Consider the following 56,430-nt stretch of genomic DNA (forward strand, 5'->3'; position numbering starts at 1 on the left):
TTCCGGCCCTGACGCGGGCCTTCGCTTCCGGCGTCTTCGCATGCCCATGATAAGACGACCGGTCGTATCGGATGAGAGAAGGACAATATGGCGAAGACGGTCATCGTGACCGGGTCCTCCAGCGGAATCGGGCGCGACATCGCGCGGGCGTTCGTGGCACGCGGTGACAACGTTGTGCTCAACGGGCGCGACGGGAACAAGCTCGCGGACGTGGCCGCCGGACTGGGTGTCCCCGACCGAGTGGTGGCAGTCGCGGGCGATATCGGTGCACCCACCACGGGCACTGCGCTGGTGCGTGCCGCCGTCGAGCGATTCGGCGGGGTGGACGTGCTGGTCAACAACGCGGGGATCTTCGGAGCCAAGCCGTTCCTGGACGTCACCGAGCAGGACCTGGACAGCTATCTGAACGGAAACCTCAAAGGCACCTACTTCACCACACAAGCCGTCGTGCGGCGGCTGCGCGAGCAGGCGAGGGGCGGAACCATCGTCAACATCGGCACGGTGCTGATCAACCACGCCCTCGCCGGGCTCCCCGCCTCGGCGGCGCTGGTCAGCAAGGGCGGCGTGCACGCGCTGACCACCAGCCTCGCCGCGGAACTCGCTGCCGACGGCATCCGGGTCAACGCGGTCGCCCCCGGCATCATCCGCACCCCGCTGTTCGGCGACGGCGACGAGGACGCCTCCGGCGAGTTGGCGCTACTGAACCGGATCGGCGAAGTGTCCGAGACCACAGCCGCGGTGCTGTACCTCGCGGACGCCACGTTCACCACCGGTCACATCTTCCCCGTGGACGGCGGGTTCCTCGCGGGAAGGGCGGCCTGATGCCCTACGTGAACATCAAGGTCACCGACGCATTGCGGAGAACGCCGAACGCACCGGTTCCGCGATCGGAGCCGGTGGTTCAGACGTCTGCTTACACGCGCAGTGCGTGCGGTTCGATCGCGCCGCGCACCAAGGCCTGCGTGTCGATGGTCTCCGCCTTGTACGGAAGCAGTGCGAGGCGATCGGTCATCCCCTCGACCGGGGCGTCGACCTTGTCGACCAGGCCGAACAGGAACGACCACTCGTGCTCGTCGCTGCCGTAGTGCACGACGGTGCCGAACTGTTCGTGGAAACGCTGCCAGGACCGCTTCAGGGTCTCGTTGCGCCACATGGTCGCGCATCCGGCCTGGGCGCACAGTACACCGCCGGGTGCGAGCAGAGCGCGACATCGGGACAGGAACTCCGTCTCGTACAGGCGGTTGTGCTGCGCGTCTTCGACGCGCTCGTCGGGCAGGTCGATCACGATGACGTCGTAGCGGGTGCCCGACTCGGCGGCGCCCGCCAGGAAATCCCAACCGTCGGCGTAGTGCACCGTGATCGGTCCCTCGCCCTCGACCGCGGCGGCCAAGTCTGCGCTGGTGTAGCCGTAGGGCAGATGCTCGGCGCACAACTCGACCTCGAGCTGATCGATGTCGACGTGGTCGACGTGCTGGGCGCCCGCCGCGACCGACATCTGGCTGGCCACACCCTCACCGGAACCGATGATGAGCACTCTGTCCAACTTCTCGGCCAGCACGAAGGCGGGAACCATCATCGCCTCGTGGTAGGTCAGCTGGGAGAACTCGGTGGACTGGCGGTCGTCGTCGGAGAACAAGCTGATGCCCTGCTCGGTCCGCGCGATGACCATATGCTGGTAGGGGGTGTGGGTGTCGATGATCACCTCGTGCAGATCCCAGATCCGGGTCAGGCCCGCGCCCACCGGCTCTTCGATCCGCTGCCCGCCGTGACCCCTGCGGATGACCTGCATGCGAACATCTTTGGGGGACAACGAGTCCCGAAGCGTTTCTACTGCCTTCGAGGCACCGGCGCCGATGCTGCCGCAGGTGAAGACGTCGACGAAGATGTCGCCGGACTCCGGATAGGTGTGAATCGAGGCGTGGGACTCCGACAACAGCGCGAGGACGGTCACCCCCTGCGGATCGAACTTCTTGTGTACGACATCGCAGATGGTGACGCCCGCCGCGATCAGAGACTTACGCAACGCCGATTCGAGTCGTTCGAGATCGTCGCAGAGATCCGCGTCGACACCACCGAACTCGGCTAGCACATGCCAACCGGTGAATTCCGCCGTCATGGGCAAACTCACTCTCGCTCAGCGCCCGAGACATGAACGGTCAGGGGCGGAAAACCATTGAAGGACACCGACGAATAGCTCGCGGTATAGGCACCGGTGTCGAGGATTCGAACGCGATCACCGGCTCGCAACGTGGTCGGTAACAGGACTCGCGTGCGTTGATACAGTACATCGTCGCCGTCGCAGGTCGGACCGGCTACCACCGCCTCGTCGACGGGGTCACCGTCCCGGTCCGTCGAGAACCGGTAGACGATGTACTCGTTCTCGGTCTCGGCCATTCCGTTGTACCGGCCGATATCGAGATACACCCAGCGTCGTCCGTCCGGCGCGATGCGGACCCCGACGACCTCGGCGTGGATGGTACCCGCCGAACCGACCAGCGCTCGGCCTGGTTCGACGACCAATCCGGTATTCCCGGAGAGGAATTCGGCCGCAGCGTGGTTCACCACTGCGGCGATCTCACCCAGCGCGGGTGCGTCGTCGGCATAGGAGATCGGCAGTCCGCCGCCGATGTTCACCGAGGTGACCGGAATATCCTTGTCCGCCAGTGCTTCCGAGATCCGGCCCGCCTGCTCGATGCCGATTCGCCACGCGTCGGGGTCCAATTGCTGCGAGCCGACGTGGAAGTACGGACCCGCGACGACCAGCCCCAGATCCCTCGCCCGAACCAGCAACCGGAACGCCTCGCCCGGGGTGCAGCCGAACTTGGTGCCGAACGGCGTGCGGGACTCCGGAGCCGAGGCGAGGAAGCGGCACTCCACCTCGGCGCCGGGGGCGTGCTCGACGATGCGCACAAGGTCGTCCTCGGTGTCGAAGGCAAAGCGGCGCACGCCCAGTGCGAATGCGCGGGTGATGTGGGTGGCCTTCTTGATCGGGTTGCCGTAGCAGAGGCGCTCCGGCGCAACCCCGAGTGCGAGGCACAGGTCGATTTCGCCGATACTGGCGACGTCGAACTCCGCGCCCTCCACGTCGAGCAGGCGCACGATCTCCGGCACCGGACTTGCCTTGACCGCGAAGCGAATCCTCGTCGGTGCGCCGGTGCCCGCGGACAGGGCGGCATCGAGCGCGCGGTAGTTGTCGCGCACTCGCTCGGGATGGATGACCAGGTACGGTGATTCGGGCATAGGTGATCTTTCGCTTCGGCAGCGGGGGAGAGAGTATCAGCGGCCATTACCCAGAAACGAATCCGTCAAACCTCGGATTCGCCGCTCGGCCGCCGCATTCCGTATCAACGATCGATTGGAGCGTCTGAACTGCGTGTCTGCGTGTGTGGGTCAGCCGGCAGACACGGTGACGTCGTCGAAGACAACCTCGCCCGCGGCATCCGACTCGGCGAGATCCACCACCGCGTCGATCGACCAGCCATGGTCGCCCGCCGGGTCGTCGAGCACCTGCCGCACACGCCAGAATCCCGGTCTTCGTTCGATCTGGAACAACTGGGGCCCTCGGGCATCGGGCCCGGTCCCGATCCGCTCGTATTCGGCGAAGTAGTCCGCGAGCGCGGCCGCCCAGTCGCGGCCCGGGCTCAGCTCGGCCAGCTCATCCCAGCGCCGCAGTGCGGCCAGCTCCACGCGGCGGAACATGGCGTTGCGGACCATGACCCGGAAGGCGCGCTCATTCACGGAAATCGGGCGCACCGTCTCCGCGCCGAACGCGATCTGATCGGCGTCGGTCTCCGCACCCGGGTTGGTCAGTTGCTCCCATTCGTCCAGAAGGCTCGAATCCACCTGGCGGACAAGCTCACCGAGCCACTCCGTGATGTCGTCGAGGTCCTCGGTGCGCGCCGATTCGGGCACCGTGCGCCGCAACGCACGGTAGGCGTCGGCGAGGTAGCGCAGCACCACGCCCTCGGAGCGGGCCAGCTCGTAGAAGGAGATCAGCTCCGCGAAGGTCATGGCACGTTCGATCATGTCGCGCACCACCGACTTCGGTGCCGGCGCGAACTCCGACACCCACGGATGCCCGGCGCGGTAGGTCTCGTACGCCGGCTCGATCAGCTCGGCCAGCGGTTTGGGCCAGGTGACCTCTTCGAGAAGCTCCATCCGTTCGTCGTAGTCGATGCCCTCGGCCTTCATCTCGGCGATCGCCTCGCCGCGCGCCTTGTGCTGCTGAGCCATCAGCAACTGGCGCGGGTCCTCCAGCGTGGATTCGATGAGCGACACCACGTCGAGGGTATAACTAGTGGACGTTTTGTCCAGCAGGTCGAGCGCGGCCAGCGCGAACGGTGACAGCGGCTGGTCGAGGGCGAAGTCGCGTTGCAGGTCGACGGTCAGGCGGGCGCGGCGGCCCTGCGCGTCGGGTTCCGGCAGCTGCTGCACCACACCGGCGTCGCGCAGCGCACGGTAGAGGCGTATGGCGCGGAGGATGTGTTTGCGTTGGGCGGCGCGTGGTTCGTGGTTGTCCTCGAGCAGATGGCGCATGGCGTCGAAGCAGTTGCCCGGGCGGGCGATCACGTTCAGCAGCATGGCATTGGTCACGGCGAAGCGCGACACCATCGGCTCCGGTTGGGCAGCGACCAGACGGTCGAAGGTCTCTTCGCTCCACGAGACGAAGCCCTCCGGCGGCTTGCGCCGCTGGACCTTGCGCTGCTTCTTCGGATCGTCGCCCGCCTTGGCCAGCAGCCGGGTGTTCTCCACTTCGTGCTCCGGCGCCTGCACGACGACCGTGCCCATGGTGTCGTAGCCCGCCCGGCCCGCCCGGCCCGCGATCTGATGGAACTCACGGGCTTTCAGCCTGCGGGTGCGCACGCCGTCGAACTTGGTCAGGCCGGTCAGCAGCACCGTACGAATGGGCACGTTGATGCCGACGCCGAGGGTGTCGGTGCCGCACACCACCTTCAACAGGCCCTCCTGGGCAAGCCGTTCCACCAGACGGCGGTACTTCGGCAGCATGCCCGCGTGATGCACGCCGATGCCGTGCCGGATCAGCCGGGACAGCGTCTTGCCGAAGCCCGCGGCGAACCGGAAATCGCCCAGCGCCTCGGCGATCGCGCCCTTCTCCGCGCGGGTGGCGAAGTTGACGCTGGTCAGCGCCTGTGCCCGCTCCAGGGCGGCGGCTTGGGTGAAGTGCACCACATAGACCGGGGCTTGGTGTGTGGTGACCAGCTCCTCGAGGGTTTCGGTGATGGGGGTACGGGCGTAGGAGAAGCTCAGGGGCACGGGGCGTTCGGTGCCCGCGACGATCGCGGTGGAGCGGCCGGTGCGGCGCTGGAGGTCGGTGGCGAAGAAATCCACCTCGCCGAGCGTCGCCGACATGAGCAGGAACTGGGCGCCGCACAGTTCCAGCAACGGAACCTGCCAGGCCCAGCCCCGGTCGGGATCGGAGTAGAAATGGAATTCGTCCATCACGACTTGACCGACGTCGGCGTCCGCGCCCTCGCGCAGGGCCATGTTCGCCAGGATTTCCGCGGTGGCGCAGATGATCGGCGCCTCCGGGTTCACCGCGGCGTCGCCGGTGACCATGCCGACGCGTTCGGCGCCGAATACCTCGCACAGCGCGAAGAACTTCTCGCTGACCAGAGCCTTGATCGGGGCGGTGTAGTAAGTGCGCCTGCCCTGAGTGAGCGCGAACAGGTGCGCGCCGACCGCGACGAGCGACTTTCCGGAACCGGTGGGGGTGGCGAGGATGACGTGGGATCCGGACGCCAGCTCCAGCAGCGCCTCGTCCTGCGCCGGGTACAGCGGGGTGCCCTGCGCGGCGGCCCACATCCCGAACGATTCGTACAGCGCGTCGGCGTCGGTGCCCGGGATGTCGAGCAGTTCGGTCAGATCCACTCCGACCACCCTACGGCCTTGCTATCGGACGCCGAAGCAGGGGCGATCGGCTATCGGGACCGCGGCGCGGTCATTCCTGCTCGCCCTTGTCCTCGCCGTGGTAGCCGCCCTGTTCGGCAAGGAACCGTTCGAACTCGGCGCCCAGCTCGTCGCCGCTCGGTAGTTCGCCGTCACCTACCAGCAGGCTGGATTGCCGTTCCTGGGCGGTGACGAAGCTGTCGTACTGACGCTCCAGAGCGTGCACGACGGTCTCCACCTCGGAGTTGCCCGCGATATGTTCATTGACCTGCTCGCGCACCCGGGCTGCGGCCTCGCCGAGCGCGGCCAGCGGAATCTCCAGGCCCGCGTTGTCGGCGACGTTCTCCAGCAGTGTCTGCGCGGCCTCCGGGTAGGCGGTCTGCGCGAGGTAGTGCGGTACGTGCACCGAGAAGCCGATCGACTCGTGACCGTGCTGGGCCATGCGGAATTCCAGCAGCGACGACGCGCTGCCCGGCACCTGCAGTTCACCCGGCCAGCGCTGATGCTCGGAGATCAAGTCGCGGTCGGAGGAGTGCGCGGTCACCCCGAGCGGGCGGGTGTGCGGAATCGCCATGGGGATCGCGCTCAAGCCGATGCTGCGGCGCACGCCCAGCTGTTCGGCGAGCAGGCGCACCGCGGTGGTGAATTTCTCCCAGCGGAGATCCGGTTCCAGACCCGCGAGCAGCAGGAACGGGGTGCCCGCGGTGTCGCGCAGTGCCCACAGGTTCAGCGTCGGCTCGGCGTAGTCGGAGAAGTGATCGGTCTTGAACGTCATGAGCGGGCGCCGCGATCGGTAGTCCAGCAGCTCGTCGACATCGAACGAGGCGACGAGTTCGCTTTCCAGGCTCTCGCGCAGGTGCGTCGTGGCCAGCCGCACCGCATGCCCGGCATCGGTGAATCCTTCCAGTCCGTGCACCAGGACCGGACCCGAGCCGTCGACGGCCGACAGCTGCGGAGCGGGGAACTCCAGTTCGTACATTCGCGACTCGTAGTCCATCGCGTACTCCTTCCTGCGCGGTTCCTCCGGCCCGGGCGAGCGCCCTTGGCACACCAGCTGTGGTTGTCTGCTCGGTCGTTTACCACCGAAGTGGTTTCGGACAAGCAGTCGTCCGAGACGGGAGACCACCATCCATTGTCCCCTATGCCGGTGAAAGCCACCGCGCACGGCCGGACGTCGGCCCATACGTCGAGGCAACAGCGTCGACGCCCCGCGCATTCCCGGCCCGGCGGCGTGGCAGCGCGGGCGACCACGGGGATTTTGGCACAGTAGGTGTGTGACCGTGGCAGATTCGACGCGCACGTGGCTGGGCTGTGTGCTGCCCGTCGCGTGGGCGGTGCTGCTCGCCGGATGCGGGTCGGCCATGTCCGGGCATCCGGTCGCGTTGTCGCCGACCGCGGTGACCCGGCACGTGAGCGTCGAACTGCCGATGCTGCTGCCGGATCCGGTGCAATTTCCCGCGCCGTACGCGGCGGTGGTGTTGCCGCCGGAGGCTGCCGCCCAGGCCGCCGGGGATCTGAACGGGATAGGGCGCGGGGCGGATGCGCAGCCGAGTGGTTGTGTGGCGCCGGAACAGAAGTTCGGGCCCGATCAGACGGCGATTGCGGTCGGTACGGACAACGACACGCGCGCCACTATGACCGTCGAATTGACCCGCACCGACGAGCCATTGGCGTCGCTGCGTGCCCGGCTGACGAAATGCGGCTCGGTGCGGGTGAGTCGCGCCGGCGCTGTGAGCACCGTGACGACCGAGCTGGATCCGCCTCCGCCGGTCGACGCCGACGACGCACTGGCACTGCGCAGAGCGGTCGCGTCGGAGGTAGGCGGCGCGAGGCTGACCCAGTCCATGCGCACGCTCATCGGTCAGGTCGGGGATGTGCGAATCTCCGTGACATACATGTCGTTTGCCGGCGAAAAGCCGGATACCTCGGCGTTGGACGAATTGTTCACGGCAGCCGTGCGGAAGGTGCGGACGAGGTAGCGCACTGCGGTCCGGCCCGGGCGGCACACTAGCAGGCTGCACCGACACAGTCGCCGCTCAGGACGGCCGTGAGCGGTGGCGATCCACAGCCGAAGAGGCTTCCCAAACCCGTTCGAAATGCCTGGTCGCCGCCGACCTGGCGGTGGCATTGGAGCGCAGGCTCGATGCATGACCACTTCCGCGACCCCGTTTTCCACTCCCGAACCTGCCGACACCGGGCATACGGGCCGGGACAATACGTTCTGCTCGCGCCTCCGCAGTCGGCGTGCGCTGCCATGTCCTGCCCCGTCTGTCGCCAGGACATGGACGGTGCGCGCCGAAACCGGTGCGCACCCGGTGTCTACGAGCGATACGGCGGACACCGAGGGAGAAGGTGGGCGTCGTCCTGCTGAACGGACACGGCGGGCCCGCTGTTCGGAGGATCCGCCGCCGTTCCTCCAAGACCCGGACCGCACTGTGCGGGTGGACGATCCGGGGGAGCTGATCGCGGCTGTGCCCGCGATGATGGGATTCACCCCGGAGCGGTCGATGGTTGTGCTCGTCCTGCGGCGGGGGGACGCCCACGGCGCTCTGGTCGACGCGGTGGTGCGATTCGATCTGGAACAGCCGGATGGGCGACGGGTGCGACCCGGGACATTGGCGGGGTGTGTGGCGCGAATCTGCGCGCACGACGAAGCGGCCGAGGTGCTCGCGGTCCTCGTCGACGATCGCGCCGAAGAATCGACACCACAAGAGGGCGCGGACCGTCCGCGCTGTGCCGCAGGGCGATTCGACGCGCTGGTCGGTGCGCTCGGCAGGCGGCTGGCCGCGTGCGACATCTCGCTCGGCAGTGTGTGGGCGGTGCGTGCGATCGCACCAGGGCAGCGCTGGTGGACGCTGTCTGGCCCGGACCGCCATGGGGCCCTGCGGGATCCGGCCACTTCGCTGGTAGCCCTGACCCATGTGTTCGACGGCAGGCCGATTCGCGGCTCCCGATCCGAGCTCACCGATCTGGTCGCCGAGGATCCGCGGGCGCGTGCCGAGGTGTCGGCACAGCTGGAGGGCGCACTGGCGCTCGCGCGGGAGCGTTACGCGCGCGCCGCGCGCCGCGGTGATCCCAACGGATACAGCAGACAGGCGCTCGACTACGTGCTGTGGCAGGTCGCCAACATCGCGTCGGGCGCCGCGCTGATGGCACCCGAGCTCGCGAAATTGGCTGCTGCTCTGCGGGATCGCGCCGTACGGGACACCATGTTCGCCCTGTCCGTCGGCGATCATGCTGCCGCGGCCGAGGCGCTGTGGGGCGCGCTGGCCCGTGCCCTGTCCGGTACGGATCGCGCGGAAGCCGCCGCCTTGCTCGGCTACAGCGCGTATGTCCGGGGCGATGGTCCGCTCGCGGGTATCGCCCTGGATGCCGCGTTGGCAGCGGACCCGGATCATCCGATGGCTGTCCTGCTGGACACCGCGCTGCGGCTGGGTATGCGTCCGGAACAAATGCGCCGCCTCGCCCGTAGCGGATATCACACCGCCGCAGGTCTGGGTGTCGACCTCGGCACGCCTACGCCATGAAGCAGCTTGTGCGCGTGGGAATACCTCCGAGCGATCGAAGCGTCCCACTGCAGCTCCGATCGTACGAGGGGGTCCACCCGACTGTGATCCCGTTGACCACTCCACTGCGGCCCGTAGGCTTCAGGTCGAGACCGTGGTGTCCGCCTCGCTGCGTCGGCGAGGTCGCGCTCGCCCGGTCCGGCACACAACAGACGCGTATGGGCACGACCGCCCTAGCTCGCGCTGTGTGCGCGCGCTCCGAGCGACTGGAGGAAAGCCCAGGCGTCGGTGACGATCTCGTCGAGCTCGTTGTACTCAGGGCGCCAGCCGAGTTCGGCGATCGCGCGCTCGCTGGAGGCGATGAGAGTCGCGGGGTCACCAGCGCGGCGCGGCGCGTCCAGCGCGGCGATCGGCAGGCCGGTGACGCGCTCGCAGGCCGAGATCACTTCGCGGACGGAGAATCCGGTGCCGCTGCCGAGGTTGTAGACGCGGTGAGTGCCCGCTTCGGCGGTCCCCAGGGCCAGCAGATGGGCTTGCGCGAGGTCGCGGATGTGGATGTAGTCGCGAACCGCGGTGCCGTCCGGGGTCGGCCAATCGGTGCCGAACACCGAAATCGCCTTGCGGTGCCCGGCCGCGACCTGCAGCACCAGCGGGATGAGATGGGTTTCGACCACCCGATTTTCGCCGAGACCGCCATAGGCGCCGGCGACATTGAAATACCGCAGGCTGGTCGCCGCCAGCCCATGCGCGATCGCGTAGGAGGTGATGGCGTGATCAATGGCCAGCTTCGACGCGCCGTACGGGTTGGTTGGCTTGGTAGGCGCCTCCTCGGTGATCGGCACCTGCTCCGGTTCGCCGTACACGGCCGCGGTGGAGGAGAACACCAGACGCGGCGTTCCCGCGTGCCGCATCGCCTCCAGGAGTTCGAACGTCTTCACCACATTGCCATGCCAGTACTTCTCCGGCTGCTGCACCGACTCGCCGACCAGCGACTGCGCCGCGAAATGCAAGACACCGTCGAAAGTTTCGGCTGCCAGGAGCGCGGGCGCGGCCACCGCCACATCACCCTCGACGAACCGCGCCCGGGAGGGTACGCCGTCGGCGTTGCCGGTCGACAAATCGTCGAGTACGACGACCTCGTGTCCCGCTTCGAGCAAAACCTGCGCGCAGACGCCGCCGACGTAGCCGGCACCACCCGTAACCAGAAGTCTCACGCGTCAGACCTGCTTCACCTGGACGGCATGAGCCATCTCGTCCGACAGCTCGAAACCGCCGTGGCCCGGCACGGTGATGACCACCGAACCCGGCTTGGTCTCCACCGTCACTCGCGCGTCCGGCACCACGCCCGCCTCGCGCAGCTGGCCGATGACCTCGGGGTCGGTCTGGATGTGCTCGGCGAGCCTGCGCACCACCACGGCGTGCATGTGGCCGTGCGGCAGGTCCGACAGCCGGACCAACGTCTCTTCGGCGCTTGTCGGGGGCACTACACCGAGTTCGTCCAATCCGGGGATGGGGTTGCCATAGGGGGAGGTGGTCGGGTGGTTGAGCACCTCGACCAGACGCCGCTCCACATCCTCACTCATCACGTGCTCCCAGCGACAGGCCTCGGCGTGCACGTTCTGCCAGTCGAGTCCGATGATGTCGACGAGCAGCCGCTCGGCCAGCCGGTGCTTGCGCATCACCGCGACCGCCATGCTGCGACCCTTCTCGGTCAACTCCAGGTGACGGTCTCCGGCAACCAGCAGCAAACCATCGCGCTCCATCCGCGCTACGGTCTGGCTCACTGTCGGTCCACTCTGCTCGAGGCGCTCGGCGATTCGGGCGCGCAGAGGCACCACGCCCTCCTCCTCGAGGTCGTAGATGGTACGGAGATACATCTCCGTGGTGTCGACCAGATCCTTCACCTGTTACCCCTTCGTCGGCACGAATTCTACCCACGCACGACGGCACCGCCGTGTACCGGATCGTGTCGCTCCACGCTGTGCGATGTCGCAGCCGGCACCGCGGGAACGCGGCCGGCGCACGGCGGGCCGCCGCGATCGCACTTGCTTGTATTTGTACTGCATAGAAACGTTTCGCGGGGCTGCTTGCTTCCCGCTAGCGTTGCGACTATGGCCACTGCACCGCGGAAGGAACCTGCGGCGCCGACCTCGTCCGGTGCGGGCCGGGCGGAGACCGTCGTCTGGACCGATCGGTTTCTCGACTACGCCTGGACCGCGGAGCATCCGATGAAACCGGCGCGTCTGAAGTTCACCATGGCGCTGGCGGAAAGTCTCGGATTGCTCGACGGTGTCGAGCTGCTCGAGCCCAGCCCCGCCGGGCTCCCGGACCTGTTGCGCATACACACGCCCGACTACATCGAGGCGGTAGAGCACGCAGTACCTCCGGTCGGTTCGCCGGTCGCGCCGCCATACGGTCTGGGCTCGCCGGACAATCCGGTGTTTCCGCACATGCATCAGGCGGCCTCCACGATTGTCGGAGGCACCCTGGCCGCAGCGCGTGAGATCGCCGCGGGCCGCGCCGTGCGGGCGGTGAGCATCGGCGGCGGCATGCACCACGCGATGCCCGATTCGGCCAGCGGATTCTGTGTGTACAACGACCCGGCGGTGGGGATTTCCTGGCTGCTGGACCATGGTTTCGACCGCATCGCCTACATCGATGTCGACGTACACCACGGCGACGGCGTGCAGCGGGCCTTCTATGGCGACCCCAGGGTGCTGACCATCTCGTTGCACCAGCACCCGGCCACCCTGTGGCCCAACACCGGGTGGCCGGACGAAATCGGCGCGGGTGCGGCGGAGGGCACCTCCATCAACCTGCCGCTGCTGCCTGGTACAAGGGATGCGCAGTGGCTGCGCGGTTTTCACGCCGTGGTCCCGGGCGCGGTCGAGGCGTTCCGGCCGCAGATCGTGGTCAGCCAGTGCGGCGTTGACACCCATCGCGAAGACCCTCTCGCCGATCTGGCGCTCACTGTCGACGGCCAGCGCGCTGCCTTCCGCGCCATGCGCGAACTGGCCGACCGGCATGCCGAAGGGCGCTGGCTCGCCCTCGGCGGCGGGGGATACGGCCTGGTCCGGGTGGTGCCACGGGCTTGGACGCACCTACTGGCCACCACGTTGGGCCGCTCCATCGACCCCGCGACGCCGATACCGCAGGGCTGGATCGATCGGGTCCGCGCCGAAGCGCCCCAGGCGGATCCGCCGCGCACCATGGGAGACGGCGGAGACATCGTCTACCGGCCGTGGGACGGTCCTGGCGGCACGGGGGAGACCGGGGACGCACAGTTCGACCGCGCTCAACGTGCTGTCGACCTGGCCGTGCTGGCCACCCGCCGAGCGACTTTCGGGTTGCTGGGTCTCGATCCGGAGGATCCTCGTGACTGACTCGCCCGATACCCCGGACGCCGCCGCCACGCCGCCTCCGCAGCACTGGTTCGCCGACGTGCTGGCCTCCGATGGCGGCGTCGTGCGACTGCGTCCGATCACGCCCGACGATGGCGACCGGCTGCAGGAGTTCCACGGTGCGCTGTCCGACCGCACCCGGTATCTGCGGTACTTCGGCCCCTACCCGCGGATTTCGCCCAAGGACCTGTACCGGACCACACATGTCGACTATCACGACCGGGTCGGGCTGGTGCTGGAGCTGGGCGAGGCGATCGTGGCGGTGGGCCGCTACGAGCTGCTGGACCGGCGTGGGCCCCGGGCCGCGGAGGTCGCGTTCGTCGTGGCCGACGGGCATCAGGGGCGCGGGCTCGGCTCGATCCTGTTGGAGCACCTGGCGGGCGCCGCCGCCGAGAACAAGATCGAGACCTTCGTTGCCGAGGTGCTCGCGGAGAACACCGTGATGGTGATGGTGTTCCGGGAGGCGGGCTATCACGTCGAACGCAGCAGGGACGGATCGGTGTTGCACCTGGAGTTCGCCATCGACCCCACCGAAGCGCTGCTGTCCGTGCGGGATTCCCGCGAGCGGGCCTCGGAGGCACGCAGCGTCGGCAATCTGCTTGCCCCGCGGTCGGTCGCCGTCATCGGTGCCACCTCGGCGGCGGGCCGGGTCGGAGGGGCGGTGCTGGCGAACCTGCTGTCGGGCGTGTTCCAGGGGCCCGTATTCCCGGTGAACCCCCATCGCAAGTCGGTGCGCGGGGTCCGTGCCTACGCGACAGTCCGGGAAATACCGGACGAGGTCGATCTCGCCGTGGTCGCGGTGCCACCTACGGCGATCGGATCGGTGCTCGACGACTGCATGGCCAAGGGCGTCAAAGGACTCGTTGTGCTGACCGCGGGCTTCGGTGAGACCGGTCAAGGCGGTGTGACAGCCGAACACGAGCTGGTCGTGGCAGCCCGCGGCCACGGCATGCGCGTAGTCGGACCGAGCGCGTTGGGTATCGCGAACACCGACCCGGCGGTGGCCATGAACGCGACTCTGGCTCCGGTACTGCCCGCACCCGGACGGATCGGATTCTTTTGTCAATCCGGTCCGTTGGGGGCGGCCATCCTCGGTGAGGCCGCCGCGCGGAACCTGGGTCTGTCGACGTTCGTGTCCGCGGGTAACCGCGCCGACGTCTCCGGCAATGACATGCTGCAGTACTGGGACAGCGATCCGGACACCGATGTGGTGCTGCTGTACCTGGAGAGCTTCGGCAATCCACGCAAGTTCTCCCGGATCGCGCGCCGGTTGGCCAGGACGAAACCGATCGTCGCGGTGAGCAGCGGCCGTTTGGCCGCCCGCACCCAGGCGTCCGGGGACATGGACCGATCCATCGTGCGAGACTTGTTCGCCCAGGCGGGCATCGTCCAGGTCGACTCGATCTCCGAACTCTTCGACTGTGCTGCCCTGCTCGGCTACCAACCCCTGCCCCGAGGCTCGCGGCTCGGGGTGGTGGGCAACAGTGCGGCGTTGAACTGGCTGGCCGTCGACGCGGCCCAGGGCGAGGGCCTCGAGGTCGGCGATCCGGTGAATTTGGGCCCGCAGGCGACGCCCGGCGCCTATCTCGACGCGATGGTCACCGCCCTGCGGTCGGACGAGATCGATGCCGTGATCGTAGTTTTCGCGCCTCCGGTGCCGTTGCCGATCGGCGAGTTCGCCGATGCCATCCGCGCCGCGGCGGCCGCCGTGCCCGAAGCCGAGAAACCACTTCTCACCACGTTTGTCGCCGAGCAAGGGATTCCGAACTTGCTGGCGGTGCGCGGTGCGGGCGCCACCGCGGTGCGCGGTTCGATTCCGTCCTATCCCGACCCGGAACGCGCCGCGCGGGCACTGGCCCGAGTCCGTCGTTACGCCGAATGGCGAACCAGGCCCATTTCTCCGGTGGTGCGGCCGCAAGGAATCGACACCGACCGTGCCCGCAAGCTCGTCGCGGGGTGGATGGCAGGATCGGGCGGTCGGTGGCTCACCGATCTGGAAATCGTGGAGCTCCTTGCCTGCTATGGCATTTCGGTTGTGGAGTTTCGTGAGGTGCGCAACGCCGATGAGGCGGTCGCGGCGGCAGAGGAACTCGGCTACCCGGTGGCGGCGAAGGCGACCGGCGAATTGTGGCGGCGCAGACCGGATCTCACCGGTGTCCGGCTCGACCTGTGGCGTCCGGAAGCGGTTCGGCAGGGGTATGCCGATCTGGCCGAGTTGTGCGGCGACCCCATGCTGCACATCCAGAAGATGGCCACCAAGGGTGTTGGCTGCATCCTGCGTGTGCAGGACGACCCGTCCTTCGGCTCGGTGATCGAGTTCGGCCTGTCCGGTCTGATCATCGAGCTCCTCGGCGACCGCGCCTACCGGGCGCTTCCGCTGACCGCCGACGAGGCCACGGCTCTGATCGACGCGCCGCGCGCCGCCCCGCTGCTGTCCGGCACACCGGCCAGTCCGCGTGTCGACAAGGCCGCGCTCGCCGCGCTGGCCCAGCGCATCTCGGCCCTCTTCGACGACTTGCCCGAAATGCGGGAGCTGTGCTTCGACCCAGTGCTGGCGTCGCCTACCTCGGCCGAGATCCTTTACGCACGCGGGCGGATCGGCCCGGAACCGAGCCGCTTCGACACCGGTCCGCGCAGGCTGGGCTGAGGTCCGCACGGCTGCGCCCCAAGGCTCGGCGGGGCGGAGGGGAAGGTCGCCGACCGGCTCGCGCAATACCCGTGGAAACGCGGGAGAGCACTGTGACCGGTCGGCGCGGAAAGGTGACGTCTGCGGGCGAGTGACCGAGCCGGACTTCCGGCAGGTCTGGGAGTGGCCGACAGCGGGATTGATCAGCTGGCGTAGGCGCGGAGCCGGTCGGCCCGCTCGCCCTTGCGCAGCTTCGCCATGACTTCACGCTCGATCTGACGCACCCGTTCGCGGGAGAGGCCGAACAGCTTACCGATCTGATCCAGGGTGCGCGGCTGGCCGTCGTCCAAGCCGAATCGCAGCCGGATGACCTGCTGTTCCCGCTCGTCCAGAGTGGCGAGGACGCTGCGCACGTCGTGGTGGAGCAAACCGGCGATGACCGCGGTTTCGGCTGAGGTGGCCTCGGAATCCTCGATGAAATCGCCGAGTGGGGCCTCTTCGTCGTTGCCGACGGGCATGTCCAGGCTCACCGGGTCGCGGCTGTGGTCGAGCAGATCGGAGATCTTGTCGACCGGGATGCCGGACTCGCTGGCCAGTTCCTGGTCGGTGGCCTCGCGACCCAGCTGCTGGTGCAGCTCCCGCTTGATCCGTGCCAGTTTGTTCACCTGTTCGACCAGATGGACGGGCAGGCGGATGGTGCGGCTCTGATCGGCCATTCCGCGGGTGATGGCTTGACGGATCCACCAGGTGGCGTAGGTGGAGAACTTGAAGCCCTTGGCGTAGTCGAACTTCTCCATGGCGCGGATCAGGCCGAGGTTGCCCTCCTGGATGAGGTCGAGCAGCGGCATGCCGCGGCCGGTGTAGCGCTTGGCGAGCGAGACAACGAGGCGAAGGTTGGCTTCGAGCAGATGCGAGCGGGCGGTCTGGCCTTCACGCACGACGAGGGCCAGATCGCGTTTGCGGGCGGCCGACAGCCGTTTGCCGGTCTCCAACAGATGCTGCGCGTAGAGGCCCGCCTCGATGCGCTTCGCCAGCTCGACCTCGTCGGCAGCCGTGAGCAGTGCGGTGCGGCCGATCCCGTTCAGGTACACGCGTACCAGGTCGGCGGCAGGGCTCTGGGTGTCGAGGTCCAAATCGCTGGTGCGCACTCGAGTGGTGGCGGGGCTTGTCATGACTTGCCTCCTGTCGGTGGTGTCTCACTCCGATCAACGGATCCGACAAAGAGAAAGTTCCCCGCTACTGCTTTCATAAACCGCTCTGAACTGCGGTTTTTGTCACTCTCGTCTGAGAAGTTCCTGAGAAGCACCCCTGAGGGGAACGATCCCTGCGCAGGACCTGCACCGACCTCCGCAAAACGATAGCCGTGTGGTTACACGGGCTTGATCAATCCGTGACGTACCAATCCGGCTACCACGGACAGCGCGTCGGCCGCGAACCCGGTGCTCACCTGGTCGGATCCGTCGGCGAGTGCCAGTAGCTCGATCAGTTCGTACAACGGGAGGCCGTCCGGGCGCATTCCCGCCAGCAACGAGACGGTGGTTTCGTCCACCTCATGCTGCCAGCGCGGGCCGTCGCCGCGGTGCACCCGCACTACCTCGGGCGCCCAACCGTCGGGACCGGGCAGGTAGACGCGCTCCAGCGCAGTCGCCGGGTTGACCACGAAACGCGCGGACCAGGCCAGGCTTTCGTCACCGGCGACGGCGCGCAGCCAGGCGGAGCGCTCGAAATAGCGGACGGCCTCGTCGCCGAGTGGGTCATCGAAGCCATGCGTGAGGTCCTCGGCGAGCAGTTCGGTCGGTCCGTCGATGGCGCGCAGGTAGACGAAACCGAAGCCGATGCCCTCGACGTTCGCCGCGGCGAACGCGTCCAACCATTCCTCGGCGCGGGCCTGCGCGGACGGGTCCCGCGGGTCGAGGCCCGCGTCGCGCAGCCAGGTGCCGACGTAGAGAGCGGGGTCCGCGACGTCGCGCTGCACCACCCAGGCGTCGACGCCGTGCGCGGGCAGCCAGGACGAGACGCGCCCGCGCCAGTCGTCGCCGTCGACGTGTACCCATGCCGCCAGCATCGCGGCGGTGCCTGCTGGCGCGAGCAGGTCGGCGGCCTGCGCGATCACCAATTCGCTTGCCCCGTCGAGGGCTAAGCCGGAATCGCGATAGGTGTGCTCGATGCGGGGGGGACCGACCACGAACGGCGGATTGGCCACCACTTGGTCGAAGCGTCTGCCCCGGACCGGTTCGAACCAGGAGCCTTCGAGCAGCTCGATGTCGAGCTCGTTGAGGGCGGCGGTGGCTTCGGCCAGCCACAGCGCGCGGTCGTTGACATCGGTTGCGGTGACCCGCTGGGCATAGGAGGCGGCGTGCACGGCCTGCACTCCACAGCCGGTGCCGAGGTCGAGCACCGTGCCGACCGGGCGCGTCGGCGTGGCGCGCAGCAGCGAGAGGGAGGCATGGCCGACGCCTAGCACGTGGTCCTCGGTCAGTGCGCGCCTGCGCATCGAGTCGTCGAGGTCGGCCAGTATCCACCGGCTCCCTGCGCCCGCGTCCAGCGGGCGCAGATCCAGCGCCGCGCGGAGGACGTCGCCGTCGCGGACGAGCAGGCCCGCGGCTACCGCTCGGCCGATGTCCACCGGCGCCAGCGCGGCGGCAACCTCCCGTTCGGGCAGGGCATCGCCGAGCAGCAGCAGGCGGATGAGGGTGCCCAGTTCCCCGGCGCGGCGTGCCGCGCGGCGCACCGGAACCGGCTCCGAGCGGCCCAGCGCCGCATGCGCGTCCGCGCCGAGCACGTCGAGCAGGGTATCGGCGTCGTAACCGACCCTGGTCAGAGCGGCGCGCAGGTCTGGGCAGAGCGAAGTGAGCAGCGATCCGGTGGCGGTCGATCGGTCCGTAGGCACATCAGTACTCTGCCACCGCAACCATCCAGCACCGACCACACGTGCGCCCGGTCGCGCCCGGTACTGCCCGAGGACTTGGGTGTCGTGTGTTCCAGGCGCGAGCAGCGCCGTGCCGGTCCACGATTTGTGGGCGGGATTCAGACGCCGTGCGGGTCGCGGGCGGTAACGCAGTAGGGCGTGTCGCCCGGATCGCTCAGCACGATCCAGTGTTCGTGGCGGTGCACCACGGTCGCGCCGAGCGACTCGTGCCAGGCTGCGGTGGCGTCCATGTCGGAGGCGGACAGGTCGACGTGCGCGCTCGTCGGGCGGTCCGCACCGAGGCGCTGTAACAGCAGTTGCACCGGTAGCTGTTGTGCGGGGCGCAGCCGGGCGAACTCCGGCAGTCTGCCGTGCCGGAATTCCCACCCTGTCAATGACTTCCAGAACCGGGTCTCGGCGTCGTAGTCGGCGGGGCCGATATCCAGGCAAATCTGGTCCAGGCGCGAGAGCGTGCCGTCGGGCGCATGCACGGCGGGGGCGGGCCCGCCCTTGACGCGGCCGCTGGGGGTGAAGCAGAACGTCTGTCCGCCGGGGGAGCGCAGCACGGCGTAGTCCGGGTGGTTCGCGACCAGTTCGGCGCCCAGCTCGAGCGCGATGCGGGCAGCGGCCGCGATGTCGTCGACGTCCAGGTCGAGGTGCACACCGCCGAGGCCGGTCACCGCCTGCATCTTGATGCCCGCCGCGGCGAACAACGCGGGATCGGGCAAGAGGGTGAGGAACTCGTCGTTCTCGCCGCGGCGCGGGGAGAGCTGGGTGTCGGTGACCGTGGACCAGAACTTCGCGCAGTCGTCGAAGCGCTGTGCCGGGCGGTCCAGGAAAGCCCAGATCCACCGAATCATGTTCACTCCTGTCTTGTTGCCCCGCCACACCCTAGGCACACCTCCCCGCGTTGTCGAGAAGAGCGACGGCGTGCCACGTTGGCACGAACTTGGTGGTTCGTGGCCTTCCGGCCACTCGCTGCGGAGGCGAACTTCCGGCACGCTCAGCGGGTGACCGAACTGCAGACGCCGCCGGCCCCGGTTCCCGTCGTCGCCGCGCCACGGCCGCGCCTGCACCCCGCGTGGATGGTCGCGGGGTCGGGTTCGTCGCGCTACTGGGCGCCGCCGCTTTCCGGTCGGTGCCGAGTGTGCTCACGGGCCCGCTGCACGAGGAGTTCGGCTGGTCGCACGGCACCATCGGTGCGGCCGTCTCGCTGAATCTCCTGCTGTCGGCCTGATCTCGCCTTTCGCGGCGGCGCTGATGGACCGGTTCGGCATCCGCAGGGTGGTGACCTGCGCACTGGTGCTGGTCGCCGCGGGCAGCGGGCTGACGGTGTTCATGTCCCAGCCCTGGCATCTGAACCTGACTTGGGGCTTGCTGGTGGGCATCGGCATCTTCGATGTTGCGGGAACCATCGCCTCGGGCTGGCTGACCGACCGTGTCGACCCGCGCTACCTGCTGATCGGCTACTACACCTTGCGCGGCTTGTCGCTGCTGATCCTGCCCTCGCTGCTCGGTCCGCACACACAGCCCAGCCTGTGGGTGTTCATCCTCTTCTACGGCCTGGACTGGGTCGCCACGGTGCCGCCGACGGTCACGCTGTGCCGGGAGCTGTTCGGCAACGATGGCCCCGTCGCGTTCGGCTGGGTCTTCGCCTCCCATCAGATCGGCTCAGCCCTCGCGGCCACCGGCGCGGGCATCATCCGTGACATGCAAGGCACTGACAACCTGGCCTGGTGCCTCGCCGGCGCGCTCTGTGCCGCCGCCGCGGTGATGTCGGCCGGCATCCGTCGAGATCCACGACTGTCCTGACGCGCGCGTGGATTCGGCGCGCCGAACTCAGCCGTCGATGGCGTTGTGCGGGCGGGACTCGATGGCAGTGCGGGGCCGGTCCCAGCGGCTGGGCTCGTCCTTGCGCCGCGGCGGGCGGTCGTTGGCTATGAGGACCGCGATCCACGGCAGGGGAATGGAGGCGACGATGATCAGGATGGACAGCAGGGGGTTGCCGAAGGTGCTGTAGGCGACCGCGGCCAGGATCAGGCACGGGATGCGGAACGCCATGATGATGGTGTACCGGCGGACACGGGCGCGGTGCTGGTCCTCCAGCGACGGCGCGGCCTCGGTGATCAGCACCGGGTGTTTGTCGTCACTTCCCGGGAAGTATCCGGAGGAACGGCGGGGCTGCGTCGGCATCGTCACGTCGGGGTGCTCTTCGCGGTCGCGGCCGTCGGCGGAGGGGGAATCGCCGTTCTGCTGCATACACCGAGTCTTCCACTAGCGGTCCGTCCACGCACACACCATGGTCAGCCTCGGATCCCGGATGCGGCATCATGGAATGCGTGAGCACCGACACCATGGTTCGCCCGGACGCGACAACCGACGAGACGACGGGCGACGACACCCCGAAGTTCTTCCACTACGTCAAAAAGGACAGGATCGCCGAGAGCGCCGTCATGGGCACTCACGTGGTCGCGCTGTGCGGAGAGGTCTTTCCGGTAACCCGTTCGGCCAAGCCCGGCTCGCCGGTGTGTCCGGAGTGCAAGAAGGTCTACGACAGCCTTCGCAAGGGCGACTGAGCGCCGTTGCCCCACGCGGCATCGACAGCCGCGGCGATGGCGCGCGGGACGGTGACGCTGTCACGAATTACGGATCGGACGAGGACGGTGTCGCCCCGTCGGTAGAGGGCGGCGCGGTGCGGCTCGGGTCCGGCGTGGTCCGGGCTCGCGGAGATTGATCCTCGGTCGGCGTTTCGGCGTTCGCGCCGCTGTCGCCGCGCACCTGGTTGGCGATCCACTCCTTCACCTGCTCCATGCGTGTCGCGCGGGCGGGCCAGAATTCCTGCACTGCGGCGTTGAACTCGGCGCCGAGGATCACCGCGAAGCCGAGGAAGTATGTGAACAGCAGAAACGCGATCGGGGTCGCCAGCGCGCCATAGGTCACGCCGGTTCTGGTGACCCACGCCAGGTAGCGTCGCAACATCTCGCTGGCCGTCATGAAGAACACCCCTGCCACCAGCGCCCCGCCGAAGAGCCGGTGCCAAGGCAGTGATGTGTGCAGCGCCAGCTTGTACAGGGTGGTGAGTCCGATGATCAGGAGCAGGCCGACGCCCGGGTAGTAGAAGAAATCCAGCAGCTGTAATCCGGTGGCCCGCCAGGGCGAGGGCAGCACCCGGCCGATCAGGGTCGGCCCCAGTGCCACCAGCGGCAGGATGAACACCGCCGCCACCAGGAACAGCACATACAGCAGCAACGCGAAAATGCGCTGCCACACCGGATGCCGCGCGTCCTGCTGGTCGTGCGCCTCGACGATCGCATCGACGAAGGTGGCCATCGCCGACGACCCGGCCCACAACGACAGCACAAATCCCACCGACACCACCGCGCCCCGCCCACGCCCGAGCACGTCCTGCACCGTCGGCTGGATCAGATCCGACACCACTGTCGCGCTGAACAGGTCGCGGCTGAAAATGATGATCTTGGACTCGACGATCTCCACCGTGTCCGGGCCGAACCACCCCCCGACGTACCCGAGGCTGCCGAGCACCCCGAGCAACAGCGGCGCCAGGGAGAGCGTCTGCCAGAACGCCGCCGCGGCCGACTTGGCGAAGATCGAATCCTCCCATGCCTTCGCCGCCACCCGCACGACCAGCGTGACCGTCTTCCTGCCCGCGTGCGCCGCCATCGTGCCCGCCCGGTCGGCCCAGGTCCGGGTGCGCACCGCGACGGTGCGCGGGGGTACACCGGTGCGCGGCGGATCGCTGGTGAGGGCGGTGTCGTCGGTCATAGTGCTTACAGCATCGCGCATTTCGCGTGTTCGCATCGCTTTGTCGGTGCGACGTGTCGGTGGGCGTCCGGCGCACCCCAGCATCCTGGCAGGCCGTGTGATGCCGATCGCGCACACCGCGTCGGTTTGGCGACACGCCGTGCCGGGCGGCTAGGGTCGTCTGCGTGACTGGGTCGGGTGGCGCCGCTGTGGCGGGAGAAGCGGAGACGCCGAGCGATTCGGGAGTAGCGAGCACCGCCGTCGGTGGCGCGCTACGCGCCTGGCAGCGACGTGCGCTGACGAAGTATCTGGCCACCGCACCGCGGGACTTCCTCGCAGTGGCCACCCCGGGCGCGGGCAAGACCACGTTCGCCCTGCGCGTCGCCGCGGAATTGCTGTCCGACCGCACCGTGGACCAGGTCACAGTGGTCGCGCCGACCGAGCACCTCAAGCACCAGTGGGCGCAGTCCGCTGCTCGCGTCGGGATCGCGCTGGACTCGCGTTTCTCCAACTCCACCGGTGGCACCTCGGGTGACTATCACGGCGTCGTGGTCACTTATGCGCAGGTCGCCGCGCATCCCTTCCGGCATCGGGTGCGCACCGAAAACCGCAGGACCCTGGTCGTTCTGGACGAGATCCACCACGCGGGTGATGCGAAGAGCTGGGGTGACGCGACGGCCGAGGCGTTCGGGGATGCCACCCGGCGCCTTGCGCTGACCGGTACCCCGTTCCGCAGCGACGACAGCCAGATCCCGTTCGTCGTCTACGAACCCGACGAATCCGGCTTCCCGAAGTCCCGTGCCGACCACACCTACGGCTACGCCGAGGCACTTGCCGACGGTGTCGTGCGTCCGGTGGTTTTCCTCGCCTACTCCGGTGAAGCGCACTGGCGCGACAGCGCGGGCGAGGAGTACTCCGCCCGTCTCGGCGAACCACTGAATGCCGAGCAGACCGCCCGAGCTTGGCGCACCGCGCTGGACCCGGCGGGCGACTGGATCTCCGCAGTGCTGCGCGCAGCCGACATCCGGCTGCGCCAGAAACGCGCCTCCGGCATGCCAGACGCGGGCGGGCTGGTGATCGCCACCGATCAGGAACGCGCCCGCGACTACGCCGAACTACTGGAACATATATCGGGCGAGAAGCCGGCTCTGGTGTTGTCCGACGACCCGGCCTCGTCGAGCCGGATCGCGGAGTTCAGCACCAACACCCAGCCATGGATGGTCGCGGTGCGCATGGTGTCGGAGGGCGTCGACGTGCCGCGCCTGGCGGTCGGTGTGTACGCGACCAGCGCCGCCACCCCGCTGTACTTCGCGCAGGCGATCGGCCGCTTCGTTCGCGCCCGCAAGTCGGGCGAGACCGCGAGCGTGTTCCTGCCTTCGGTACCGGTGCTGCTGGATCTGGCCGCTCAACTGGAGTTGCAGCGCGACCACGTCATCGGTAAGCCGCACCGGGAGAAGAACGGTCTCGACGACGAGCTGCTGGTCGACGCCAACAAGCAGAAGGACGAGCCGGGCGAGGACGAGAAACCCTTCGTCGCGCTGGCGGCCGACGCCGAACTCGATCAGGTGATCTACGACGGATCGTCGTTCGGCACCGCCACCTTCGCTGGCAGTGACGAGGAAGCGGACTACCTGGGTATTCCTGGGTTGCTCGACGTCGAGCAGATGCGCGCGCTGCTGCGCGACCGGCAGGCCCGTCAGGTCGCCGACCGCAGCGGGGCCGCGGCCTCCGCGGACCCCGGTCCGCAGGTGGCCAGCGCCGCCGAACGCGTCGCCACCGCCGACCGGCTGGGCGAACTGCGCCGCGAACTCAACAGTCTGGTGGCCATGCATCACCACCGCACCGGCAAGCCGCACGGCGTGATCCACGGCGAATTGCGCCGCGAATGCGGTGGTCCGCCCACGGCGCTGGCCACCGCCGAACAACTGGGCGAGCGCATCGCCGCCCTGCGTCGGAAGTAGACGTCGCCGGCGCGAGCGTCGCGTCAGGTCATCGGGACGGGCCAGGCGGCCATGGCGCAGTCGATGGAAGCGGTGAGGTCCGCCAGGGAGGCTCCATCGCGGGCCCGGATGGACAGGCCGTAGAGGACCGTGGCGTAGAAGCTCGCCAGGGCGGCGGTGTTCGTCTCTGCGGGCAGATCACCCTCGACGACGCCGCGGTTGAGGCGCTTGTGAATGTGTTCGGTCGTCTCGCGGCGCTTTTCGATCAGGAAGTCGCGGATGCTTGCGCTGCGGGTCGTGTAGGTGGAGCCCGCGAGCACCACCATGCAGCCGTGCGGCTTGTTCTCCTCGGTGTAGGCGGCGGCGTTGTTCCGCAGCATCGCCTCGATGCCGGCCCGTGCGGTCGGCTCGTCCCGTAGCGCACGGTCGGTGTAGCCGCCGTCGGTTCGCCCGTACAGGCCGACGGCCTCGCGGAACAGTGCCTCCTTGCCCCCGAACGCGGCGTACAGACTCGGGGAGTTGATGCCCATCGCGGCGGTTAGATCGCTCATCGAGGAGCCCTCGTAGCCGTGTTCCCAGAAGACCTCCATGGCACGGCGCAACGCGTCCGCGCGATCGAATGCGCGCGGTCGTCCCCGGTCGGCCATGGGGAATCCTTTCTGTGTCAATCGTTAAATATACCCATTGACACCGGTGCCGCCGATGCGGTTGGCTATTTATGTATTGATCGGCACAGAATATGGAGGAGTTCCGATGTCGGATCTCACGGGCAAAGTGGCGCTGGTGACCGGCGGAAGCCGCGGTATCGGGGCGGCGATCGCCCGCCGCCTCGCCGCGGCGGGCGCGGATGTAGCGCTCACCTACCAGAACGCCCAGCGGCAGGCGAAAGCCGTGGCAGGTGAAGTCGAGGCGCTCGGCCGCCGCGCGATCGCCATCCAGGCCGACAGTGCCGACGCCACCGCGGTGCGCACCGCGGTGCGCACGGCCGCCTCCGAACTCGGCGGGCTGGACATCCTGGTGAACAATGCGGGCATCTTCCCGGCCAAGCCTTTCGAACAGTTCACCGTGGCGGAGATCGACAACGCGCTCAACGTGCACGCCCGCGCAGCGTTCGTCGGCGCGCAGGCGGCGGTCGCACACATGACGGACGGCGGCCGGATCATCAGCATCGGTACCAATCTGTCCGAGCACGCGCCCTTCGGCGGCCTCGCGCTCTACAACCTGAGCAAGTCCGCGCTCAACGGCTTCACCAAGGCTCTGGCCCGCGAACTGGGCCCGCGCGGGATCACCGTGAATCTGGTGCAGCCCGGGTCCACCGACACCGACATGAACCCCCAGGACGGCGACCACGCGCCGCTGCAGCGCGACCTCACCGCGCTCGGCCGCTTCGGCGCCGCCGACGACGTCGCGGCCACGGTAGCCTTCCTGGCCGGCTCGTCCGGCCGCAGCATCACCGGCGCGTTCTTCACCGTGGACAGCGGCACCAACGCCTGATCATCCGGCGAAGTACCGCCCTGGTGACACTCCGACCGCACGTCGAAATGCCGCGACGTACGCACTCGGCGTCGCGTAGCCGACCCGGCCCGCGATCCTGGCGATCGGCAGCCCGGCCGCGAGCAACGGCAGTGAGGCGGCCAGTCGGATCTGGGTGCGCCACTGGCCGAAGCCGAGTCCGGTCTCCGCCACGAACAGCCGGGCCAGCGTGCGCGGGCTGGCGGAAACGTCGGCGGCGAACTCGGCGAGGGTCCGTGTGTCGGCGGGATCGGCGGCGAGTGCGGCGGCCACCTGCCGCGCGCGGGGATCGGTGGGGTGATGCGCGCCGATGGGGATCACTTCGACCGGTTCCAGCAGATCGAACACCACCGCCTCGGCGCGCGCCCGGCGCGCCGAGACGGCGTCGGGCGCGGTGAGCAGGTCGAACAGCTCCTGCAGTAGCCGGGTCACGCGTAGCATGGTCGGCCCGCCGAAGGACACCGAGCACCGATCGGGTTCGAGGTAGATGCCGCGCATCGCGGCGCCGTCGGAGGTGCCGGTACGGTGCACGGTGCCGCCGGGGATCCACAGCGCCCTGGTCGGCGGCAGCACCCAGCGGTTGTCGCGCACCTCGACAGCAATGACTCCCCGTGACGCCCAGGCGATCTGGTGTTGGGGATGTTCGTGCAGCTCGAACCAGTGCCCGGCTGGGAGCACGCCGGCGCCGAATACCATGGCGGTCGCCCCGGGTTGGGCGGGCTGAACCATGGCGTGGCCGTTCTGCGACACAGTCTGTCACCGTAGCCTGTCGTGCCCGGCGAGATCCGTTCCTACCGTTGGCGTCATGGCGATGAACATTTTCCACCGGCTGCTGTGCCGCTCGTCGATGTGGGAGCGGACCAGCGCGACGCGCATCGTGCCGTGGGCGCTGTCCGGCCTCGATCTCGGGGCCGAGGCCCTCGAGATCGGCCCCGGTTACGGCGCCAACGTGCCCGCGCTGCGGGACCGGGCCACGACACTCACCGGCGTCGAGATCGACCCGGTACTGGCTGCACGGCTGCGCGCCAGGTACGGCGGCTCGATGACCGTGATCGACGGCGACGGCACCGACATGCCGTTGCCGCCAGGGAACTTCGACTCCGTGGTGTGCTTCACCATGCTGCATCATGTGCCGACGGCAGGGCTACAGGACGCGCTGTTCGCCGAAGCCCTGCGGGTGCTGCGACCTGGCGGGGTGTTCGCAGGTAGCGACGGGCTCGACGGGCGCCTGTTCCGGCTGATACACCTGGGCGACACCTGCCTGCCGGTTCCGCCGGAGACCGCCGCCGCCCGGTTGTGCCGGATCGGTTTCACCGACGTCGAGATCGACACCGGGGCCTCCAGTTTTCGCTTTCGGGCCAGAAAACCGGACTGAGTTGCCGCGCCTCACCGACCCACCGTCCTGGCCTCGGCCCAGTCCGGCCCGGTTGGGATCTTCTCGGTGCTCGGGTCTCCGGACCGGACCGGACCAGGGTCGGCCCGGTCCGGCTCCGCAGGGCCTGGCCAGCCCACTCCGAGCCCCGACTTCCCTGGGTCCCGGCCTGGCTTCCCTGGGTCCCGGCCTGGTCGCGGACCCGCCCCAGTCCATGCGCCGAGGATGTGCTGGCGCTCAGCCCATTGCAGGAGGGGATGTTCTCACTCTCGGCACGGCGTCGGGTGGGCCGCTCGGTGTCCGGACACTCGACCGTGTCCCGAATGGCTCGCAACGGTAGAACCGGTCGCTCTGGCGACTACCTCGATCGACGCGCGGTGGCTCAGCTCGGCACCGTATCGAAGAAGTCCGCCGGGTCGAGCGCGCTGATCGGTGTCCAACGTGCCGAGGGTGCGGGCACTGCCGAATCGTGCGACGCCGCATCGAAATAGCCCTGGACCTCCAGCGCGAGCCGTGGGTTCTCATCGATCCGGCGCGCCATCTCATAGCACACGGCGAGCGCGTGCAGGCAGCGCGAAGTGCGCGCGGTGCACGAGCAGTCGGTGCCCGCGAGAATCGGTGCGAGCGCGACACCGGCCGCGACGACCGCGCGGTGCATGTCGTCGGTCAGTACGGTCGTATCCGGAACGATCTGCGCTATGGCGGTGATCGTCGTCCTGGCGAGCGGGGCGATCTCCAGCTGGGCCACCGACGCCTGGCCGCCGCGATGGATGGTGGCGCGCACCACCCGGCCCTCCACGGTGGCCCGCACGCCGTTGTTCCGTGCGATGCTGCGGGCGCGGGGAAGCAGGGGATCGGGTCTGATCTGCCGCAGCGGCTCGGCGAGGCGCACCCAATCCATGCCCCATGCGGTGTAGCCGAATTCGTTGTCCGCCATCAGCTCTCCCTCTTGCGGCGCAGGATTTCGATCAACTGGTCGTCGCCGAGTCCGGCCAGGGCGGCGATGCCCGCTGCGTCGCCGAGATCGGTCAGCGCCGCCTTGCGGTCGTGCATGCCCGCGATGTGCTCCTCGACGGTGGTGGTCGAGGTGAGTGTGGTGATGGTGACCGTGCGGGTCTGGCCGATCCGGTGCACCCGGTCGGAGGCCTGTGCCTCCACCGCGGGGTTCCACCAGCGGTCGAAGTGGATGACATCGGCGGCGCGGGTCAGCGTGAGACCGGTGCCCGCCGCGCGCAGGCTCAGCACCAGCACCGCTGGACCTTCCCCGGCCTGGAACCGGGACACGATCTCGCCGCGTTCGGCTTGGCTCAGCCCGCCGTGGAAGAACGGCGCCGCCACTGCGAACTGTTCGGCGAGGTGGCGGACGAGCAGCTCGCCGGTCTGCCGATACTGGGTGAAGACCAGTGTCGGGCTGGCGGTCTCGAGGTTGGTGGTCAAGATGTCGGTGCACAGGTCGAGCTTTCCGGACCGACCGGCCAGTTCGCCGAGGTCGCCGGTCACCAACCCGGGATGGTTGCAGACCTGCTTGAGCGAGGTCAACGCCGCGAGCACGCGGCCATGGCGCTCGATGCCGGAACCGAATCCCTCATCGATGGCCTGTGCGAGCACCAGATCGTAGAGTTCCTCCTGCTCGGCGGTCAGGTCGCACAGCAGGTCACTGTGGATTTTCGCGGGCAGCGCCGCCGCGACCTGGATCTTTTTGCGTGCCAGCACCACGGGTTCGATGGTGTCGCGCAACCGTGCCGCCGCGGCCGCCGATCCTTCCTGGATCGGCCGAACGAACCGTCGCCGAAACTGCGTCCTATGTCCGAACAGCCGGGGCGCCACCAGGTGCAACAGCGCCCACAGCTCGTCGAGATGGTTCTCCACCGGCGTGCCGGTCAGCGCGACCACTGCGGCGGCGTCCACCGCACGGGCAGCCTTGGCGACCTGGGTGCGCGGATTCTTCAGCGCCTGCGCCTCGTCGAACACCGCCGTCGCCCAGCGCCGCCCGGCGAGCAAACCTCCGTGCAGCCGCAGGGTCGGATACCCGGCGACCACTACGGTCCCCGCGTCGGGGGCGATCGCGCCGCCACGCCAGACGATCGCCCGCAGTCCCGGAGCGAACCGTCCGATCTCGTGCACCCAGTTTCCGACCAGTGAGGTCGGGCAGACCACGAGCTGCGCCCCCGCCTCGGCCCGTCCGAGTAGGAAGCCGATGGCCTGCACGGTCTTGCCCAGGCCCATCTCGTCGGCGAGTACCGCGCCGCCGTGCGCGTTGGTGGTCTCGCGTAACCAACCGACCCCGCGCGCCTGATAGGGCCGCAGCTGCGCCTTCAGGGCGGAGCGCAGTTCCGTCGTCACGGCTTCGGTCTCGCGTAAGACCCGCAGTGCGCGCTCGGCCGACACGATCGCGGTGCCGCAGGCGTCCGGCACCGCGTGGGCGGCTACCGGCAGGGGCGGTCCTGTGCTCTCCGTAGCGGCGTCGGTATCAGCGGCGCGTAGTGCGTCCTGCCAGAGCAGGAGCGACCGACCCGGGAATTCGATCGTCAGGTCCGCGAAGGTCTCGGGATCCACGGGCGCGGTGTCGACGTCCGCGACCTCGATTGCCCCGCCCTCGCCGACGGGGACGGCCAGCGCGAGGGTCTCGCGGTCGCCGTAACCGTTCGGTGCGGGTCCGGTGCCGCGTCCTGTCCACGTCCAGAGCGCGAACATGTGCCGATCCGGCAGGTAAGTGGCGTGTGTGCTGCGCAGAACGAACCCCTTAAATCAACGTATGTCGTACGGAGTATCGTAACAACGTACCGCGTACTGGATTTGTTCCGAGGAGCATATTGAGCGAGGAAATCGACGTCGAAACGGCCGAACAGCTGATGAGTCTGCTATGGCGGCACGAGCTTCCGCCACGCCCCGCGGGCCGCGGGCCGAAGCAGACGGTCAGTGTGGACGCGGTAGTCGCCGCCGCGATCGCGCTCGCCGACCAGGAGGGCTACGCGAAGGTCTCTATTCGCGCGGTCGCCGCCGAGCTGGGATTGCGCCCGATGAGCCTGTACACATACGTGCCTAGCAAGGACGCCCTCATGGTCCTCATGGTCGACGCGGTCGCCGACGAGGACGCCCCCATTCCCTGGGATCCCTCGCCTCGGGAGCGTATGGCAGCCCTCGCCCGCCACGTCCGCGCCGAACTGATCGCGCATCCCTGGTTGCTGGAGGTCTCACCCTGGCGGCTCGTGCTCGGTCCCGGACGCATGCGCCGATACGAACGGCAGCTCGCCGCGATCGAGGGCATCGGCCTGTCGGATATCGGCATGGACCGAGTGATCGCCGTACTGTCGGAATTCGCCACCGGCAATGCCCGGGTGGCGATCGCCGCCGCCCGCGACACGCGGCGGATCAGTGACGCCCAGTGGTGGGAGGTGCACGGCCCGTTGCTCGCCGAGGTCATGCCGTCGAGTCTGTTTCCGCTGTCGTCGCGAGTGGGCGCCGCAGTCGGCGAGCTGTACCAGGCGCCGGCCGACCCCGACGGCGGGTTCGAGTACGGACTCGCCAGGCTTCTGGACGGCATCCTTCGGGAGGTGTCCACGGACTGAGCGGGCCGGACATGCCGACAGCGGGCGACCTGTTGGTCGCCCGCTGTCGACGGAAACGATGTTCTGTTGTTCGATGTTGTTGTGTCAGGACGCGAGGAGTAGATCAGAGGGCGGGAGCGGACTCTGTGTCGATCACGGCGTCGAGCTCACGCAGCCGATCCATGTGTTCGTTCGCGTGGTGCTGGCAGAAGAGCAACTCTCCACCTGCGGGCAGTACGGCACGCACTCGGGCAGCCGCCCCGCAACGGTCACAACGATCGACCGCGGTCAGTGGGGTGCTTGTCAGGGTTCCTGGCATGACTCCTCCGTCCTGGCTTCCGGTTCTGACGACCGTTCGCCTGGTGTGGGGCCCGTGGTCACTCACCACGAGCTCGCTACCGCTACTTCTCAGCAGGGGTATGACTACTCTGTCAGACGTTCGGGACGGGGGCTTTGTTCCCGCGAGTGATTCTGTGTGTTTTCGGTAACATGACCAGGGATTTTCGCTATGGGCGAACATCACAGGTCACGTCGTCGAGCACCGCACGATCACCACCTCGATCGGCCGATCCAGTTGTCCACCGGGAGATTACCCGTGACCTACGACACTCACACGCTTGTTCACATTTGTACGTTGGCCGAGTGGCTCTGCGCTCGGCAAACGGGCGAGTACCGCGCGCCGTCGCTCGACTCGGTGGGGTTCATCCACCTCTCGGCGCCGCGGCAGGTGCACCTCCCCGCCAACCGGCTGTACGCGGGACGGCGGGATATGGTTCTGCTGCGCATCGACCCCGGCCGCGTGGGATCGCCGATCAAATGGGAGCCGGGCGTGCCGACCGATCCTGAATCGATGCTCTTCCCGCACCTGTACGGCCCACTGCCGGTGGGGGCGGTCACGGCGGTCGAACAGTACCGCCCCGACGAGGGCGGCGTGTTCGTCCCTCTCGGCAAGTGAGCGATCGGTCGCGGATCTCGCGGGCCGTGATGGCACCCGCGGCCGCACATCGAGTTTCGCCGGCACGCGCGAGACGTACGTGGTGAGTGCCAGCGTGGCCGAACGCAGGTCCCCGCCCAGCGTCATGGCGGAATAGGCACAGCACAGCGCTCTCGCCGCGTCGTCGGCCGAAGTGATGACCGCGCGGTTTATCTGTGCGGACATCCGGCTAATCTGAATATCGTGAACGTCGACGTCACCGCACTACCCGGGATCGGTGTCCGCAAGGACTTCGAAGTGCGTTCCGGTCGCCGCATCGGCGTGGTCGCGCACCGCGATGGTGACATCGACCTGATCGTCTCCAAGCCCGACGATCCCGATGCCTGCGCCGCGCAGGTCCCGTTGACCACCGACGAGGCTGCGGTGCTCGCGAACCTGCTCGGCGCGCCGCAGTTGGTCGCCAAGCTCAACGACGACCACCGCGACCTGCCCGGGATCACTACCCGTCAGCTGCCGATCGGCGACGATTCCCCCTACGACGGACGAGCCCTCGGCGAGACCGAGATGCGCACCCGCACGAAGGTCTCCATCGTCGCGGTCATGCGGGCGGGGCAGCTGCATCCCTCGCCCGGCCCCGATTTCACCTTCACCGCAGGAGACCTGCTCGTGGTGGTCGGCACCCCGGACGGTTTGGACGCCGCCGCGAAGATTTTGACGCACGGCTGAGCACGTGACGGATACCGCGCTCGCCCTGATCGAGCTCGGAGCGGTTCTTTTCGCCCTCGGCATGCTGGGTCGTGTCGCGGGCCGAGTCGGCATGTCACCGATTCCGCTGTACCTGCTCGGCGGTCTCGCCTTTGGTCAGGGCGGCTTCCTCCAGCTTGGTGCGGCCAACGCATTCGGCCACATCTCCGGCGAAATCGGCGTCGTGCTGCTGCTGTTGCTGCTCGGCCTGGAGTACACGGCGGCGGAACTGGTGACCGGGCTGCGCCGCTCGTGGGCAGCCGGTTTGCTCGACATCGTGGCCAACGCGACGCCGGGCGCTCTGGTGGCGCTGATTCTGGGCTGGGGGGTCAACGGCGCGATCACGATGGCGGGTGTCACGTATATCTCGTCCTCGGGGATCGTGGCCAAGGTCCTCGACGATCTGGGGCGCCTCGGTAATCGCGAGACGCCAGTGATCCTGTCCATTCTGGTGTTCGAGGATCTGGGTATGGCGGTGTACCTGCCCATCCTCACGACGGTCCTCGCGGGGTTGAGCTGGGTCAGCGGGTTGCCCGCTCTGGGGATTGCGCTGCTGACTGTCACCGTGGTGCTTTTCGTCGCGCTGCGTTATGGCCGCCAAGTCTCGGCGATCGTGGACAGCACCGACCGCGAGGTGTTCTTGCTCAAGCTGCTCGGCGCGGCACTGTTGGTGGCGGGCGCCGCCTCGGCGCTGAGCGTGTCGGCCGCGGTGGGCGCGTTCCTGCTCGGCATCGCGATTTCCGGCTCTACCGCGGCGGAGGCGGCGAAGCTGCTCGAGCCGCTGCGTGATCTGTTCGCGGCGATCTTCTTCGTGGCGTTCGGCCTGAGCACCGACCCGAGGTCGATTCCGCCGGTGCTCGGGTGGGCGCTCGCGCTCGGGGTGATCACCATGCTGACGAAGATCGTCACCGGGTGGTGGGCCGCGGGCCGGCAGGGTATTCGCCGGATGGGCCGGGCGCGGGCCGGTGCGGCACTGGTAGCCCGGGGCGAATTCTCTATCGTCATCGCGGGACTGGCGGTAAGCACGGGCGCGGTCGATGGGCGGCTCGCCGCACTGGCTTCGGCTTACGTGTTGCTGCTGGCGGTGCTCGGCCCGGTCGCGGCGCGGGTGGTCGAACCGGTGGTCGGGCTGGTACAGCGCCGGGTACAGCCCGCCGTCTCCTGATCAAGGCTGTGCTGTCTCGGCGCGTATCGAGGCCTTGCGTTTCAGCCAGCGCCAGAACGTGGTCGCGGTCGCGCCGACCAGTAGGCCGATCGCGGCAGCGCACAGGTGGCCGTAGTCGGTGAAGGTCGGGCCGATCCACAGTGCCGCGCCGAGCACCATCAGAATCGTGGCCGCCCACGCCAGCCGCACCACGCCGCGGAACCGGAACGCCAGCGCCGCCAGCACGGCCGAAAAGCCATAGCTGGTGCCGACATCCGCGGCGACGGCCACCGTGTGGGGGATGAGGCCCCGATCGATAGCGTTCGAGATGCCGGTGACAGTCAGCAGCGTCGCCCCGATGTGCCCGGTGGCGAACAGTAGTATCCAGCGTCCGGTGCCCAGCCATCGCTCCGCGTAGGCCATCACGATCAGGAAGCCGGCGATGGTCGACCACGGAAAGCCGCCGTCAGTCCAGAACGCCGAGGCCACCAGCACCTGTACGGGGTTGTGCCGCATGTTGTAAAGGTTGGTCGAGGCGGAGAAGATCAGCCTGCGCTCGACCGTGCCACCGACACCGCGCAGCGTCCACCAGGTGACGAACAGCGTGAAGGCGTACGCGGTGCTGGCCGGAGCGGCCCCGAGATGTTCTCGAATCGTGGGCACGATCCGCCGCGGCAGTCCCGGGCGGCGTAGCCACGCCCACGCGACGCGCAGTTCGGCGCGGAGGTCGATGGTCTTGGTCCAGGGCGACCGAAACTGGCTGAGGGGCGAAGCAACCACCCCGCAAGTGTGCCGTGCCCGAGGTGGTCGCACCGGGTGGCCCGCCCCTTGTGTGCTGTGTCACCGGCTCGACACAACGACCGTAACGTGGTTTCACACTTGGGCAACATTCGCTTCCAAGAATTGGGCCACCGACCAATCGGTATGTGGACGAGGAGTTGCGTTCGTTATGGCGATCGAGGAACCCAAGGTGACCGGCGCCGCGGCCGGTGCCGATTATCTGGCGAAACGGACCCTGCGTTCAGGCTCGGCGGGGTGGGTGCTGCTAGCCGGGCTGGGTGTGAGTTATGTGATCTCCGGTGACTACGCGGGCTGGAACAGCGGCATCGCGGAAGGGGGGTTCGGTGGTCTGTTGGTCGCCACAGTGCTGATCGCGTGCATGTATCTGGCCATGGTGCTCGGAATGGCCGAGCTGTCGGCGGCCCTCCCCGCGGCAGGCGGCGGCTACACCTTCGCGCGGCGGGCGCTCGGGCCTTGGGGCGGCTTCGCCACCGGCGCCGCCGTATTGCTCGAATACGCCATCGCGCCCGCGGCGATCGCGACCTTCATCGGCGCGTATGTCGAATCGCTGAACCTGTTCGGGATCACCGATGGCTGGTGGGTGTATCTGGCCGTGTATGCGCTGTTCATCGGCGTGCACCTGACCGGAGCGGGGGAGGCGCTCAAGGCGATGTTCGTGATCACAGCGATCGCGTTGGCCGGCCTCGCGGTGTTCGCGGTGGCGGCATGGGGACTGTTCGACGCGACGAACCTGACCGACATCCCGGCGGATCCGGGAGCCGTGGGCAGTTCGTCGTTCCTCCCCTTCGGCGTATTCGGCATCTGGGCGGCGGTGCCGTTCGCGATCTGGTTCTTCCTAGCGGTGGAAGGCGTTCCGCTGGCCGCGGAGGAGGCACGCGAGCCAGAGAAGAACGTGCCGAAGGGAATTATCACCGCCATGCTCGTTTTGATCGTCACCGGCGCGGCCGTCCTGTTCCTCGCGACCGGAGCCCTTGGTGCCCAGGCGATTGCTACGTCCGGAAACCCACTGGTCGAGGCGCTCGGCGACGGTGGATCGGCCAAGCTGGTGAACTACATCGGCCTGGCCGGACTGGTGGCCAGCTTCTTCTCCATCGTCTACGCCTACTCGCGCCAGACCTTCGCGCTGTCGCGGGCGGGCTATCTTCCGACTGGTCTGTCTGTAACCAACGCGCGCAAGGCGCCGGTGCTCGCGCTGATTGTGCCCGGCGTCGTCGGTTTTGCTCTGTCGTTGACCGGTAAGGGCGCGATGCTGCTGAACATGGCCGTGTTCGGCGCGGCGGTCAGCTACGTGTTGATGATGATCAGCCACCTCGTGCTGCGCGTGCGCGAGCCGAACATGCCGCGCCCGTACCGCACTCCCGGCGGCATGGTGACCACTGCGTTCGCTCTCGTTATCGCGTGTGCGGCGGTAATCGCCACCTTCCTGGTCGACCCGGTGGCCGCGACCTGGACGCTTTTCGTGTTCTGCGGGTTCATGGCCTATTTCGGCCTATACAGCCGCCACCGGCTCGTGGCGAACTCGCCGGACGAGGAGTTCGCCATACTTGCTCGCGCGGAGGAGGACCTCGAATGACCAGCTACCTCCAGCAGCTGCGCGGCACCGCCTACTGCTTCGACGGACTGGTCGAGCTGCTGGCCAAGGCGACGCCGCTGCGCAGTGGCGACCAGCTCGCGGGCTGCGCGGCCGAAACCGATGCCGAGCGGGCAGCCGCCCAGTGGGCGCTGGCCGAGGTGGCGCTGACCGAGTTCCTGCGCGACCCGGTCATGCCCTACGAGACCGATGAGGTCACCCGGCTGATCATCGATACACACGACCGGGGCGCGTTCCAGCCGATCGGGCATCTCACGGTGGGCGGGCTGCGGGACTGGTTGCTGACGGTCGCCGCAGGGCCGGACGCGGCAGTCGCGCTGCGCGCGGTCGCGCCCGGATTCACGCCCGAGATGGTGGCGGCGGTCAGCAAGATCATGCGCAACCAGGACCTGATCGCCGTCGCGCGCGCCGTCGAGGTGACGGCCGGCTTCCGCACCACCGTCGGCAGGCCGGGCACCCTGGCCACCCGTTTGCAGCCGAACCACCCCACCGACGATCCGCGCGGCATCGCCGCAGCGGTATTGGACGGGCTGCTTCTCGGCTGCGGCGACGCGGTGATCGGCATCAACCCCGCCACCGACTCTCCGCAGGCGACCGCCGACCTGCTGCGCCTGCTCGACGAGGTGCGCACCCGCTTCGACATCCCCGCCCAGTCGTGCGTGCTGTCGCACGTGACCACCACAATCGGGCTCATCGAGGCGGGCGCGCCGGTGGACCTGGTGTTCCAGTCCGTCGCGGGTACCGAGGGCGCGAACGCGGGCTTCGGCGTGAACATCGCGCTGTTGCGCGAGGCGAACGAGGCGGGTCGTTCGCTGCGCCGCGGCACCGTCGGCGACAACGTCATGTACCTGGAGACCGGTCAAGGCTCGGCGCTCTCATCGGGCGCGCATCTGGGGACCGGGGGCAGGCCTGTCGACCAGCAGACCCTCGAGGCCAGGGCCTACGCGGTGGCCCGGGCTCTGGACCCGCTGCTGGTGAACACGGTGGTCGGTTTCATCGGCCCCGAGTACCTCTACGACGGCAAACAGATCATCCGCGCGGGCCTCGAGGATCACTTCTGCGGCAAACTGCTCGGCCTGCCGATGGGCGTGGACGTCTGCTACACCAACCACGCCGAAGCCGACCAGGACGATATGGACACCCTGCTCACCCTGCTCGGTGCGGCGGGCTGCGCCTTCGTCATCGCAGTCCCCGGCGCCGACGACGTGATGCTCGGCTATCAGAGCCTCAGCTTCCACGACGCGCTGTACGCGCGGCGAGTGCTGAACCTGCGTCCCGCCCCGGAATTCGAAGCGTGGCTGGCCGGGCTCGGGATGATGGACGCGACCGGGCGGGTTCTACCGGTGGAGCCGCTGGCCTCGCCGCTGCGGGCCTTGACGGTGGCCCGATGAACTCCGTGAACTCGCGCCCGAAGCGGCAAGTCGCCGCATCACCGCTGGACGCGGTCGAGACCGATCTGGGAAGCGAGCCCCGCGACCATCCGCGTCCTGCCGCGCCGGAGTTCGTCGCGCCCCACGTCGGAGCTACAGAAGGTGCTACGCAAGGTTTTTGGCAGGAATTGCGCCGCGACACGCAGGCCAGGATCGGGCTCGGCCGCGCAGGGGACGCGTTGCCGACCGCGCGCGTGCTGGAATTCCGGGCCGCCCACTCGGCTGCCCGCGATGCCGTGCACCTGTCGCTGGACGTGCCTGCGCTGACCGAGCGTGTCGAGGCGCTCGGCCTCGGCACGGCTACCCACGTTCGCAGCCGCGCCCGCGACCGTGTCGAGTACTTGCGCAGACCGGATTTGGGGCGGCTGCCCGCCTACGGGGAGTTGGCACCGATCCCGAATCTCGCGGCCGAGATCGGATTCGTGCTCGCGGATGGGCTTTCCCCTCGCGCGCTCACCGATCACGGCCCGGCCACGCTCGCCGCACTCATCGAAGAACTCGCGTCGCGCTACCGGCTCGCCGCACCGGTGATCGCCACGCAGTCGCGCGTCGCACTCGGTGACCACATAGCCGAAGCCATGGGCGTGGAGACGGTCGTGGTGCTGATCGGGGAACGTCCCGGCCTGTCGGTCGCCGACAGCCTCGGCATCTACCTGACTCACCTGCCGCGTCCAGGTCGCCCCGACGCCGACCGCAACTGTGTCTCCAACATCCACCCGCCCGAGGGCCTCGGTTATCGGCATGCGGCGAGGGTTGTGGCCGGCTTGGTGTCCGGCGCGCGCCAGCTCGGTCGCTCGGGCGTGGACCTGAAGGACACCTCTCGCGCCGACCCGGTGGGCTCCGGTGCGGTCATCTCGATCGAGACTCCATGCGACTGAATCGGCCGGTGACCCCCGGAGTTGCCCACTGCTTCGACACCGAAGCGCGTCGACCGGCCAGCCGTGGCAGCCCATCGCCGCGAAACGCCGTGTGCACCGTGACTCGGCCCGTCCCCGTGATCACCACGGCTCTCGGGCGACGAGCGAGATCGGGCACGTGCTCACGGCTCGGTCCGAGTTCGACGCATCCTGATCGACACGATCACGCCGAGCGCTCGACATGCTCGTGCCCTAGCAGACCCGCGTGACACGCGTGCACCCGCAAATGCGAGCGCCCGCATTCATTGGACGCTGGAACAAAGCGCACAACAAATGCGGGCGACGCGGCGGGGTGACCTAGTCCAGGTAGTCGCGAAGCACCTGCGAACGGCTGGGGTGGCGCAGTTTGCTCATGGTCTTCGACTCGATCTGTCGGATGCGTTCACGGGTCACCCCGTACACTTGGCCGATCTCGTCGAGGGTGCGTGGCTGGCCGTCGGTGAGGCCGAACCGCAGGCGGACCACGCCCGCCTCGCGCTCCGACAATGTCTCCAGCACTGACTGCAGTTGATCCTGCAGCAGCGTGAAGCTCACCGCGTCCACCGCGACCACGGCCTCGGAATCCTCGATGAAGTCGCCGAGCTGGCTGTCACCCTCGTCGCCGATGGTCTGATCCAGCGAGATGGGCTCACGCGCGTACTGCTGGATCTCCAGCACCTTCTCCGGCGTGATGTCCATTTCCTTGGCGAGCTCCTCCGGTGTCGGCTCGCGGCCGAGGTCTTGGAGCAACTCGCGCTGGATGCGGCCGAGTTTGTTGATGACCTCGACCATGTGCACCGGGATGCGGATGGTGCGGGCCTGGTCGGCCATGGCGCGGGTGATGGCCTGCCGGATCCACCAGGTCGCGTACGTGGAGAACTTGTAACCCTTGGTGTAGTCGAACTTCTCCACCGCGCGGATCAGACCCAGGTTGCCCTCCTGGATCAGGTCCAGGAACGCCATACCACGGCCGGTGTAGCGCTTGGCCAGCGAGACGACCAGGCGCAGGTTGGCCTCGAGCAGGTGATTCTTGGCTCGGTTGCCGTCGCGGACGATCCAGTTGAAGTCGCGGCGCATCGCGACCGGCAGCTTCTCGCCCTGCTCGGTGAACTCGCGCACCTTCTCCGCGGCGTAGAGGCCCGCCTCGATCCGCTTGGCGAGCTCGACCTCCTCCTCGGCGTTGAGCAGCGCCACCTTGCCGATCTGCTTGAGGTAGGCGCGGACCGAGTCGGCCGAGGCGGTCAGCTCGGCGTCCTTGCGCGCCTGGCGGAGCGCCTCGGATTCCTCTTCGTCCCAGACGAAATCGCCGGAGGCCTTGTCCACGGCGGTCGGCTCGTCGGCCCCTTCGCTTTCCGCCCCTTCAGCTTCGGCTTCCTCGGCGACGTCGTCGACCAGTTCGTCGCCGTCGGCGAGATCTTCCTCGGACACCTCCAGCTCGCCGAGATCGTCGATATCGAGCGACTCGTCGGCGAGCGACTCGTCGGCACCGGGCTCGCCGTCCGGTCCCGCTTTCTTGGTTGTCTTCTTCGCCGGAGCCTTGGTCGCCTTGGCGGCCTTCTTGGCGGGAGCCTTCTTGGCGGCAGCGGCCTTCTTCGCCGGAGCCTTCTTGGCGGCAGCCTTTCGGACCGGCCGTGCTGCGGTTACATCTGCGGAGTCGGCCTCGGCCGATTCGGCGGTCTGACGGGTATTCGTGGCTACCACGTACGCCCTTTCGTGACGGTCTCGTGCGGCGTCACGCCAGAGTGGTTTCCGGCGGAGCGGTCTGTCGGGTTGCACCGGCGGAGGGCCGGTCGGGGTTTCTCCGGCTCAGCCGGGCACGTTCCATTGTAACGATCTAACCAGGGTACTCATGGCACGATGCCCGGAACGGCATGCCCCGCCGCGTCCGCGCGCCTCAGGGGGTGATGCCCGCATCGATCGCCATGGCGGCGCCGACAATGCCCGCGGTGTTTCTCAAGTGCGCGGGGATGACCGGAGTTCGGTTGGTGAGCAACGGAATCCACTGGTCAGCGTCCCTGCTGATGCCGCCGCCGGCAACGAACACCGTCGGCCAGAAGAGGTTCTCCATCCCGATCAGCACCGTGCTCACCTCGCGGGCCCACTGCTCGTAGGACAGGGCGTCGCGGTCCTTCACCGATGCCGCGGCGCGGTGCTCGCTCTTGGTGCCGCCGATCTCCAGATGGCCGAGTTCGGTATTCGGCACCAACGTGCCGTGGACGAGCAATGCGGAACCTATGCCGGTGCCGAAGGTAAGCAGCAGCACGAGGCCGGCGAAATCCTTTGCCGCGCCGTAGCGGTCTTCGGCCAAGCCCGCCGCGTCCGCGTCGTTCAGCACGGTGACTTCGCGGCCGCCGAGCGCGTCGGAGAACAGTGTCCGCGCGTCGGTGCCGATCCACGATTTATCGATGTTGGCCGCGGTCTGCGCTACGCCGCCGAGCACCACCGCGGGCAGCGTGATGCCGACCGGGCCCGCCCACTCGGCCTCGGCGACCAGCTCGGCCACCGCCTCTGCGACGGCGAGGGGTGTCGCCGGATGCGGCGTCGCGATCTTGATCCGCTCGTGGACCAGGTCACCGGTGGTCAGGTCCACCGCGGCGCCCTTGACACCGCTGCCACCGATATCGATACCGAATGCGTGCCCGCGAGCGGACATGACTTACCCCTCGTTTCCTGTGCTGGCCGGTCTGATGACAGCGCCGCCGCACAGGTCCCACGGCGCCACACGGGGGCGTTGCGGTGAGGTGCTCGACGACGGCGCTGTGTCGTGCACGACAAGAGTAATGCGAGATCGATGCTGCGCGTTCCCGAGGATCTGTGATGCGATGGGGGCGTGCCGGAAACCTCATCATCAGTGACCGACTACAGCTCCCAGTCCGTCGTCGCCATCGTCGCGCGCGGGGACGAGGCCGACCTGCGCCGCGTCGCGGTCGACCTCGCCGAAACCGCCGCCGCCCATGTCCGCGCCCGCCGCCTCGAGGTGTTCGGGCCAGCCGGCGCGCACGCCGAGGGCATCGTGCAGACCAAGAGCCACGCGACCGACCCGGTGACCATCGTGGACACCGAGACCGAAGAGCTGATCCGAAGACTTCTCGCCGAGCAGCGTCCCGGCGACCCGATCCTCGGCGAGGAGGGTGGCGGCAGCCTCGACGACGCGACCGCGGACACCATCCACTGGGTCGTGGATCCGATCGACGGCACCGTCAACTTCCTCTACGGAATTCCCGGCTACGCGGTCTCGGTCGCCGCGCTGCGCGGCGGGCGGCCGGTTGCGGGCGCCGTGGTGGACGTCGCGCGGGCGGCGACCTACAGCGCCGGGCTCGGGCTCGGCGCACTGGGCGTCGGTGCCGACGGTGCGGTGGAGCATCTGCGGTGCACGCCGGTCGAATCTGTCTCGATGTCGTTGGTCGCCACCGGTTTCGCCTACGGCAAACAGCGCAGGACCAGGCAGGCCGCGCTGGCCGCGCAGGTGTTGCCGCACGTGCGTGATATCCGCCGCTTCGGCGCGGCCGCGCTGGACCTGTGCCATGTCGCGGCAGGTCGGGTGGACGCCTACTACGAGCACGGTCTCAACGCCTGGGATTGGGGCGCGGGGGCGCTGATCGCAGCGGAGGCGGGCGCGAAGCTGACCCTTCCGCCCGCGACGTCGCCGGGCACCGACGGTGACCTGGTGGTCGCCGCCGCGCCCGGCATCGCCGACGAACTCGGGGCGCTGCTGAACCGGGTCGGCGCTACCGAGCCGATTCCCGATCGCTGATCAGCAGCGAGCCTGCCGGGCCGCGTCGAGCAGCTCGATATCGATCGAGGTCGAGTTGCCCGGCACCGGGTTCTTCAGCGAACGCAGAACCTCCTCGGCGTCGTTGCTCGGCCGGATGTCCCGGAACAGGGAACCGAGCACCAGATCGACCGTGTCGTCGCCGCGCTGATCCTCGATCAGCTCGGCGCACGGCGCGACCAACTGCACGGAGGCGGCGGCCGGACGGCCGCTTACCCCGAAGCGGATCTGGCCGGTGCATTCCAGGTCGCCGTTGACATATACCGAATCGTTGCCATATTGAGTCCCTGGCGCGCTCGCGAACCCGAGGTCGCCGAGCTGGGCGGCGACGTGCGCGGCCTGGCCGCGTTGGTTGTTCGCGTTCAGCACGCGCACCTTGCTCGCCGCGAGCGCTGCGGGTTCCACGTCCTGGAGCCGACCGGCGCCGACCCGCTGGCCGAGCGGAACCGGTTGCGGCGCACCAGGGTCGGCGGCCGGACTCGGAGAGTTGCACGCCATCGCGGTGGTGTCGGCGTCGTGTGTCGTCAATGCTTTGATCCAGACGATCCCGCAGATCAATGCGAGAACGCCGAGCAGGATGAGCCAGGGCTGGGGGCGGCGCCGGAGGAAGGGGCGACCTTGCGAATCCGTCGCCCTGCCTTCGGTGATCAGTGAAACCACCAGCACACTCTACGAAAATGTGTTGCGGGCGGCGCACAAGGTCTCGGCGAGTTCGATGGTCGGTGTCGATTGCCCCTCAGTTTCGACTCGTCTGTGTTTTGATTGCGACTTTTTCGCCAGGGTCCGCTATTGTCTGGCGGCCCAGATCGAATCATCGGTGGCGAAATCGGTGGTCGGTCGCGGGAACAAGAAGGGCATGCCCTGCGTTTACCGATCGCTATGTGGAGTGGATCTGCGCGATCCGCCCTGATAGGTGACCGGTGCACGTGTGACGTGCACCACCGGCGGGGCGGTACCGGTCGCCCCGATTTCGGCAGGAATCGGGTGTGAGCGGACCGGTCCGGGATATACGGAGTTAGGACGAGGGGAAGACGACATGGCAACCGACTATGACGCACCGAGGCGCACCGAATCCGACGATGTGTCGGAAGATTCGCTGGAGGAGCTGAAGGCTCGTCGTAACGAGGCACAGTCCGCCGTCGTGGATATCGACGAATCCGATACCGCGGAGTCGTTCGAGCTTCCCGGCGCCGACTTGTCCGAGGAAGTGCTGACGGTTCGGGTGATCCCGAAGCAAGCCGACGAGTTCACCTGTTCCAGCTGCTTCCTGGTTCATCATCGGAGCAGGCTGGCCAGCGACAAGGGCGGTCAGATGATCTGCATGGACTGCGCTGCCTGATCTCCTACGAGATCGGGCACTTCAGCCCGCGCTGGGTAGTCCGAGCGCGGCAAGGACCTGTTCGGGCCGTCGCGTACTGACCAGCCAGTACGGCGTCGGATCGTCCGGGTCGTCGAGTACGAGCAGAACCATCGACCCGACCCAGGGGCGATGTTGTACATAGGCGGCGGGGTCGAGCTGGCGACCCAGCGCCGCGCTTTTCGCGGTGGGGGCTACGGTGGCCGCGCGGGCCACGAAGTTCACCGGCAGGTGCGCGCGATCGGCGCGCAGCTCCGGTGTGCCGGCCGCGTCCGGCAGCACGTCGATCCGGTGGCGGCTCAACCACAGCAGCGCCCAGACCGGGACAGGACACAACAGCACATAGGGCAGCCAGGCGCGCAATCCGGGCGCGCCCATATGGATTTCCGCGGCGAGCAACCCCGTGATGGCAAACCCCACCGGCCACCACCACAGCGGCACCCATAGGCGCTCACGGTAGGGGCGTGCGGGCTGCTGTATCTCGTCCATGGTCACGGGGTTGGGCTGGTCCGACACGAGTCAACACTAAGTCACGAGGGCGTCCAGCCTACGCGTAGGCTCGTCCAACGTGAGCGCACTTTCACCTATACCCATGCTGCGGCTCGATCCTGGCATCCCCGTGCCCGCGCGCGCCCATGACGGCGACGCGGGCGTGGACCTGTGCACCACACAAGACGTCATCCTGGAGCCGGGGGAGCGAATGCTGGTCGGCACCGGTATCGCCGTCGCGCTACCGGTCGGCACGGTCGGGCTGATCCATCCGCGCTCGGGCCTCGCGGCCAAGACCGGGCTGTCGGTGGTGAACACCCCCGGCACGGTCGACGCGGGGTATCGGGGCGAGATCAAGGTGTGCCTGATCAATCACGACCCACGCACGCCGATCGAACTCCGCCGAGGCGACCGGATCGCGCAGCTGTTGGTCCAGCGGGTGGAGCTGGTGGATTTCGTGGAGGTCGACTCGCTGGACGAGACGACCCGGGGTGCGGGTGGCCACGGCTCCAGCGGAGGTCACGCGAGCCTGACCACGAGTGGGGCGGGTCGGACGGCCGGGAAGGAGGCATGACGGGAATGTTCGGAAAGAGAAAGAAATCGTCGAGCCAGTACGCGGACGACGGATACGACGAGGCCGACGACTACAACGACGCCGCCGAATACGACGCCGCCGAATACGCGCCGGCCGACGACTTCGACTACGACGATGCCCCGACCGACGAGCGCTCGTACGCGGGAGTGGACTTCGACGCCGACACGCCGCAAGGGCAGCCCGGCCCGTACGACTACGAGGACGTCGCCGAGCTGCTGGAGAATGTGTCCGAGCGGCGGCTCGACCTCGGATCGGTGCTCCTGCCGGTCCCACCGGGCGGACAGCTGCAGGTCGAGATGACGCCCGATGGTCAGCCCCAGGCGGTGCACTTGGCCACCGAGCACGGCCGGATCACGGTCGCGGCCTACGCCGCGCCCAAGTCGGAGGGCCAATGGCGTCTGGTCGCCGCGGACCTCGCCGAATCGCTGCGCAAGGACGGCGCCAGGGTGTCGGTGGAGAACGGGCCTTGGGGCCGCGAGTTGCTGGCCATCACCGAGGGCGCAGACCTGCGTTTCATCGGCGTGGACGGCTACCGCTGGATGCTGCGACTGGTCGCCGCGGGCCCTTCGGGTGCGGCGAATGACGGCAGTCCGCTGGTCAGGGCGGCGCGAGCCACCCTGAGCGAAACCGTGGTCCGGCGCGGCGAAGATCCGCTGCCTGTGCGTGAGCCGCTGCCGGTGGTGCTGCCGCAGCAGCTGTCCGAGCAATTGGCCGCGGCCCATCAGCAGCAGGTCGAGGCTCAGCAGCAGGCGATGTCGGCGCAGGCGACCGCGGCGCAGACCGGGCCGCCGAGCGTCCTGCCCCCACGCATGCCCGAGGGTCCGCGGCGAGGCGCGGACGGCTCGGCCATGCAGCAGCTCGGCCTTAACTGAGCGGGCGCGAATTCAGCCGAAGGCGCCGATTCCCACGTGTCCCAGGATCGCGGGGTCGGCGCCCAGTTCGTCCAAGGTGATCCGGTGCAGCCGCGAACGCGGCACCAGCGCCGCCCACTCCTCGGCCACCGCCACCGGATGCACCGGGTCGTCGACGGCGGTGATCACGGCGACCGGCAGCGCGAAGGTGGCCAGCCGCTCGGCGTCCGGCCACTGGTAGTCGGCGGCCTCCTGCAGCGCCTCGGGCAGATGCGGCCATTGCGCCTGCCATGACTGGGTGAGCGCGTCGGCCAGCCAGCGCGGGCTGCTGGCTCGCATTCGCTCGATCACTTCGGCCAGACCGTCGGCGCGTAGCTGTGCCGCGGTGGCCGCCGCGCTCAGTGCGGCTGGACATGCGGCGGTGTCGGGTCCGGTCCACCCGGGCAGCGCCGCGACCACGCCAACGACCCGATTCGGGTGCTCGGCCGCCCACTCCAGCGTGATCGCGGCGCCCAGCGAGATCCCCGCCACCAGCACCGGCCCCGAGCGGGCCGCCATGTCCAGCCCGGCCCGGCAGCTGGCGACCACGTCGCGCGGATCGGGTTCCACCGCGATCAGGTCGAGACCGCGCGCGGCGCTGGCCGGGCCGAACGCGCGCCTGGCGAAATCGGCGTCGGATCCGGTGCCGGGCAGCGCAACGATGCGAGCGGGCTGTGCGGAGTCGAACATCGGTCCGAGCGTAGCGGGGGTGGCCCAGCCCATCTACAGTGGCGGTGTACGGCCCAGCCGGTCGTGAATTGGAAACCGATGATGGTGTGCGACCCATGCCATCTGCTCTATGCAGGAGAGCATGACAATGTCCGCAGCCTCAGGTTATTTTCGACGTCTGGGCCGCAGACTGACCGAAGACCTCGATCAGTTGGATGCCGAAGAGTTGGCCGAGACATCGGAGGCATCAGGAGCTTGTCGGGCGTCGGAGTGTCGGCGCGGTGACGAGGCCACGATGCTCGGTAGGCTCCGCAGTGTCGAAGCGTGTCCCAAGTCCGCAGGCGCGAGTGTGCAGGCGGAGTTCTTCGACGGCACCGATGCCATCACCTTGGTGTGGATCGGGCGCAGGCGCATTCCCGGTATCGAGCCGGGACGGCGCATCCTGGTCCGCGGCCGCGTGGGCGACCGCGACGGCCGCAAAGTGATCTACAACCCCTACTACGAATTGCGCGGGAACAGCTGACGTATGCCATCGAGCAACGACAACGCAGGCTCAGGCGATCGCACCGGGGTGGATATGCCCGACGGCCGTGACGATGAACGTGCCGATCAGACCCTCCTCGAACAACTGGGCGGATTCAGCGGACTGATCTACTCGACACTCCCCGTTGTGGTGTTCGTCCCCGTGAACAGTGTCGCCGGGCTGACCGTGGCGATCTGGGCGTCCCTCGGCGTAGCCGCCGCCATCCTGGTCTGGCGCCTGGTGCGGCGTGATCCCGTCCAACCGGCCATCTCAGGATTCTTCGGCGTCGGGATCTGCGCCTTCATCGCGTACCGGATGGGCGAGGCCAAAGGGTTCTTCCTGTTCGGCATCTACACCAGCCTCGTCTACGCCGGGGTGTTCCTGGTCTCCATCCTGGTCCGCTGGCCGCTGGTCGGCGTGATCTGGGGCGTGCTGAACGGCCACGGTTCGGACTGGCGGTCCGACCGGAGGTTGGTGCGCTTCTACGACCTGGCCACCGCCACCTGGATTGTGGTGTTCGGCGCCCGCTACCTGGTGCAGTCGCAGCTCTACGACACCGACCGGACCGGGTGGCTCGCGTTCGCGCGCATCGCCATGGGGTGGCCGCTGACCGCGGTGGCGCTGGCCGTCACCGTCTGGGCTGTCCGCCGTGCGGGCCATCTGCCTACCAAGACGGTGGCCGCGACCGAATCGGCCTGAACGTTAACCCTCCATCGTCGCCCGGCGAAAACCAGAGGGGTGGAGTGACTCCACCGCCGAGGTGGGGGGTTACTCACCCTGGGGTGGCTGGTTGCCGGCCCGAGTTCGTCAGACGATCAATGCGTACCGAGAACACGCACTGATCGGCAAGGGAGGACTCGGACGTGGCTACCGAGCACAACATCAGGGCACTGCCCGAGAACGACAACATCGCTCTGTCGGAGAGCCGCCGGGTATCGGCCGAGGTGGACATGCTGATCGGCCCCGCGGCCGAGGGTGACCGCCAGGCGGTCACCGAGATCGTCCGGATGGTGCACCCGCTGGTCCGCCACTACTGCCGTGCGCGCCTCGGCAACACCGCCCACCTGCAGGTCACCGTCGATGATGTCGTACAAGAAATCCTGCTGGCCACCGTCAACGCCATCCCGCGCTACCACGACCAGGGCAAGTCGTTCATGGCCTTCGTCTACGGCATCGCGGCCAACAAGGTCGCCGACGCGTTCCGTCGCAAGCAGCAGCATCCGACCTACCCGATGGCCGACGTTCCCGACTTCGCGTCCTCCGCCGCCGGCCCCGAGGAATGGGCGCTGGCCTCCGAACGCAGGACCGCCACGAGGGAACTCATGAAGGTGCTGGCGCCGACACACCGCGAGGTGCTTGTCATGCGGATTGTGCTCGGCTGGTCGGCGGCACAGACCGCGGAGGCCATCGGCACGAGCCCCGGCGTGGTTCGGGTCATGCAGCACCGTGCGCTGAACAAGCTGCGCGCCGAGCTGAAGGTGGCCGCGTAACCGCCGACCGATCAGGACATCGGCCGTATTGGAGGGTTATGGCCGGATGCCGTGATTGGCGAGTTCCAACCGGAGATCTTCCTCGGCCTCCAGCGAGGTCACGAACAGCAGTTCGTCGTCTCCCTCGAACGGGTCGTCGGGCTGCGGCACGATCACCCGTCCGCCGCGCAGAATCGTCACCAGGGCGGCGTCTCGCGGCAGAGTGAGCGTGCGCACCTGCTTGCCCGCCAATGCGGTGTCTGCGGGCAGCGTTATCTCCACCAGGTTCGCTTGGCCCTGACGCAGCGTCATCAGCCGAACCAGATCGCCAACGGACACCGCCTCCTCGACCAGCGAGGCGAGCAGCCGTGGCGTGGACACCGCGACATCGACCCCCCAGGACCCGTCGAAGAGCCATTCGTTGCGTGGGTCGTTCACCCGCGCCACCACCCGGCGCACCCCGAATTCGGTCTTGGCGAGCAGGCTGTGTACCAGGTTCGCCTTGTCGTCGCCGGTGGCCGCGATGACCACCTCGTAGGTCTCCAGCCCGGCCTCCTCGAGCAGCGCGAGTTCGCAGGCGTCGGCGTGCACCCAGACGGCGTCCGGGACCGCGGCGGGATCGAGGTGCTCGCGCTGACGTTCCAGCAGCATGACCCGGTGCCCGCCGCGCAGGAGTTCCCTGGCGATCGATCGGCCGACGGCGCCTGCTCCGGCGATGGCTACTTTCATGTTCAGTCCTCGCTCGCTGGGGGCTTCGCCGCCAGGGCGACGGCCTCGCCCACGGCGCCGGACGCCGCGGCCACGTAGACGATGTCGTCGGCCTGGACGATGGTCTTACTGTCAGGCAGCAGGCTCTGGCCGAATCGGATGATGAATGCCACTCTGGCCGCGATGGTCTGCTCCAAGTCGCGCACGGTGCGGCCGTACCACTCCTCGTGCAGCGTCAGCTGCGTCACAGCAACTGTTCCGGTGGGATCGCGCCATGTGGTGGTGCTGGGGTCGCCGATGAGCGCCCGCAGGAACCGGTCGGTGGTCCACGGCACCGTCGCGATGGTCGGGATGCCGAGGCGCTCGTAGACGGCGGCGCGCTTGGCGTCGTAGATCCGGGCGACCACACGCTGCACGCCGAACATCTCCCTGGCCACCCGGGCGGAGATGATGTTGGAGTTGTCGCCGGAGGAGACAGCCGCGAACGCGTCCGCCCGCTCGATTCCTGCGCTGATCAGCACGTCTCGATCGAAACCGACACCGGTCACCTGCTCACCGGGGAAGTCGGGGCCCAGGCGCAGGAAGGAACTGGAGTCCCGGTCGATCACGGTGACGTCGTGCCCCACACGGACCAGGGCGTGGGCAAGCGACGAACCGACGCGTCCGCAACCCATGATCACTACGTACACCGTGCAACCTCGTTCCTGGAACCATGGTGTTCGGTCTGCTCTGCTGTTCGGTCGAACGGTACCCGTCGAATGATTCCACCGGCCACGTTCCCCTTCCATCCGACAGGCAAACCTGCAAGCCACCCGCGCGATCCACCGTCCGGGGGCCTATGCTCGCTCCAGTGTCCAAATTGACGACGGCAGCGAAACGAGTGCTGCTGGGTAGGCCTTTCCGCAGCGACTCGCTGGGCCACACCCTGCTGCCGAAGCGAATCGCGCTCCCGGTGTTCGCCTCCGATGCCATGTCCTCGGTCGCGTACGCACCCGAGGAGATCTTCCTCGTGCTGTCGGCCGCGGGCATCTCCGCCTACCTGTATGCGCCCTGGGTCGGCCTCGCGGTCGCTTTCGTCATGGCCGTGGTCGTGGCCAGCTACCGGCAGAATGTGCACGCCTACCCGTCCGGCGGCGGTGATTACGAGGTCGCCACGACGAATCTCGGTCCCAATGCGGGCTTGACCGTAGGCAGCGCGCTGCTCGTGGACTATGTGCTCACCGTCGCGGTGTCGATCTCCTCGGCCGCGTCCAACATCGGCTCGGCCATTCCGTTCGTCGCCACACACAAGGTGTTGTTCGCGGTCGTGGCGATCGCGGTGCTCACCGCGATCAACCTGCGCGGCGTCCGCGAATCGGGCTCCGCCTTCGCCGTCCCCACCTACGCGTTCATCATCGGCATGTTCGTCATGCTCGGCTGGGGGCTTTTCCGGATCTTCGTGCTCGGCGAGGAGTTGCGGGCCGAATCGGCCGGTTTCGGGTTGCACGCCGAGGACGAGCACCTGTACGGACTCGCGTTCGCCTTCCTCATCGCGCGGTCGTTCTCTTCCGGCTGTGCCGCGCTGACCGGTGTGGAGGCGATCAGCAACGGCGTGCCCGCGTTCCGCAAGCCCAAGTCACGCAACGCGGCGACCACCCTGCTGATGCTGGGGACCATCGCGATCGTCCTGTTGATGGGCATCATCATCCTGGCTCAGAAGATCGGAATCGTCTACGCGCACAACACTTCGGATTTGATCGACGCGCCCGCGGACTATCATCAGAAGACGCTGATCGCCCAGCTGGCCGAGACTGTGTTCGACGGGTTCCCGATCGGGTTCTTCTTCATCACGACCGTGACCGCGCTCATCCTCGTGCTCGCCGCCAACACCGCGTTCAACGGCTTCCCTGTGCTCGGCTCGATCCTGGCGCAGGACCGTTACCTGCCTCGACAGCTACACACCAGGGGCGACCGGCTGGCTTTCAGCAACGGTATCCTCTTCCTGGCCGGTGCGGCCATTGCATTCGTGGTGTTCTTCGGCGCCGAGGTGTCCAAGCTTATCCAGCTGTACATCGTCGGCGTGTTCGTCTCCTTCGTGCTCAGCCAGACCGGCATGCTGCGGCACTGGACGCGGCTGCTGCGCACCGAGACCGATCCGGGACAGCGGTCGCGGATGATGCGGTCCAGGGTGATCAACGCGGTGGGTCTCAGCGCGACCGGCGCGGTGCTGGTCATCGTGCTGATCACCAAATTCTTCGCGGGCGCCTATATCGCCATCTGCACCATGGTCGCGATTTTCATCGTGATGAAATCGATTCGCGGGCATTATGATTCGGTCGCGCGCGAGCTGGATGAGCACGACTGGGACGGCGTGCTACCCAGTCGCTCCCACTCCATCGTGTTGGTGTCGCGGCTGCACCTGCCCACCCGCCGCGCGCTGGCCTACGCTCGCGCCACCCGCCCTGACACGCTCGAGGCGGTGACGGTGAACGTCGACGAGGCCGATACCAGGGCGCTCGTGCGTGAGTGGGAGCAGAGCGATATCACGGTGCCGCTCAAGGTCGTCGAGTCGCCGTACCGCGAGATCACCAAACCCGTCCTCGATTATGTCAAGCGTGTGCGCAAGGACTCCCCGCGCGACGTCGTGACCGTGTTCATCCCCGAGTATGTGGTCGGCCATTGGTGGGAGCAGGTGCTACACAATCAGAGCGCATTGCGGCTGAAGGGCCGGCTGCTGTTCGAGCCCGGCGTGATGGTGACCAGCGTCCCTTGGCAGCTGAGTTCGTCCACCCGGGCGAAGACGCCGGGCGTGGTCGATGCCGCGGGAGCGGTGCGGCGCGGGTACGAGGATCGGACATGACACACGAGGGTCGTCCGGGATGAGCGACTGGCTGGGAAGCACCTTCGAGGTGCGGCTCGGGCCGCCTGGGCATGGCGGCTTCTGCGTCGCGCGGCACGAGGGACGTGTGGTGTTCGTCCGGCACGGCCTGCCCGGTGAGCTGGTGCGTGCGCGGGTCACCGAGGATCGGGGCGGCTCGTTCTGCCGGGCCGACGCCGTCGAGGTGCTCGAGGCGTCACCGGATCGGGTTCCGGCCACCTGTCCCGTGTCCGGCCCGGGCGGCGCGGGGTGCTGTGATTTTTCCTTTGCCACGCCGACAGCGCAGCGCACGCTGAAAGCCGCCGTGGTCGCTGAGCAGCTTCGGCGGCTGGCCGGGATCGACCGCGAAGTGCTGGTGGAGCCGATCGCGGGTTCCGGCGATGCGACCGGGGGGTGGCGCACACGCGTTCGGCTGGCGGTCGACGCCCAGGGGCGTGCCGGTGTGCACCGATACCGCAGCACCGAGGTGATCGCGGATCTGCGCTGCCCGCAACCGATCTCGGGTGCGTTGGACGGCGTCGCGGATCGGCTGTGGACGCCCGGCGGGGACCTGGTGATCGCGGTGGACGGCGACGGCATTCGACACATCGTCGAGCTGGCTCCCGCTCCGGATGCCGGGAGCGGCGGCCGCGGCGGCGATCGGCGCGGCCCCGGCGGGAGTGGGCCCCGGTCGGATTCCGGCAGTGGGGAAGCTCGCCACCCGCTCGGGGGGCACAACCGTTACGGAGGCAGGCACGGCGGCCGCGGTCGGCGCGGTGACGAACGAGACGGCCGCGATCAGCGAACGGGACGACGTGGCTCTGGTGGCGATCGGCGGAGCGAATGGGCCGCAGCGGATTCCACGCGGCGCGACGATCGGCGAAACGCGGCTGCACGGCGGGCGGCCGCCCACGCGGCCCGCGACGAGTGGGTGTACGCGGGAAGTGGTCGCGCGGTGGAGTATGTGGCAGGCCGTCGGTGGGAGATCAGCGCGACGGGCTTCTGGCAGGCGCATCGGAATGCGGCGCAATGCTATTCGGACCTGGTCGCCGAGTGGTCGAGCCTGGCGCCCGGTGGGCGTGCCTGGGATCTCTACAGTGGCGCAGGCGTTTTCGCCGCGCGGCTCGCCGAGCAGGTCGGCCGAACCGGTGCGGTGCTCGCGGTTGATTCAGCCCGGCCCGCCGTCGCGGACGGGTCCGCCGCGCTGCGTGATCTTTCGTGGCTGGAACTGCGTGCGCAGCGCGTGGAGCGCTGGGTGGTCGGGCACGTGGCCGCGGCGGCGCCGGATGTCGTGGTGCTCGACCCGCCGCGCGCCGGTGCGGGCAAGGAAGTGGTGGGCGCGGTCACCGCGAGCGGGCCGACTCGAATCATCCACGTCGGGTGCGACCCCGCGGCGTTCGCCCGCGATCTCGGCCTGTATCGAGCAGCGGACTACCGGCTCGCGGACTTGCGCGCATTCGACGCGTTCCCGGCGACGCACCACGTCGAATGCCTTGCGCTGCTGGAGCGATGAGGAGTCAATCCTCGTAGACAGGCGGACGGCGATCGCGGCGGGCACGGATAGCCTCATCGAAATTACCGGTGGTCAGGCGGACGTAGAGCTGTGCCATGCCCTCGTGCTGCATGTGAGATTCGAAACTGCCCGCCTCCATGCCGCTCCACAGCATGCGTTTGGTGAGTTCGGTGCCGACCCGGCTGAAGCCGATGATCTGCTCGGCCAAGTCGTAGCAGGTGTCCAAGAGTTTCGCGGCGGGCACCGCGCGGGTGACCAGGCCGATGCGTTCGGCTTCGGTCGCGTCGACGTCGCGGCCGGACAACATGATCTCGAACGCGCGGGACGTACCTATAGCGCGGGGCAACAGGTAGCTGATGCCGAGCTCGGCGGAGGTGAGTCCGTTGTTGATGCCCGCGGCGCGGAAGTACGCGTCCTCGGCGGCGATCCGGATATCGGCGCCGACGGCCAGGCAGAAGCCGCCGCCGATGGCCGCGCCGTTGATCGCACCGATCACCGGCTGGTTCAGCCGCCGCAGCGTGATCATCACGTCATTGAGCAGATCCATCGAGCGGCGCGCGACACTGGTGACGGTCAGCCCGTCGATGTTCGGCACCTTCCCGGCGCTCTGCAGGTCGGCCCCCGAGCAGAACCCATGTCCCGCGCCGGTGAGCACGATGACGCGCACGTCGTTGTCGGCGCTGACCTCCTCGAGCGCCTCGCGCAGCGGAATCATCACATCGAACGCCATCGCGTTCATTCGCTCGGGCCGATTGAGCGTCACCAAGGCTACGTGCGGCCGCAGAGCACCTCCTCCCGGTCGGCGAAGGCACGCTGCGGCGACCTGCCGTGCTGTGTCAACCCAGCTGCCAGGTGACGCGGATTCCCGCGGAGATCTCGCTTTCGCCCAGTTCGACCGGGACGGGCGCGGCGCCGTAGGCGTTCATCGGGGCGGACAAGGCTGCCATGCGGGGGATGGCGGCGGGCGCGGAGGAGGTGTTCTCGGTAATTTCGACGACCTTCCCGAGAGCGCATTGCGCGCGGCTCGCATATTGCTCAGCCTTGGCGACGGCGTTCTCCCATGCGGCGTCGCGCGCCTGGGCGAGCAGGGACTCCTGGTCGGCGAAGGTGAGGGTGAGGCCGCCGAGGCGGACGTCGTCACCGCCCGCGTCGACGCAGTTGGCGATGATCGCAGCGGGGCCGGGATCGGCGTTCTCCCCGATGTCGCGCAGGGCGATGGTCAGCGATGTGCTGGCGAGGTACCCGGTGATGCGATTGCCCTGGCCTTCGGTCCACACCGTTTCGGTGTGCACCGACAGCCCGCTGGTGGCGATGTCGGCGCCCCCGACGCCATCGGATCGCAGCGACTGCGCGACTGCGGCCACGCGCTCACCGGCCTGGCTGTAGGCGAGCGCGACTTTGCTCGCCCGCGATTCGACGGAGATCGTCACCCGCATCAAGTCCGGGGCGGCGCGGGCGGTGCCGTGCCCGAAGATCGTGACGGTACCTGCGCGCGAATCGGACTTCTTGCTCACGAATTCTCCTCGATGGTCGCTCCGAATTGCTCAACAGACCGCGCCGCACAATCGCCTCCGCACGCACGTCGGTAATCGCCTCCGCGCACCCCGCTTGCCTGGACCCGCGTCCATCCGCCATGGGCGCCTCCGCCGCCAGTCGTTCGAGCAGCGCGAGCTTCGACCGCGGCGCCTGCGCGGCGGGGGCGTGGCGCGATGCCCGAGCAGAATCTGGTTGCGTCGCAGCCAGTTCGGAGATGTAGTCGGCCAGGGCACCGGAGTCGTCGCCGCGGCGCAGCTGGAATCCATCCTCGGCGATCCGCGCCCCGACACCGGGTTCGATTGTCCGCGAGACCACTTGCTCGGGCTGTGCCACCCTGCCACTGTAGGCCGGGTACCGTATGTCGAGGCTCACATTTCGGCGCGATGTCGGCTGGTGGTGACCGTTCTCGTGCGGGGGCATCCGCCGCCGCTCCGTAGACTGAGCGGATCAGATGCGCTATCCGGAGGGAGCGAGTTCAGGTGGGAGTGCTTTCCCGGGTCGACACGCCCGAAGATCTGCGGCGGCTGACCGTGCCGCAGTTGCGCGAGCTGGCGGAGGAGATCCGTGAGTTTCTGGTGCGCAAGGTCGCCGCGACCGGTGGGCACCTCGGCCCCAATCTCGGTGTGGTCGAACTCACGATCGCGCTGCACCGGATCTTCGACTCGCCGGCCGACCCGTTGATCTTCGACACCGGTCATCAGGCCTACGTGCACAAGATCCTGACCGATCGCAAGGACCAATTCGACTCGCTGCGTAAGCGGGGCGGTCTGTCCGGCTACCCGAGCCGGGCGGAGAGCGCCCACGATTGGGTCGAGTCCTCGCACGCGTCGGCGGCGCTGTCCTACGCAGACGGCCTGGCGAAGGCGTTTGTGTTGAACGGGCAGGACCGGCATGTGGTCGCGGTCGTCGGTGACGGTGCGCTCACCGGCGGCATGTGCTGGGAGGCGCTGAACAATATCGCCGCCGCCCCGGACCGGCCGGTAGTCATCGTGGTCAACGACAACGGCCGCTCCTACGCGCCTACCATCGGTGGTTTGGCCGACCGGCTGACCGCATTGCGCACGCAGCCCGTCTACGAGCACGCGCTGGACGCGGGAAAGCGCATCCTGAAGAGCATCCCCCGTGTCGGGGAGTCCGCGTACTCGATGGTGCACGCGGTGAAAGCTGGGATCAAGGACGCGGTCAGCCCGCAGGAGCTGTTCAGCGACCTGGGTCTCAAGTACGTCGGACCGGTGGACGGCCACGACATCGCCGCCATGGAGGCGGCGCTGCGCCGGGCCAAGGACTTCGGCGGACCGGTCGTGGTGCACGCGGTGACGCAGAAGGGCCGCGGCTACGCCCCCGCGGAGAACCACGTGGCCGACCAGATGCACGCGTGCGACCCGATCGATCCGTTGACCGGCGTTCCGGTCGGTGGCGCGAAGGCGCTCGGCTGGACATCGGTGTTCTCCGAAGAGCTGATCGCGCACGCCGAGCGCCGCGACGACATCGTTGCCATCACCGCCGCGATGCCTGGGCCGACCGGGCTCACGGCGTTCGGTGAGCGGTTCCCGGAGCGGATGTTCGACGTCGGCATCGCCGAACAGCACGCCATGGCCTCGGCAGCAGGTCTCGCACTGGGCGGAATGCATCCGGTGGTCGCGATCTACTCGACGTTCCTCAACCGCGCCTTCGACCAGCTGCTGATGGACGTGGCGCTGCTGAAGCAGCCCGTGACCGTGGTGCTGGACCGCGCGGGCATCACCGGCTCCGACGGAGCAAGCCACAACGGCATGTGGGATCTATCGGTGCTCGGCATCATCCCCGGGATCCGGGTGGCCGCGCCTCGGGACGCCGCGACGCTGCGCGAGGAGCTGGCCGAGGCGCTGGCCGTGCACGACGGGCCGACCGCGCTGCGGTTCCCGAAGGGCAGTGTCGCCGAGGACATCTCGGCCATCGAACGGCTGGACGGGGTGGATGTGCTTCGGATGGCCGAGCCGGAGGGCGGGTCCATTCAAGCGGTGCACGGCGATGTATTGCTCGTCGCGGTGGGCTCGTTCGCGTCGGTAGCG

General features: G+C 68.3%; 53 protein-coding genes and 1 pseudogene (2 of these 54 only partly in view). 28 read left to right on the forward strand and 26 right to left on the reverse strand.

Annotated elements, in window-relative coordinates; genetic code table 11:
• On the forward strand, nt 1-12 hold the 3' portion of the coding sequence (locus AB0H00_RS04760; protein WP_357260879.1) for a TetR family transcriptional regulator C-terminal domain-containing protein. It extends 1,146 nt beyond the left edge of the window; only the last 12 of its 1,158 coding nucleotides appear in the window; the start codon falls outside the window, past its left edge; the stop codon is at nt 10-12.
• 75 nt (nt 13-87) lie between these two features.
• Complete coding sequence (locus AB0H00_RS04765; RefSeq protein ID WP_357260882.1) at nt 88-822, forward strand: SDR family NAD(P)-dependent oxidoreductase; 735 nt, start codon at nt 88-90, stop codon at nt 820-822.
• 91 nt (nt 823-913) lie between these two features.
• Here AB0H00_RS04765 and speD read toward each other — a convergent pair whose 3' ends face one another.
• The 4 genes from speD to AB0H00_RS04785 all read right to left on the reverse strand — a co-directional run bounded on the left by speD (nt 914) and on the right by AB0H00_RS04785 (nt 6,904).
• Complete coding sequence (gene speD / locus AB0H00_RS04770) at nt 914-2,116, reverse strand: adenosylmethionine decarboxylase (protein ID WP_357260885.1); 1,203 nt, start codon at nt 2,114-2,116, stop codon at nt 914-916.
• 8 nt (nt 2,117-2,124) lie between these two features.
• On the reverse strand, nt 2,125-3,240 hold the full coding sequence (locus AB0H00_RS04775) for a type III PLP-dependent enzyme (RefSeq protein WP_357260888.1): 1,116 nt from the start codon (nt 3,238-3,240) through the stop codon (nt 2,125-2,127).
• A gap of 150 nt (nt 3,241-3,390) precedes the next feature.
• Nucleotides 3,391-5,889 carry a DUF3516 domain-containing protein gene (locus AB0H00_RS04780; RefSeq protein WP_357260890.1) on the reverse strand — a complete coding sequence of 833 codons (2,499 nt, stop codon included), beginning with the start codon at nt 5,887-5,889 and terminating at the stop codon, nt 3,391-3,393.
• Nucleotides 5,890-5,959: 70 nt separating this feature from the next.
• A complete protein-coding gene (locus AB0H00_RS04785) occupies nt 5,960-6,904 on the reverse strand; it encodes a PAC2 family protein (protein ID WP_357260893.1) in 945 nt (314 codons plus the stop codon).
• A 277-nt stretch (nt 6,905-7,181) separates the two neighbouring features.
• On the opposite strand from AB0H00_RS04785, the gene AB0H00_RS04790 reads away from it, so the two are divergent.
• Together AB0H00_RS04790 and AB0H00_RS04795 are read left to right on the forward strand one after the other, a co-directional pair.
• Nucleotides 7,182-7,886, forward strand: coding sequence for a sensor domain-containing protein (locus AB0H00_RS04790; protein ID WP_357260896.1), 705 nt, complete (start codon nt 7,182-7,184; stop codon nt 7,884-7,886).
• Between the two features lie 309 nt (nt 7,887-8,195).
• Nucleotides 8,196-9,434, forward strand: a complete 1,239-nt coding sequence (locus AB0H00_RS04795) for a DUF4192 domain-containing protein (protein WP_357260898.1) — start codon at nt 8,196-8,198, stop codon at nt 9,432-9,434.
• 212 nt (nt 9,435-9,646) lie between these two features.
• Here AB0H00_RS04795 and galE read toward each other — a convergent pair whose 3' ends face one another.
• Nucleotides 9,647-10,627, reverse strand: a complete 981-nt coding sequence (gene galE, locus AB0H00_RS04800) for a UDP-glucose 4-epimerase GalE (RefSeq protein WP_357260901.1) — start codon at nt 10,625-10,627, stop codon at nt 9,647-9,649.
• Nucleotides 10,628-10,630: 3 nt separating this feature from the next.
• Nucleotides 10,631-11,317 carry an iron dependent repressor, metal binding and dimerization domain protein gene (locus tag AB0H00_RS04805; protein WP_357260905.1) on the reverse strand — a complete coding sequence of 229 codons (687 nt, stop codon included), beginning with the start codon at nt 11,315-11,317 and terminating at the stop codon, nt 10,631-10,633.
• Nucleotides 11,318-11,524: 207 nt separating this feature from the next.
• Between AB0H00_RS04805 and AB0H00_RS04810 the strand changes: the two genes are divergently transcribed.
• Together AB0H00_RS04810 and AB0H00_RS04815 are read left to right on the forward strand one after the other, a co-directional pair.
• A complete protein-coding gene (locus tag AB0H00_RS04810) occupies nt 11,525-12,796 on the forward strand; it encodes an acetoin utilization protein AcuC (RefSeq protein ID WP_357260908.1) in 1,272 nt (423 codons plus the stop codon).
• Complete coding sequence (locus AB0H00_RS04815) at nt 12,783-15,461, forward strand: GNAT family N-acetyltransferase (RefSeq protein ID WP_357262347.1); 2,679 nt, start codon at nt 12,783-12,785, stop codon at nt 15,459-15,461. The genes AB0H00_RS04810 and AB0H00_RS04815 overlap by 14 nt, the downstream gene beginning before the upstream one ends.
• A 182-nt stretch (nt 15,462-15,643) precedes the next feature.
• On the opposite strand, the gene AB0H00_RS04820 is transcribed toward AB0H00_RS04815, so the two are convergent.
• From AB0H00_RS04820 to AB0H00_RS04830, 3 genes are all read right to left on the reverse strand, one after another.
• Nucleotides 15,644-16,612 (reverse strand): sigma-70 family RNA polymerase sigma factor, encoded by a 969-nt coding sequence (locus tag AB0H00_RS04820; RefSeq protein WP_357260910.1) that lies wholly within the window; start codon nt 16,610-16,612, stop codon nt 15,644-15,646.
• 197 nt (nt 16,613-16,809) lie between these two features.
• The gene (locus tag AB0H00_RS04825) at nt 16,810-18,330 is read right to left on the reverse strand and encodes a methyltransferase (protein WP_357260913.1); all 1,521 of its coding nucleotides are present in this window, start codon (nt 18,328-18,330) and stop codon (nt 16,810-16,812) included.
• Between the two features lie 137 nt (nt 18,331-18,467).
• Nucleotides 18,468-19,208: a VOC family protein gene (locus tag AB0H00_RS04830; RefSeq protein ID WP_357260915.1), complete on the reverse strand. Its 741-nt coding sequence runs from the start codon at nt 19,206-19,208 to the stop codon at nt 18,468-18,470.
• A gap of 225 nt (nt 19,209-19,433) precedes the next feature.
• Here AB0H00_RS04830 and AB0H00_RS04835 point away from each other — a divergent pair.
• Nucleotides 19,434-20,160, forward strand: a pseudogene (locus tag AB0H00_RS04835) (MFS transporter).
• Between the two features lie 27 nt (nt 20,161-20,187).
• On the opposite strand, the gene AB0H00_RS04840 reads toward AB0H00_RS04835, so the two are convergent.
• Nucleotides 20,188-20,541: a DUF3099 domain-containing protein gene (locus AB0H00_RS04840; RefSeq protein ID WP_357262350.1), complete on the reverse strand. Its 354-nt coding sequence runs from the start codon at nt 20,539-20,541 to the stop codon at nt 20,188-20,190.
• Between the two features lie 146 nt (nt 20,542-20,687).
• Between AB0H00_RS04840 and AB0H00_RS04845 the strand changes: the two genes are divergently transcribed.
• Nucleotides 20,688-20,924 carry a DUF3039 domain-containing protein gene (locus AB0H00_RS04845; protein ID WP_357260918.1) on the forward strand — a complete coding sequence of 79 codons (237 nt, stop codon included), beginning with the start codon at nt 20,688-20,690 and terminating at the stop codon, nt 20,922-20,924.
• Between the two features lie 67 nt (nt 20,925-20,991).
• Here the strand turns inward: AB0H00_RS04845 and AB0H00_RS04850 are convergent, their stop codons facing one another.
• Complete coding sequence (locus tag AB0H00_RS04850) at nt 20,992-22,029, reverse strand: YihY/virulence factor BrkB family protein (RefSeq protein WP_357262353.1); 1,038 nt, start codon at nt 22,027-22,029, stop codon at nt 20,992-20,994.
• A gap of 377 nt (nt 22,030-22,406) precedes the next feature.
• Here AB0H00_RS04850 and AB0H00_RS04855 point away from each other — a divergent pair, with 377 nt between their 5' ends.
• Entirely contained in the window at nt 22,407-24,071 is a 1,665-nt protein-coding gene (locus AB0H00_RS04855; RefSeq protein ID WP_357262356.1) for a DEAD/DEAH box helicase, read from the forward strand.
• A gap of 23 nt (nt 24,072-24,094) precedes the next feature.
• Here the strand turns inward: AB0H00_RS04855 and AB0H00_RS04860 are convergent, their stop codons facing one another.
• Nucleotides 24,095-24,697, reverse strand: coding sequence for a TetR/AcrR family transcriptional regulator (locus AB0H00_RS04860; protein ID WP_357260921.1), 603 nt, complete (start codon nt 24,695-24,697; stop codon nt 24,095-24,097).
• A gap of 106 nt (nt 24,698-24,803) precedes the next feature.
• Between AB0H00_RS04860 and AB0H00_RS04865 the strand changes: the two genes are divergently transcribed.
• Nucleotides 24,804-25,544: an SDR family oxidoreductase gene (locus tag AB0H00_RS04865; protein ID WP_357260924.1), complete on the forward strand. Its 741-nt coding sequence runs from the start codon at nt 24,804-24,806 to the stop codon at nt 25,542-25,544.
• Here AB0H00_RS04865 and AB0H00_RS04870 read toward each other — a convergent pair whose 3' ends face one another.
• Nucleotides 25,545-26,312 carry a helix-turn-helix transcriptional regulator gene (locus tag AB0H00_RS04870; RefSeq protein WP_357260927.1) on the reverse strand — a complete coding sequence of 256 codons (768 nt, stop codon included), beginning with the start codon at nt 26,310-26,312 and terminating at the stop codon, nt 25,545-25,547.
• Between the two features lie 55 nt (nt 26,313-26,367).
• Here AB0H00_RS04870 and AB0H00_RS04875 point away from each other — a divergent pair, with 55 nt between their 5' ends.
• The gene (locus AB0H00_RS04875; protein WP_357260930.1) at nt 26,368-26,937 is read left to right on the forward strand and encodes a class I SAM-dependent methyltransferase; all 570 of its coding nucleotides are present in this window, start codon (nt 26,368-26,370) and stop codon (nt 26,935-26,937) included.
• 379 nt (nt 26,938-27,316) lie between these two features.
• On the opposite strand, the gene AB0H00_RS04880 is transcribed toward AB0H00_RS04875, so the two are convergent.
• Together AB0H00_RS04880 and AB0H00_RS04885 are read right to left on the reverse strand one after the other, a co-directional pair.
• Nucleotides 27,317-27,871, reverse strand: a complete 555-nt coding sequence (locus AB0H00_RS04880; protein ID WP_357260933.1) for a hypothetical protein — start codon at nt 27,869-27,871, stop codon at nt 27,317-27,319.
• A complete protein-coding gene (locus AB0H00_RS04885) occupies nt 27,871-29,628 on the reverse strand; it encodes a DEAD/DEAH box helicase (RefSeq protein ID WP_357260936.1) in 1,758 nt (585 codons plus the stop codon). Before AB0H00_RS04885 ends, AB0H00_RS04880 begins: the two co-directional genes overlap by 1 nt.
• A gap of 158 nt (nt 29,629-29,786) precedes the next feature.
• Between AB0H00_RS04885 and AB0H00_RS04890 the strand changes: the two genes are divergently transcribed.
• Nucleotides 29,787-30,503, forward strand: a complete 717-nt coding sequence (locus tag AB0H00_RS04890) for a TetR/AcrR family transcriptional regulator (RefSeq protein ID WP_357262358.1) — start codon at nt 29,787-29,789, stop codon at nt 30,501-30,503.
• Nucleotides 30,504-30,606: 103 nt separating this feature from the next.
• Here AB0H00_RS04890 and AB0H00_RS04895 read toward each other — a convergent pair whose 3' ends face one another.
• Complete coding sequence (locus AB0H00_RS04895) at nt 30,607-30,801, reverse strand: hypothetical protein (protein ID WP_036538000.1); 195 nt, start codon at nt 30,799-30,801, stop codon at nt 30,607-30,609.
• A 276-nt stretch (nt 30,802-31,077) separates the two neighbouring features.
• Between AB0H00_RS04895 and AB0H00_RS04900 the strand changes: the two genes are divergently transcribed.
• The 3 genes from AB0H00_RS04900 to AB0H00_RS04910 all read left to right on the forward strand — a co-directional run bounded on the left by AB0H00_RS04900 (nt 31,078) and on the right by AB0H00_RS04910 (nt 33,325).
• Nucleotides 31,078-31,437, forward strand: coding sequence for a DUF952 domain-containing protein (locus AB0H00_RS04900; RefSeq protein ID WP_357260938.1), 360 nt, complete (start codon nt 31,078-31,080; stop codon nt 31,435-31,437).
• A gap of 222 nt (nt 31,438-31,659) precedes the next feature.
• Nucleotides 31,660-32,142, forward strand: a complete 483-nt coding sequence (locus AB0H00_RS04905) for a cation:proton antiporter regulatory subunit (protein WP_357260941.1) — start codon at nt 31,660-31,662, stop codon at nt 32,140-32,142.
• 4 nt (nt 32,143-32,146) lie between these two features.
• A complete protein-coding gene (locus AB0H00_RS04910; RefSeq protein WP_357260944.1) occupies nt 32,147-33,325 on the forward strand; it encodes a cation:proton antiporter in 1,179 nt (392 codons plus the stop codon).
• Here the strand turns inward: AB0H00_RS04910 and AB0H00_RS04915 are convergent, their stop codons facing one another.
• Nucleotides 33,326-34,084: a rhomboid-like protein gene (locus AB0H00_RS04915; protein ID WP_357260947.1), complete on the reverse strand. Its 759-nt coding sequence runs from the start codon at nt 34,082-34,084 to the stop codon at nt 33,326-33,328.
• Nucleotides 34,085-34,253: 169 nt separating this feature from the next.
• Between AB0H00_RS04915 and eat the strand changes: the two genes are divergently transcribed.
• From eat to eutC, 3 genes are read left to right on the forward strand one after another with little or no spacing between them, the layout of a single operon-like run.
• A complete protein-coding gene (gene eat, locus AB0H00_RS04920) occupies nt 34,254-35,678 on the forward strand; it encodes an ethanolamine permease (protein ID WP_357260950.1) in 1,425 nt (474 codons plus the stop codon).
• Complete coding sequence (locus AB0H00_RS04925; protein ID WP_357260953.1) at nt 35,675-37,087, forward strand: ethanolamine ammonia-lyase subunit EutB; 1,413 nt, start codon at nt 35,675-35,677, stop codon at nt 37,085-37,087. Before eat ends, AB0H00_RS04925 begins: the two co-directional genes overlap by 4 nt.
• Nucleotides 37,084-38,004 carry an ethanolamine ammonia-lyase subunit EutC gene (eutC, locus tag AB0H00_RS04930; RefSeq protein WP_357260956.1) on the forward strand — a complete coding sequence of 307 codons (921 nt, stop codon included), beginning with the start codon at nt 37,084-37,086 and terminating at the stop codon, nt 38,002-38,004. Before AB0H00_RS04925 ends, eutC begins: the two co-directional genes overlap by 4 nt.
• A 336-nt stretch (nt 38,005-38,340) precedes the next feature.
• Here the strand turns inward: eutC and AB0H00_RS04935 are convergent, their stop codons facing one another.
• Together AB0H00_RS04935 and ppgK are read right to left on the reverse strand one after the other, a co-directional pair.
• A complete protein-coding gene (locus tag AB0H00_RS04935; RefSeq protein WP_357260959.1) occupies nt 38,341-39,723 on the reverse strand; it encodes an RNA polymerase sigma factor in 1,383 nt (460 codons plus the stop codon).
• 193 nt (nt 39,724-39,916) lie between these two features.
• On the reverse strand, nt 39,917-40,675 hold the full coding sequence (ppgK, locus tag AB0H00_RS04940; protein ID WP_357260961.1) for a polyphosphate--glucose phosphotransferase: 759 nt from the start codon (nt 40,673-40,675) through the stop codon (nt 39,917-39,919).
• 198 nt (nt 40,676-40,873) lie between these two features.
• Here ppgK and AB0H00_RS04945 point away from each other — a divergent pair, with 198 nt between their 5' ends.
• Entirely contained in the window at nt 40,874-41,776 is a 903-nt protein-coding gene (locus AB0H00_RS04945) for an inositol monophosphatase family protein (protein WP_357260964.1), read from the forward strand.
• On the opposite strand, the gene cei is transcribed toward AB0H00_RS04945, so the two are convergent.
• Nucleotides 41,777-42,454, reverse strand: coding sequence for an envelope integrity protein Cei (gene cei / locus AB0H00_RS04950; RefSeq protein ID WP_357260967.1), 678 nt, complete (start codon nt 42,452-42,454; stop codon nt 41,777-41,779).
• Between the two features lie 376 nt (nt 42,455-42,830).
• Here cei and AB0H00_RS04955 point away from each other — a divergent pair, with 376 nt between their 5' ends.
• A complete protein-coding gene (locus AB0H00_RS04955) occupies nt 42,831-43,133 on the forward strand; it encodes a DUF4193 domain-containing protein (RefSeq protein WP_014351871.1) in 303 nt (100 codons plus the stop codon).
• 21 nt (nt 43,134-43,154) lie between these two features.
• Here AB0H00_RS04955 and AB0H00_RS04960 read toward each other — a convergent pair whose 3' ends face one another.
• Nucleotides 43,155-43,640, reverse strand: a complete 486-nt coding sequence (locus AB0H00_RS04960) for a DUF3093 domain-containing protein (RefSeq protein WP_357262361.1) — start codon at nt 43,638-43,640, stop codon at nt 43,155-43,157.
• Between the two features lie 103 nt (nt 43,641-43,743).
• On the opposite strand from AB0H00_RS04960, the gene dut reads away from it, so the two are divergent.
• The gene (gene dut, locus AB0H00_RS04965) at nt 43,744-44,214 is read left to right on the forward strand and encodes a dUTP diphosphatase (protein WP_357262364.1); all 471 of its coding nucleotides are present in this window, start codon (nt 43,744-43,746) and stop codon (nt 44,212-44,214) included.
• Nucleotides 44,215-44,219: 5 nt separating this feature from the next.
• Nucleotides 44,220-45,107 carry a DUF3710 domain-containing protein gene (locus AB0H00_RS04970; RefSeq protein ID WP_357262367.1) on the forward strand — a complete coding sequence of 296 codons (888 nt, stop codon included), beginning with the start codon at nt 44,220-44,222 and terminating at the stop codon, nt 45,105-45,107.
• Nucleotides 45,108-45,119: 12 nt separating this feature from the next.
• Here the strand turns inward: AB0H00_RS04970 and AB0H00_RS04975 are convergent, their stop codons facing one another.
• Entirely contained in the window at nt 45,120-45,815 is a 696-nt protein-coding gene (locus AB0H00_RS04975) for an alpha/beta hydrolase (protein ID WP_357260970.1), read from the reverse strand.
• 127 nt (nt 45,816-45,942) lie between these two features.
• Between AB0H00_RS04975 and AB0H00_RS04980 the strand changes: the two genes are divergently transcribed.
• The 3 genes from AB0H00_RS04980 (at nt 45,943) to AB0H00_RS04990 (ending at nt 47,807) form a co-directional block, all read left to right on the forward strand.
• Nucleotides 45,943-46,317, forward strand: coding sequence for an OB-fold nucleic acid binding domain-containing protein (locus tag AB0H00_RS04980; protein ID WP_357260972.1), 375 nt, complete (start codon nt 45,943-45,945; stop codon nt 46,315-46,317).
• A 54-nt stretch (nt 46,318-46,371) separates the two neighbouring features.
• Complete coding sequence (locus tag AB0H00_RS04985) at nt 46,372-47,016, forward strand: DUF3159 domain-containing protein (protein ID WP_357262370.1); 645 nt, start codon at nt 46,372-46,374, stop codon at nt 47,014-47,016.
• 164 nt (nt 47,017-47,180) lie between these two features.
• Entirely contained in the window at nt 47,181-47,807 is a 627-nt protein-coding gene (locus tag AB0H00_RS04990) for a sigma-70 family RNA polymerase sigma factor (protein ID WP_357260975.1), read from the forward strand.
• A gap of 36 nt (nt 47,808-47,843) precedes the next feature.
• Here the strand turns inward: AB0H00_RS04990 and AB0H00_RS04995 are convergent, their stop codons facing one another.
• Together AB0H00_RS04995 and AB0H00_RS05000 are read right to left on the reverse strand one after the other, a co-directional pair.
• Nucleotides 47,844-48,515 carry a TrkA family potassium uptake protein gene (locus AB0H00_RS04995; RefSeq protein ID WP_357260978.1) on the reverse strand — a complete coding sequence of 224 codons (672 nt, stop codon included), beginning with the start codon at nt 48,513-48,515 and terminating at the stop codon, nt 47,844-47,846.
• Nucleotides 48,516-48,517: 2 nt separating this feature from the next.
• Complete coding sequence (locus tag AB0H00_RS05000; protein ID WP_357260981.1) at nt 48,518-49,183, reverse strand: TrkA family potassium uptake protein; 666 nt, start codon at nt 49,181-49,183, stop codon at nt 48,518-48,520.
• A 161-nt stretch (nt 49,184-49,344) separates the two neighbouring features.
• On the opposite strand from AB0H00_RS05000, the gene AB0H00_RS05005 reads away from it, so the two are divergent.
• Entirely contained in the window at nt 49,345-51,333 is a 1,989-nt protein-coding gene (locus tag AB0H00_RS05005; protein ID WP_357260984.1) for an APC family permease, read from the forward strand.
• 19 nt (nt 51,334-51,352) lie between these two features.
• Nucleotides 51,353-52,843: a TRAM domain-containing protein gene (locus AB0H00_RS05010; protein ID WP_357260987.1), complete on the forward strand. Its 1,491-nt coding sequence runs from the start codon at nt 51,353-51,355 to the stop codon at nt 52,841-52,843.
• A gap of 4 nt (nt 52,844-52,847) precedes the next feature.
• Here AB0H00_RS05010 and AB0H00_RS05015 read toward each other — a convergent pair whose 3' ends face one another.
• Both AB0H00_RS05015 and AB0H00_RS05020 read right to left on the reverse strand, forming a co-directional pair.
• Nucleotides 52,848-53,627 (reverse strand): enoyl-CoA hydratase, encoded by a 780-nt coding sequence (locus AB0H00_RS05015; protein WP_357262373.1) that lies wholly within the window; start codon nt 53,625-53,627, stop codon nt 52,848-52,850.
• A 52-nt stretch (nt 53,628-53,679) separates the two neighbouring features.
• Nucleotides 53,680-54,357, reverse strand: coding sequence for an SIMPL domain-containing protein (locus tag AB0H00_RS05020; protein ID WP_357260990.1), 678 nt, complete (start codon nt 54,355-54,357; stop codon nt 53,680-53,682).
• A 501-nt stretch (nt 54,358-54,858) separates the two neighbouring features.
• Here AB0H00_RS05020 and dxs point away from each other — a divergent pair.
• On the forward strand, nt 54,859-56,430 hold the 5' portion of the coding sequence (gene dxs / locus AB0H00_RS05025) for a 1-deoxy-D-xylulose-5-phosphate synthase (RefSeq protein WP_357260993.1). Its footprint extends 327 nt past the window's final position; 1,572 of the gene's 1,899 nt are visible here — the first part of the coding sequence; it begins with the start codon at nt 54,859-54,861; its stop codon lies beyond the right edge, outside the window.

Origin of the sequence: Nocardia sp. NPDC023852, from assembly GCF_040639505.1 — a bacterium.
Lineage (GTDB): Bacteria > Actinomycetota > Actinomycetes > Mycobacteriales > Mycobacteriaceae > Nocardia.

What these genes read in the sequence shown, in the direction of transcription:
- AB0H00_RS04860 (WP_357260921.1), bottom strand. Translation starts at nt 24,697, where the DNA reads ATGGCCGACCGGGGACGACCGCGCGCATTCGATCGCGCGGACGCGTTG.
- dut (WP_357262364.1), top strand. Translation starts at nt 43,744, where the DNA reads ATGCTGCGGCTCGATCCTGGCATCCCCGTGCCCGCGCGCGCCCATGAC.
- AB0H00_RS04885 (WP_357260936.1), bottom strand. Translation starts at nt 29,628, where the DNA reads ATGTTCGCGCTCTGGACGTGGACAGGACGCGGCACCGGACCCGCACCG.
- AB0H00_RS04890 (WP_357262358.1), top strand. Translation starts at nt 29,787, where the DNA reads ATGAGTCTGCTATGGCGGCACGAGCTTCCGCCACGCCCCGCGGGCCGC.
- AB0H00_RS04955 (WP_014351871.1), top strand. Translation starts at nt 42,831, where the DNA reads ATGGCAACCGACTATGACGCACCGAGGCGCACCGAATCCGACGATGTG.
- AB0H00_RS04840 (WP_357262350.1), bottom strand. Translation starts at nt 20,541, where the DNA reads ATGCCGACGCAGCCCCGCCGTTCCTCCGGATACTTCCCGGGAAGTGAC.
- AB0H00_RS04765 (WP_357260882.1), top strand. Translation starts at nt 88, where the DNA reads ATGGCGAAGACGGTCATCGTGACCGGGTCCTCCAGCGGAATCGGGCGC.
- AB0H00_RS04830 (WP_357260915.1), bottom strand. Translation starts at nt 19,208, where the DNA reads ATGATTCGGTGGATCTGGGCTTTCCTGGACCGCCCGGCACAGCGCTTC.
- AB0H00_RS04995 (WP_357260978.1), bottom strand. Translation starts at nt 48,515, where the DNA reads ATGAAAGTAGCCATCGCCGGAGCAGGCGCCGTCGGCCGATCGATCGCC.
- AB0H00_RS04850 (WP_357262353.1), bottom strand. Translation starts at nt 22,029, where the DNA reads ATGGCGGCGCACGCGGGCAGGAAGACGGTCACGCTGGTCGTGCGGGTG.
- AB0H00_RS04775 (WP_357260888.1), bottom strand. Translation starts at nt 3,240, where the DNA reads ATGCCCGAATCACCGTACCTGGTCATCCATCCCGAGCGAGTGCGCGAC.
- AB0H00_RS04925 (WP_357260953.1), top strand. Translation starts at nt 35,675, where the DNA reads ATGACCAGCTACCTCCAGCAGCTGCGCGGCACCGCCTACTGCTTCGAC.
- AB0H00_RS04980 (WP_357260972.1), top strand. Translation starts at nt 45,943, where the DNA reads ATGTCCGCAGCCTCAGGTTATTTTCGACGTCTGGGCCGCAGACTGACC.
- AB0H00_RS04895 (WP_036538000.1), bottom strand. Translation starts at nt 30,801, where the DNA reads ATGCCAGGAACCCTGACAAGCACCCCACTGACCGCGGTCGATCGTTGT.
- AB0H00_RS04960 (WP_357262361.1), bottom strand. Translation starts at nt 43,640, where the DNA reads ATGGACGAGATACAGCAGCCCGCACGCCCCTACCGTGAGCGCCTATGG.
- AB0H00_RS04880 (WP_357260933.1), bottom strand. Translation starts at nt 27,871, where the DNA reads ATGGCGGACAACGAATTCGGCTACACCGCATGGGGCATGGATTGGGTG.
- speD (WP_357260885.1), bottom strand. Translation starts at nt 2,116, where the DNA reads ATGACGGCGGAATTCACCGGTTGGCATGTGCTAGCCGAGTTCGGTGGT.
- AB0H00_RS05010 (WP_357260987.1), top strand. Translation starts at nt 51,353, where the DNA reads ATGAGCGACTGGCTGGGAAGCACCTTCGAGGTGCGGCTCGGGCCGCCT.
- AB0H00_RS04875 (WP_357260930.1), top strand. Translation starts at nt 26,368, where the DNA reads ATGGCGATGAACATTTTCCACCGGCTGCTGTGCCGCTCGTCGATGTGG.
- AB0H00_RS04820 (WP_357260910.1), bottom strand. Translation starts at nt 16,612, where the DNA reads ATGACAAGCCCCGCCACCACTCGAGTGCGCACCAGCGATTTGGACCTC.
- AB0H00_RS04985 (WP_357262370.1), top strand. Translation starts at nt 46,372, where the DNA reads ATGCCCGACGGCCGTGACGATGAACGTGCCGATCAGACCCTCCTCGAA.
- AB0H00_RS04785 (WP_357260893.1), bottom strand. Translation starts at nt 6,904, where the DNA reads ATGGACTACGAGTCGCGAATGTACGAACTGGAGTTCCCCGCTCCGCAG.
- AB0H00_RS04865 (WP_357260924.1), top strand. Translation starts at nt 24,804, where the DNA reads ATGTCGGATCTCACGGGCAAAGTGGCGCTGGTGACCGGCGGAAGCCGC.
- AB0H00_RS04970 (WP_357262367.1), top strand. Translation starts at nt 44,220, where the DNA reads ATGTTCGGAAAGAGAAAGAAATCGTCGAGCCAGTACGCGGACGACGGA.
- AB0H00_RS04975 (WP_357260970.1), bottom strand. Translation starts at nt 45,815, where the DNA reads ATGTTCGACTCCGCACAGCCCGCTCGCATCGTTGCGCTGCCCGGCACC.
- eat (WP_357260950.1), top strand. Translation starts at nt 34,254, where the DNA reads ATGGCGATCGAGGAACCCAAGGTGACCGGCGCCGCGGCCGGTGCCGAT.
- ppgK (WP_357260961.1), bottom strand. Translation starts at nt 40,675, where the DNA reads ATGTCCGCTCGCGGGCACGCATTCGGTATCGATATCGGTGGCAGCGGT.
- AB0H00_RS04810 (WP_357260908.1), top strand. Translation starts at nt 11,525, where the DNA reads ATGGCCACTGCACCGCGGAAGGAACCTGCGGCGCCGACCTCGTCCGGT.
- eutC (WP_357260956.1), top strand. Translation starts at nt 37,084, where the DNA reads ATGAACTCCGTGAACTCGCGCCCGAAGCGGCAAGTCGCCGCATCACCG.